The sequence below is a fragment of the Corallococcus carmarthensis genome (genome assembly GCF_003611695.1).
GTDB classification, from domain to species: domain Bacteria; phylum Myxococcota; class Myxococcia; order Myxococcales; family Myxococcaceae; genus Corallococcus; species Corallococcus carmarthensis.
The window spans coordinates 1-55496 of record NZ_RAWE01000002.1 but is presented as its reverse complement, the minus strand read 5'-3'; the positions used below and the strand labels follow the sequence as shown (position 1 = coordinate 55496).

The following is a 55496-nucleotide window of genomic DNA, read 5'->3' as shown; positions in this document are numbered from 1 at the left end:
TCATTCCACCCTTCCTCACGCGGCTGTTGTTCGACCACGTGTCGTCCCCGCAGGACCTGGGGCTCTTGCACGTGCTGGTGCTGAGCATCCTCGCCGCGTCGGTGGCGGCGGCGCTCGCGGAGGCGCTGCTGGGCTACTACTCCGCGTACCTGACCGTGAAGCTGGAGAGCTCCTCCGCGCTCTACCTCTTCAACCACCTGCAGCACCTGCCGGATCGCTTCTTCTCCCGGCGCCAGGTGGGGGAGCTCACCAGCCGCTTCGACGACGCGAAGGCGGGCATGGCGCTGGTGCTGGGGCTCATCCGGCTCGTCTTCTCGCAGCTCACCTTCCTGCTCGTCATCCCGTTCACCCTGGCCTCGCTCCACTGGGAGCTGGCGCTGGCGGCCGTGGCCACGCTGCCCTTCGTGGTGGCGGTGCCGCTCATCATGGGCCGCGCCATGGGCCACGCGTGGCAGGAGGTGATGGGCGTGCACGGCGCCCTCCAGGCGCTCCAGGTGGAGACGCTGCGGCAGAGCCGTACGACGAAGGTGCTGGCGCTGGAGCCGTTCGTCTACCAGCGCGCGGCGGGGCTCATGCGGTCCGTGCTGCGGGCGCACCTGAGGGCCCATGGGGTGGAGGGGGTGTTGCGGCTGTTCGAGCGCACCGTGGAGGCCGCGCAGACAGCGCTGTTCACCTGGCTGGGCTGGCGGCTCATCCTCCAGGGCAAGCTGACGCTGGGCGGCTTCATGGCCTTCGTGGCGTATGCCGCGTATCTGCGCGGGCCGGTCATCGAGGCCATCGGCTTCGTCACGGGCCTGCAGCAGCGCGGCATCCACCTGCGCCGCTTCTTCGAGTACCTGCACGAGACGCCGGAGCAGGACCCGGGTCGCTCGCTGACAGCCCCGGGCCCGCTGACGCAGCGGCTCTCCGGTGGGGTGGAGCTGGAGGACGTGTCCTTCGGCTACCTGCCCGGACAGGACGTGCTGCGCGAAGTGAGCGCGCGCCTCCCACCGGGAGCGGTGGTGACCATCGTCGGCTCCAGCGGCTCCGGCAAGACGACGCTCGCGCGGCTGCTGACGCGGCTGGAGGAGCCGGGCCGTGGGCGCGTGCTGTACGACGGGCAGGACGCGCGGACGCTGGAGCTGTCCGACCTGCGCCGGCAGCTCGCGGTGGTGTGGCAGGACGTGGAGCTGTACCACGGCACCGTGCGCGACAACCTCACCCTGGGGCTCTCCGGCGTGAGCGACGAGGACCTGCGGCAGGCGGTGCGGCTGTGCGCCCTGGAGCCCGTCCTCGCCGCGCTGCCCCAGGGCTTCGACACGCCGGTGGCCGAGGCGGGCGCGAGCCTCTCCGGCGGACAGCGGCAGCGGCTGGCGCTGGCCCGGGCGGTGCTGCGCGATGCGCCGGTGCTGCTGTTGGACGAAGCCACCTCGCAGCTCGACGTGGAGACGGAGTCCGCCATCGTGCGGGGCCTGCTCTCGCGGGCCCGGGAGCGAGGCCAGACGGTGTTGTTCATCACGCACCGGCTGGCCAACGCGCCCCTGGCCGACGAGGTGTGGATGCTCGCGGGAGGACGGCTGGTGGGCCGGGGGCCGCACGCGGAGCTGCTCGCGCGCTGTGCTCCGTACCAGCGGCTGTTCCGCGCGGGCATGGGCGAGGCGGACGCCGCCTAGTGGCGGATGGAAAGGTCTTTGGTCATGGCGAACGAGCTCCCACACCCCACCGCATCGCCGCGGCCCTCGCGGCTGCCCATGCTGGAGGACCCCGACCACGCCGGCCTCTTCGTCATCCGGCGCATTGGCACCCTCACGTTCCTGCTCATCGCGGCGCTCGCCGCGGGGATGGGGCTCGCGGGTTCGCTCGTGCACCTGACCGTGTCCGTGCCGGACGCCGTCCCGCCCCGCACGGAGTCCGTGTCCCTGGGCACCTACGTCTTCCGGCAGCTCCAGCGCTGGAGTCCTTCGCGGACAGGAGGCGCGGCGCCGTGAAGAAGGTGGGCATCATCGACAGCGGCGTGGAGGTGGCCTTCCTGCGCGAGCACGCGCTGTCCCTGGCGGGGGCGGCGTCCTTCACGCTCGACCTGGACGCGCAGGTGCTGGAGGCGCGCGCCTATGAGCGGGAGGACCTGGAGGCGTGGCGGGCCGGCGCGGGCACGCTGGACCTGGAGGACACGCACGGGCACGGCACGGCCGTCCTGAGCATCCTCCACGACCAGGTCCGCCCCTGGCCGGACGTGGAGGTCTACGTCGCCCGCGTCCTGGACCAGAACATTCGCGGACACTCGCTGTGCCTGGTGGAGGCCATGGGCTGGATGCTCGACGAGGTGGGCGTGGACCTCCTCAACCTGAGCCTGGGCACGACCCACCGCGCGCTGGAGGCGTCCATGCGCGACCTCACGGACCGCGCGGCGGCACGGGGCGCCATCATCGCCTCCTCCGCGGGCGGGATGCCCACCCTGCCCGCGCAGTTGGAATCGGTGGTGTCCGTGGGGGACCCCGCCCTCATGGAGCGCGTGGGCGCGGATGTGAAGGTGGACCACGTCGTGAAGGAGCGGGAGGTGAAGCTCTACATGGGCGGCCACTGGATGCAGGTGCCCATGACGACCAGCTTCGCCTGCGCGGTGGCGGTGGCCGGGGTGCTGCGCGACGGCCCTCCGCCGGGCTGGCGGCGCGGAAACCGCTGACCGCCTCACGGCGTGGGCGGCGTCACTTCCAGGGCGACGTCGCCCAGGTCCAGCACCTCGCCTTCCTTCACCTTCAGCGGCCGGCGCAGCTGTCCCTGGGAAGGGCCTCCCATGGCAAGGAGGACACGCTCGCCCGCGCGAACGCCACTCAACACGAAGCGGCCCTCCTTGTCGGCATGATCCCGAGCGAGTGGCTCGCCCTCGATGAAGATGTAAGCGTCGGGGACGGGTGCCTTCGTGGCCGCGCTGACCAACCGGCCTTGCACGGTGGCAGGCGCCGTCAGGGGGATCTCCACTTCGAGCACCGCGCCCGTGCCGGGAGAGGCCAGGGCCTCGCCGACGGAACCGTCCACCGTGCGCGCCGTCAGCTTCACGGGCTCGGGGGGAACGTCGCGCAATTCGAAGCGATCCCCGGAGAACTCCAGGGTGCCGTCCCCCTTCATGGGGAGGAAGCCCTTCTGGAGCTGAAGTGACAGGGTGAAGCCCTGCACGGGCTCGCCCTTGCGCACCACCCGGCCGCGGAGGAACGCCGCGGGCCGCAGCCGCACCACCACCTGCTGGTCGGCGGTCACGGGCATGGCTTCGCTCGAGCGCCCGCCGTTTCGCGCGTCCAGCAACACCCGGCGCGTGGGGGGACCTCCCACGCGGGTAGCGGAGATGGCGAAGCGTCCCTCTTCATCCGTGGGCGTCATCGACAGGGGAATGTTCTGTCCGTCCGCCGGCATGAGGGTGATGGTGGCATGCGGCGAGGGCGAACCATCCGGCTCGAGGACGACACCCCGGTACTCGCTCACGTCGCGCGGCTCTTCCCACGTGAACTCGACCGGCACCGACCGTCCCATCTCCACGAGCACACGCTTCGTCGGCCCCTGGACGAAGCGGCCGCGCGCCGAGAGCAGGAGGATGTAGTTCCCCGCGGGTAGCACCATCCGGAAGGCGCCTTCGGCGTCCACCACCGCCTGCCCCGTGCCTGGCGTCACGCGCTCACGTCGCGGCTCCGCTGGCGGTTCCATCAGGGCCGTCACCTCCAGTTGCCCATCCGGCAGGGAGCCCCGGGCCGCGCGCACCACGCCGTTCACGGTGCCCGTACCGTCGAGCGTGAAGTCCGCGCGGGCCGTCTGGTTCGCCTCCACGGTGACGAACTGGATGACGCCCACCGTGGATCCCTCGTGGCGCGCGGAGAGGGACAGGCGGCCCGTGGCGATCCCCTCCAGCCGGTAGCGGCCGTCCGCGTCGGTGCGGGCCTCGATGGGAGGCCCGTCCATTCCGTTGCTCCAGCGGTTGACGCCCGACACCCGGGCCCCGGCCACGGCTGCACCGTTCCGGTCGCGCACCTGACCTTCCACCGCGCCAGTTCCCGAGAGCTTGAACTCGAGGGGGAAGCGCTCGCCCTGCCTCACCGTCAGGCCACGGCGGATGGCGGGCGAGTAAGCCGGCGCCGTGACGTTCGCGTCGTAGCTGCCGGGAGCGAGCCCTCGCACGAGGAAGTGCCCCTCCGCGTCCGACATGGCGACACCCGGGTCACTGTCGGAGCCCGAGAGGGTGACGTCGACGCGGGCGCCCTCCACCGGCTGACCCGAGGACGCCTCCACGACGCGCCCCTCCAGCACCGCGCCGGGTCCCAGTTGGATGCGCACGTCGCGCACGGTGCTCCCCGCGACGCAGAGGACCGGCAGGTCGAGCGCGCCGGACTCCTCGCCGCGCCGCGCGGACAGGGGATGGGCTCCGGGCTCCACCTCCACGGAGAAGCCGCCCTGCGCGCCCGTCGTCACCGCCTGCGAGGCGCTGTCGCCCACCCGCACCTCGGCGTCCGCGGCGGGCTGGCCCTTCGAGTCCACGACGAAGCCCTCGATGACGCTCGCCAGCCGGAGCGCCAGCGTCAGCGGGCCTTCCGTGGGAATGCGCAGGCGGCTGAGCACCACGCGCGCGTAGCCGGGGGCGCGGGCCTCCAGCAGGTAGGCGCCTGGGGTGAGCCCGTCGACGCGGAAGTTCCCCCGCTCGTCGCTCGTGGCGAAGACGCGCTCGTCGTCGGGAGCATCCGCGCGCTGCCAGGCCTCCAGTTCGCGGGAGTGCGCCGTGAGGACGACCTCCACGAGGGGCAGCGGTTCATTCGTTCCATGCACCACCGTGCGGCCCGTGAGCGATTGCGCGGGCTCCAGGGAGATCTGGAGCGCCGTGCGCGACTCACCGAGAGGGCGGACCACGTCGCGCAGGAGCGGGGCCCGGTCCGGGGCGCGGACCGCCACCAGGTAGCGGCCGGGCCTGGAGGCGAGCCGGACGTGTCCTTGTGGATCCGTGAGGCCGGAGCCTGTCAGCGTCCACGTGGACGTCCGCGCACCCGGTGCGTAGAGCCGCACGGTGGTTCCGGGCGAAGGCTTCCCACCGGAGAGGACCTCCACATCCAGCGTGCCGTCCGCCTCGCTCGGGGACTGCGCCGTCGGGAGCGCGCTGCCCTCCTGCTCGGGGCGCCCGGCAGTGGGCGCGAGGCGAGTGGAGCCCTTCCGCGCGAGCGTGGCTTCCGAGCTGCCCCCGGGCGCGGCCGGTCCACGGGAGCGCAGCACCCAGAACAGCACGAGGCCGCACGCGACCAGGACCGCCACTCCACCGATGAGCCACCTGCGCATGCCCGCCGTCCTCGCCCCGCCTCCATGGGGTACCGGACACCAGTATCACCCGAAGCCACGTGCACGTCCCGCCCTGGACTCCAAGCACCAGGGACTCACGCTTCAGGTCGAAGCGCGGAAACGGGCTCCCCCAGCAGCGCGTCAGGACCGTCCGGGGTCCTGTCCTGGATGCTTCCGCGTCCCAGGTGACAGGTGCCGCACAGGGCTCCCTGGGTCGTTGGGCCCGCCCACGGCCGCGTGAGACACTTTGCCCATGGCTGACTTGCTGCCCGAGGACGCGGCACCTCCCAGCGGCTTCGACCGCCGCAAGTTCCTGACGTGGCTGGTGGCCTCGCCCACGTTGATGGTCGCGGCGCGGTGCGGGCTCGACCTTCCTTCCGCCCAGGCCGCGGAGCCCACGACGGATCCAGCGGCGCTGGAGGAGACACCGCTCAACCTCTACGTCGCCGTCCGGACCGATGGGCGCGTCGTCGCCACCCTGCCCCGCACGGAGATGGGCCAGGGCATCACCACCGCCGTGACCATGCTCGTCGCCGAGGAGCTCGACACCGGCCTGGATGCCGTGGACGTGTGCACCGCCGACGCGGATCCCCGCTGGCTCATCCAGCTCACCGGCCTGTCCTCGACGATGCGCTACCTGGCCGGTCCGCTCCGCGCCGCCGCCGCGGAGGCCCGGGCACGGCTCGTCACCGCCGCCGCGCACCGCTGGCGGGTGCTGGCCCTCACGCTCACCACGACGCAGGGCGAGGTCCGCGCTCCCGACGGCCGCAGGCTGGGCTACGGCGAACTGGCGGAAGACGCCGCGCACGTGCTGCTGCCAGAGGTGTCCCCGCTGCCGAAATCTCCAGGTGAATACACCGTGGTCGGTCAGCCCACGGGACGCGTCGACGCACGCGACATCGTCACCGGCGCGGTGCGCTTCACCCTGGACCTCGACATTCCGGGCGCGATGCCGACGGTGGTGGCGCGGCCTCCCACGCTGCGCGGCACGGTCCTGTCCTTCAATGCCTCCACGGCCCGGGCCATGCCTGGCGTGGTGGGCGTGGTGCAGCTTTCGTCAGGCGTGGCGGTGGCGGCCCGGACGTTCGCGCAGGCCTTCGCCGCTCGCGACGCGTTGCAGGTCACCTGGGCACCAGGTCCGGCCAGCCACCTCTCCGACGCCGACATCCGGACCCGGCTGCGAGACGCCATCGGGCCCCGGCCGCTGCCCCCGCTGCTCACGACGCGGGTCGTGGAGGGGCGCTTCGACTTCCCCTACCTCGCGCACGCGCCCATGGAGACACAGAGCTGCGTGGCCCGCGTGACAGGCGACGTCGCGGAAGTCTGGTCCGGCGTCCAGGATCCGAAGTTCGCGCGGAATCAGGTCGCCGCGGCGCTCGGCTGGGCGCTCACCCCGCAGCGGGTCACCGTGCATCCCATCCGCGCCGGGGGCGGGTTCGGCCGGCGCTTCTTCACCGAGGCCGCGGTGGAAGCCGCGCTCATCTCGCGGTCGCTCGGGCAGCCGGTGAAGCTGATGTGGAGCCGCAACGACGAGATGCGCCACGGCCACTACCGGCCCGCGAGCCACCATCGCATCCTCGCCTCGCTGGGACCTGGCGGCTCCATCCTCGGCTGGCAACACCGCGCCGCCATTCCCACCGTGGAGTTTCCCCACGGCTTCGGAGACCTCCTCACCTCGCTCGCCGGGCAGGTCCTGCCGGAGGTCACCAGCGCGCTGTTCTTCACGCTGACCCAGCACGTCCCCTACCAGTTCGGCTGGGTGGCGCAGGAGCTGGCCGAAGTGCCGCTCCCCATTCCCACGGCCTCCTTCCGCTCCGTCTTCACCAGCCAGGTGGGCGTGGCCAATGAAATCTTCGTCGACCAGCTGGCCCGCGAGCTCCAACGAGACCCCGTGGAGCTGCGGCGCTCACGCCTCACGTCCCGACGGCTCAAGGCCGTCCTGGACCGGGTGGTGCTTGAAGGCGCCTGGGGCCGCACGCTGCCGCCCGGTGTCGCCCAGGGAGTCGCCGTGCTGGAGGAGTGGGACAGCGCCATCGCCCACCTCGTCGAGGTGGACGTCACCAGCGGGACGCCGCGCGTGCTGCGCGTGATCATCGCCGCGGACGTGGGCTTGCCCATCAATCCCAAGGGCGTCGAAGCCCAGCTCCAGGGCGCCGCGATGGACGCGATGTCCACCACGCTGAGCGCGGGGCTCCACATCGACGCGGGCGCGGTGCGCGAGGGCAGCTTCGCGGACTACCGGTGGCTGCGGATGAAGCACGCGCCCGCCTCCATCCAGGTGCACCTCGTGCGCTCCGACAACCGCGTGGGTGGCGTGGGCGAGCTGGGCTATCCCAGCGCGGCGGCGGCCCTGGCCAATGCCATCGCACGTGCGACAGGCACCATGCCCACCCGCTTCCCCATCCTCGACGAGGGAGCCTGACCATGCCGGCCCATCAATTCATCCTCAACGGTCAGCCGGTGTCGGTGGAGTCGCCCTCGGACCTGCCCCTGCTGTGGGTGCTCCGCGACGTGCTGGGCGTCACGGGCCCCAAGTACGGCTGCGGCGTGGGCGTCTGCGGAGCGTGCACCAGCCACCTGGACGGCGAGGCCTTCCGTCCCTGCCTCCACCCCGTGGGCGAAGTCGCGGGCCACGAGGTGAAGACCATCGAGGGACTGGCGGACGCGGCGGGACTGCATCCCGTGCAGCAGGCGTGGATCGCGGAGGACGTGGCCCAGTGCGGCTTCTGCCAACCGGGGCAGATCATGGCCGCGGTCGCGCTGCTGCGGAGGAATCCCCAGCCATCCGACGCGGACATCGACGCGGCCATGAGCGACAACGTCTGCCGCTGCGGCACCTACGTCCGCATCCGGTCCGCCATCCACCGCGCGGCGCTGCTGCTGCGAAGCGCAGCCGGCCCCCAGCGGAGGTGAACCCGGACCCGCCACCGGAGTCGGCGCGGGCCGGAACCACGTGGGCTCCGCGCGTCCCCTGCGGGCCTTCATCGAACTGGCGCGGGAGCTCCTCCCCCGCCGCTGAAATGGGTGAGGCTGCTCGACTCCCGCGCGGGCAGGCGGGCATGCTTCACGCCGCTGACTTCCCCTTCTCGTAGACTGTTATGGCGGGAGACGGGCCGGTCCCACACCGAAAGGACAGGAACATGGCGCAGCACGGAAAGCGCGTGGGTCTCTTCATGGCGTTCGCAATGACGGCGGCCCTCCTGGGCGCTCCCGCCCACGCGGAGGGCGCGGCGAAGAAGCCCAAGACCTCCGCTTCCGCGAAGGCGGACGCCGGGGTCGAAGGCAAGGACGCGGGCACGGCCGCCACGCCGGAGAAGGACGCCACCGCGCCCCAGGGCGCCGGCCGCTGCACGGGCAAGCCGAACTTCTGTGGCGTCTTCTCCCAGATGTACTGCAGCAGCCAGCCTGGATGTGCCTACATGTTCGGGTCCAATATGTGCGGCGGCGTGGCCATGGCGTGTGAGAAGGCCACCAACGAAGCGTTCTGCAAGAAGATCAAGGGCTGCTCCTGGAAGTAGCCCTCACGCCCCCTGGGGTCCGCCATGCCGAAGCGCGAATTCGACGAGGGCATCGACACCGCGACCCTTCCCCGCGTCTCCATCCTGTTCATCCCCTTCGACGCCGCGAAGAAGTTCTACAAGGCCAACACCACCAAGGGCGTGAAGGGGCTGAGCGCCACCTTCGATGACACAGGCAAGCGGGTGGACGGCGCGAACCTCGCGAACCCGCTCGTCCCCAGCCTGGCCTCCAGCGCCTTCCTGCAGGGGCCGGACATCGCCTCGAAGCTCGCGGACATCGTGCAGCAGGAGTGCGACCTCATCCGCAACATGCACAACCCCGACTCCGACTATGACGACAACTACCAGTCCTGGTTGAAGAGCAACGGCCCCCAGGCGGCGGACACGTCCCAGTGGAGCGACCGGCGCAAGAACCGCATCGAGCGGAACCTGCGCGGCTACAAGCACTACCCCGTCTTCGTGTTCCTGTCGGAGAACCCCACGGGCTCGCCCTTCCCGGACCGCATCGACCCCTCCGGCCTGGGCATGTCCTACGTGCGCAGGCACCTCATCGACGACGCGACGGTCAAGGGCATCAAGCACGTCAACGAGATTGCCCTCTACCTGCGGGAGGACATCCACGAGCAGGTGGAGAACCCGAAGAACGACGGCTTCTACCTGGAGGCCACCACCCTCACCCGGAAGACGGCGTCCATCCAGACGAAGCTGAAGTCCAAGGACGAGTACATCCTCAAGGTGACGCTCGGGAACCGGTATGGCCATTCGGTGACGGTGGCCGGCGTGCACCTGCGCGCGTCGCTGACCGGCTCCAACCCGCATGAGCGCCAGGTGGAGCGCAATGCCTTGCAGACCTTCTGCGTGTCCGAGGGCATCCAGGTGATGGTGGGGGACTTCAACATGGACCTCCAGGAGACGACCCAGGGCAGCCGGGGCGTCTTCTTCGACGGCCGGCCGGAGACCCAGCCCACGTACATGCTGGCCCACAAGTGCACGGAGGCCATTCCGCTCTTCCACCAGCAGTATTCGAACTCCGCCGGCAACGCCCACTACATGGGCTACTACCAGGCGGACACCGAGCACCTGGAGCTGTCCGGCCCCGGAATGTACGGCCTGATGGGCGCCAGCGGCTCCAGGCACCTCAAGTCCGAGGGCAAGTACTACTCGGACCATCCGTCCATCTACCTGCAGGTGAAGTCCACGCGCCTGTCCGACGACGCGCGCAACAAGATCATCGCGCGGAAGATCCTCCGCGTCGTGCGGCCCATGAAGTGAGCAGGGGCGTCAGGGCGCCCGCGGACGCCTGAGCACCGCGGCCACGAGCCCCAGCCAGCCGAGCACGGACAGGGCCAGGCCCAGGCGGAAGCTCAGCGGGCGGTAGTCGAAGCGGACCGTGTGGAGACCCTTCGGAACCCGCACGGCGCGCAGCGCCAGGTCCGCCCGGTGGAGGGGCACGTCCTGTCCGTCCACGGTCGCGGTCCAGCCCGGATAGTGGCTGTCGGACACGACGAGGTAGCTGTCGTCGCAGGCCTCCACCTTCAACTCCAGGTGCTGGGCGCCCTGGCGCACCCATTCCACGGCGCCCATGCACGCGGGCCGCTCCAGCGGCTCGCCCGAGGCGAGGAAGGCGGTGTGACGGAAGGGCTGGGAGCCATCCTCCACCGCCGCGAGCGCCTGCGCATCCGTCACCACGCGGGCGCGCTGCACCAGGAACGCGCGCGGCATCGCGGTGCGCGAGCGCGACAGCGTGGTGCCGTCCTCCGCCGTGTTGAGCAGCTCCAGGTCGTCGAAGGGCGGCGGTCCGTGGCGCAGGTAGTGGGTGACGCCCGTGAGGTCGAAGACGGTGCGCTCACCCGCGTCGTGGAAGACGTCCGTGTACCGGGGCTCGGGGGCGCCGAAGCCCTCCAGCGCGGGCAGGCGCTCCTCCACGAAGCGGTTGGGCATGAGCTGTTCGCGGCTGCGCTCGATGGTGTTGCCCTTGCCCACGCGCGTGGGGTCCTCGGGGCCCTGGATGTCCACGCTGATGCGGCCCGCGTAGGGCTCTGGCAGGAAGACGCGCAGGGAGAAGGGCCGCAGCAGCGCCTCCAGGGGCGTGTACCGCGGCCGGTCCAGCACCGCGTGCGACGCCGCCACCTCCAGCACCGCGAGCACCGCGATGCCCTGACGCACCCGGCGGGGCCGCGCGAAGGCGCCGCGAGGCCAGAGCACCACGAGCACGGCCAATCCCAGACACAGGGGCACCCAGGGAGCGCCCGCGTCGGCGGAGGCCCGCATGGGCAGACGGCGGACCACGGGCCCGATGGCGGCCATGGCGCCCACCATGCCCACCAGGGCCACGGCCGCGCGCAGGCGCGAGGGACGCAGGCGGCGCGCGAACCTTCCCAGCGCATCCACCCCGAAGGCGGACAGCACGGACACGCAGAACGCGGCCCCCACGAAGTACTTCACCGGGTAGCGGAAGAGGGAGAACGGGGGCACGTGCAGCAGCACCCAGGCCGCGGGCGCGAAGTGCCGGCCCAGGCTCAGCGCCACGAGCAACAGCGCGCCCACCGCGAAGGCCCGGGCGCGCCGCGGCCCGCGGACGGCGCCCAGCACCGCGAGCGCGCAGGGCAACGTCCCCAGGAAGAGGCTGAGGATGAACCACTGGTCCTCGCCCCAGTAGCTTCCCCGGGGCCAGTCCGCGAGCGGCCACAGCGCGGACAACACCTGGGGCCACGACACGGACCAGACGAGCCGCCAGGACCAGGCGTCCTGCAACCGGAGGGAGTTGCGCGCGAACTCGGCGGTGGGCAGCAGCGCCACCGCGGCGAGCACCGCCGACAGCGCCAGCCCCCCCGTCACGCGCGCCACCGAGCGCGCCCGGGCCCCCGCCGCCTGCCGTGGCGCGAGGCCCGCCACCAGCACCGCGACCAGCCCCTGCCACAGCGTGGTCTCCGGCGAGCCCGCGAAGAGCGACAGCGCGCTGTACACGGCGAGCCGCGCCAGGGGCCCGCGCCCCGGGCGGTGGGTGGCGTCATGCGCGGCGCCCAGGATGAAGCCGCTCCAGGCGGCGGCGTCGACGAGGTTCTGCTGGAGGCCCAGCCGGGTCATCATCGTCGACAGCCCGAACGTGGCGCCCGCGACGGCGGCCGCGGGCCAGGACACGCGCAGCCTCCGGCACAGCAGGAACACGCCCACCGCCGCGAGCACGACGTGCCCCAGCTGCATCACCGTCATGGACACGATGGGCCCCGTGAGCAGCACGGCGGCCCAGCGCGGCGGGTAGTACACCTGCGAGTAGAGGGTCGCCGCGAACGGCTGCCCCAGGCGCAGGTACGGGTTCCACAGGGGCACCTCGCCAGCGTGCAGCGACTCCAGCAGGAAGGCCGAGTCCGGGAAGAAGATGCGGAACAGGTCCCGGCCCGCGAGCAGGTGCCCGGTGAAGACCGGCCAGTAGACGAACGCGACGAGCGCCAGCAGCCCCACCACCGTGGGGAGCCCTGCCCGTCCTCGCGTTCGCGGCGTCGTCATGCCGGCGGCATCGTAGGCCGGAGGGCCGCCCGTCAGTAGACGTATGGCGAGCGGCGCGCCCACTCCGTCTTGCCGTATTGCTTGTGGAGCCAGGCGAAGGCCTTCTTCGCCTCCGGGGTGTTCTGGCCGCAGCCCCGCTTGCTGGACCGGACCGCGCGGAACAGCGCGATGGGCGAGCGCGGATCCGCCGGGTGCGCCTTCGCCCAGTCCAGCGCCACGCGGGAGAAGAAGGCCACGGAGGAGCCCGCCTCGTTGAGGGCCTTCCACTCGCTGGCGGCGTCCGCCCGCTCCTCCGGGCTCGCGAACGGCAGCGGCCCCGGCGTTCCCGGCGGCGCCTCAAGGTTCTTCGTCCCCGGCACGCACCACCCGTTCCGGAACCAGCTCAGGTCCTCGGTCAGGTCCAGCTGCGGTGAGACGTTCGCCAGCCGGTCCCGGTTGGGCTCCAGCCTCGCGGAGACAACGGGCAGCCCCATGAGCAGCAGCCGCGCGTCGAAGAGGCGCTCCTCCACCGTGGGCCGTCCCACGACAGCCAGGAGCTCCGCGCGCGCCTTGGGCTCCGCCTCCGCGAGCGTGGCCGCCTGGGCCTTGAGGGTCTCGTCGTCCCCCACCACGGCGGCGCGGGCGAACACGGCCCACGACAACTGCCGGCGCAGCGCGGGACTCAGTCCGGGGAGCGCGACCCACTCACGCATCCGGCGCGTGGGGACATGGGATTCCAGAAAGGACGCCCATATGGGGCTGAGCCCCATCGCCACGGTTTCGGGCGTCTGGGCATTCCAGTCCTGATGGGAGGACGCACCGTCCTCGTCGACCACGAGCTGGGCCGCGTTGCGCAGCGCCTCGTCCCAGCTGTTCGCCAGGTGCAGCCGTTCCTCGCGCAGGAAGTTGTCCGCGGACGGCAGGTCGCGCACCAGCGCCACCGGGATGGCGTCCAGCCGCGCCCGGGCCTCCGTCAGCGCGCCACGCTCCCGCAGCAACTGCACGGAGTGCCACGCGAGCGTCAGGCCCGCGGGGGACTCCACCGGCACCTTCTCCGCGTCCGCGAGCAGCTCGGGCACCTCCGGCGCGTCCGCGCGGGCCGACAGCAGCGCGAGCACGAGCCAGGGCAGGTGCGCGCTCTTCTTCCAGCGGGCCACCGCGGTCCCGAAGGCCTTCGCAGGCCATGGCGCCTCCGGGATGCCGGCCTCGTCGGGGGGACGGGTGGACATGAGCTGGAGCCACGCGGAGAGCTCCGCCGCCCGAGGCTTCAACCCCGGGCAGGTGACGGCGTTGCCGTCCGCGTCGAGCGTGAACGAGATGCCAGCCAGATCCGACTCCAGCCCGGAGCCCGTCCCCTTCTCCAGCACCCGCGAGAACAGCTCGCACCGCCAGGTCTCCGGCGACAGGCGCCAGCGCACGATGGACAGCAGGCGCCGCGTGGGACCGTGCACCTCGCGCAGCTTCGGATCCGCGAGCACCTTCTGGATGGCCTCTTCCGCCCGTGTGAAGCGCGCCAGCACGGTGGCGTCCACCCTCTCCGGGTACCCTTCACCCTCGGGCATCCCGAACATCGCCTCGCGCACGCGGGTGCGCGCCACGAGGTACGCGGCGAGTGTCCGGTAGGGGGAGTCCGCGGTGTTGGCCAGGGCCTGGAAGCCCTCCGCCGCCGCGTCGTACTTCCCGCAGTACAGGTGCATGGCCGCCGCCTGGTAGTCGCGCTCGGCCTGACGGCGGGCCTTCTCTCGCGGCGTCAGCGACTCCTCGATGCCCGGCGCCGGCATGGACAGGGCACAGCCCCCGCCCAGGACGGTGTCCTGGTTGCCCACCCACTCCGTCAGCAACGCCGGGCGCCGCTTCCACTCCTTCGCGAGCGCGCGGGCCGTGACGGCGGCGTGCAGGAAGGCATCACCGTGGATGTAGGAAGCGCTGGATTGATCCGCGAGCCGGATGGAGTCCAGCTGCCGCAGGTCCCCGGCGGGCACGACCTCCTGCCGGACGGCGGTCCATTGATTGCTGGCCCACCACGGGTCAGGTCCATAGCGGCCCTCCGCGTCCCCCCATCCCGCCACCAGGTGCTTCTGTTCATCCGCCGTGGTGGGGATGCCCATCATCGAGCGCCAGGCGAAGGCGAGGTAGGGCAGGTCGAGCGTGCGGCGGAGGACGCCCAGGCGCCCGGCGGAGTAGCTATCGAAGGGCCGGTCGGGATTGTCGACGATGTGGAAGCGGGGATCGGGTCCGAAATCGGGCCCGCAGGCGTCGGCGATGACGGGAGGCAGCAGGACCGCGAGGCCCACGAGCCCCAGGACTGTTCTTGCGTTCTTCATGACTGGGTCTCCGCCACGGCGCGAGCGAACGCGTCGGGCGTCCACGGCCGGGGGTTGAAGAGGTAGAGGGTCGAAACGCCGGGAGGCACGGGCTGCCACTCGTCCATCGCCAGGCCCATGCTGCCCGCGCACGGGCGGGGCAGGCCGCGCGCGAACCGCGCACGCCAGACCGGCCCGTCCGGGCCCATGCGGAAGAGCTGCGGCACCACTTCCTCCACGGGCGCCCGGGCAATCCAGCTTCCGGGCACGCACCATGACGCGAGCCCCGTGATGGACAGCGGCATCCCCGGAGGCAGGCGCGCGCGCAGCCGCTGGAGCAGGTCGACGTAGGCGTCGTATTCCGATGCGCGGGCATCGAAGTCCAGCTGCAGCGCGGTCACGTCAGCGCGGCGGCGCGCAAGCGAGTCCAGCAGCCCGGCCAGGGCCTCCAGGCGTTCGGGAGTGAAGCGCGCGAGCGAACCGCCCGGGAGCATCTGCAACCGCACGGTGGCAATCAACGCGGTGCCCGGGGGAACGCGGAGCGGCTGCCGGCGGTGCAGCACGTGGACGTCCCCGTCGGCAAGGTCGAGCGTCGCGAGCAGGAAGGCGACGTCCACCGCGCGGCCCTCCAGGAAGCGCAGGTCCTCCGGCCGCTCCCAGGCCCAGAGGACCATGCGGGGCGGCGGCGACACCGGCGTCACCTGCGGGGCCACGGACAGCGGCAGGCACAGCACCGTGAGGACGGCGGTGGCCAGGAAGCCGCGCCGTGGGCCGGGTGCCGCGGGCGGGAGGGAAGGTTCGGGGAGCATCGCGGCCATGGAGCCACGGCCGGGCACCCTGCCCGGCCGGCGTGGCGACATTTAGCAATGCTTGCGCCAGCCGCCCATGACCGCCCTGGTGCTCCCCGGCGTTCAGGGCCGCATGAAGGCGCGAACCTCCGCGACCACCTGCTCCGCCGTGTCCTCGAAGAAGAAGTGGTTGGCGTTGGGAAGCCCGACCGTCCGGTGCTTCGGGAAGGCCTTCTCGAAGCGCTCGGTGTCGCTCCTGGGGAAGCCCTGGTCCAGGTGCGCCCAGAAGAGGAGGGCTTCCTTGTCGGCCAGACGCGGCAGGGCCGCTTCGACCTCCTGGAAGTACGCCGTCGCGGCGGTGATCTGCCCCGGGTAGAAGGCCGCGATGCCCCGGCGCTCCAGGGGGACGAAGGGCCGGAGATAGGTCTCCAGCACGCCGGAGGGCAGCTGGCGGACCACGCCGTTCTGGAGGCCGAAGGACGCGAAGCCGTTGAAGTTCAGCTGGAGGAACTCGCCCACGGGCCCACCCGCGATGACGGAGAAGATGCCGCGCGGCTCGCGCGTGCTCGTGGGCCAGGCCCAGGTGCTGCCCAGCACCACGCGCTTCACGAGCTCCGGCCGGCGCCCCGCGAAGCCCAGTCCAATCGGGCCACCCCAGTCCTGCATGACCAGCGTCACGTCCCGCAGCTGGAGCTGCTCGACGAACTCCTCCACGACGAGGCTCTCCTCCCGGGGCGTGAAGCCAAAGCCCGCCGGTGCCTCGGACAGACCGAAGCCCGGATAGTCGAGCGCGATGCAGCGGTACGAACCGCGCAGCCCGCGGATCAGCTCGCGCCACTGGTAGGACCAGGCGGGATTGCCGTGCAGGAAGAGGAGCGTCTCCCCCTGCCCTTCCTCCACGTAGTGGACGCGCGCGCCGCTCGGCAGCGTGACGAACCTGGAGCCTGCGCCGGCCAGTTCGCGCACCGGGGAGGCGCGTTCGCTCGACACCGCCCGGACGACGCCCACGGTCTCCAGCACGCCCAGCGCCAGGAGCGCGACGGTGCCCACGCGTGAGCGCCGGGAACTGTCCACGAAGCGAGGGACGAGCCAGGACACCACGACAGCGACACCGAGCAGCGCGGGCGCCGCCGCGACCGCCAGGCCTTCAGGTCCCCACACGGCCATCCCGCCCATCACACACAGCGCGAGCCCGACGAGCACCGCCGCCAGCGTGAGCCGGGGACGCGAAGACCGCGCCACGAGCAAGGGATACAGGAAGGCCGCCGTGACGGAGACGAGCAGGCACGCGGGCGCGACGACCGCGAAGCGAAGCGCCAGGAAGAACCCGATGCCCCGGACGTGCGGCGCGGTGAGCACGGCGAGGGTCGCGAGGCACACGACGAGGACCGCCGCGGCCCCTCCGGCCCGAAGCAGGTGGAACATCCGCATGCGTGTCTGTGTCGATGTCTGGGTCATGGAAGCGTCCTTTCTCCAGGGCGATGGGTAGTCCCGCGACGCTGGACGTTCCATGTGCGAAGCTCCGTGTTTCTCGTCCAATCGTCCGGAGGGAGCGCTCAAGATGGACGTCCTGGCGGATTCGCTTCGCAGCCTGAGATTGAAGACAGAGGTGTACGGCCGGCTGGAGCTGGGCGCGCCGTGGGGCATCAAGCTCGACCTGGGGCACCCGGGCTTCTTCCACGCGGTGTCTCGTGGCGGCTGCTGGCTGGAGGTGGAAGGCCAGCGCATCGCGCTCGCGGCGGGCGACTGGGTCTTCATCCTGGGCAGCGCGCCCCACTCCCTGCGCGACTCACCCCGGACGCGCACGCGCCCCCTGCCGGAGCTCTACGAGGAGACCGGAGCCCAATGCGGCGGCGTCCTGCGCCACGGTGGGGACGGGCTCCAGACGACGCTCGTCTCCTTCAGCTTCGGATTCGCGGGGGCGTGGCTCGACCGGCTCCTCGCGGGCCTGCCCCGGGTGCTGCACGTCCGGAGCGACGGAACCGGCTCCACGCGCCAGGTGGAGTCCGTCATCCAGCTCGTCGCCGCGGAGATGGAAGCCGGGCGCCCCGGACACGAGCTCGTCGCCACCCGGCTCGCCGACGTCCTGTTCATCCACGCGCTGCGCATGCACGTCGAAGCCTTCCCCGCCGGAAAGGGCGGCTGGCTCCGGGCGCTGGAGGATCCGCAGCTGGGCCGCGTCCTTCAGCAATTGCACGAACGCCCCCAGCACCCGTGGACGGTGGAGGCCATGGCGAAGCTCGCTGGCATGTCGCGGTCGACCTTCGCGGCGCGCTTCCAGCACGTCATCGGCGAGAGCCCCCTCACGTACCTGACGCAGTGGCGCATGCACACCGCCACGCGGCTGATGACGGAGAGCGATGCGTCCCTGACCGCCATCGCGGAGGCCGTGGGCTACGAAACGGACAGCGCCTTCGGGAAGGCCTTCAAGCGGCACGTGGGCAGCACGCCCGCCGCGTACCGCCGCCAGCTCCACCCGGCCCTGCCCCCTACTTCCCGGCCTTGACCCCCAGCATGCGCAGCGCCAGCTCCGCGTGCAGGTCCGCCAGCGCGTCCACGTCGAGCGCGGGCGTGGGTTCGAACCAGTAGGGCAGCCGCAGCCCCATGGCGGAGATGGCCGCCGCGACCACGCCCGCGTGCGGCACGGAGAACACGCCCTGTGAGCGGCCCCGCTCGATGACCGCGAGCAGCAGCGCCGACGACTGCTCCCGCAGCGCCAGCGAAGGCGCGGCCAGCTCCGGCGGCAGCGCGTGGATTTCGTCGTTCACCACCACTGCCAGCTGCGGATGGTTCGCGTGCAGCTGCGTGTGCGCCCGGACCAGGGCCCGGAGCTGCTCCACCGGCTTCGCGCCCGCGCCGAGCAGCGCCGTGCGAAGCCCCTCGTGGTGCGCCTCATGCCCCAGGCGCACCAGCTCCGCGAGCACGTGCTCCTTGGAGGCGAAGTGCGCGTAGAGCGCGCTGGGCCGCAGCTCCAGCTCCTTGGCCAGGTCCCGGATGGACGCGTCGTGGAAGCCCCGGCTCGCGAAGAGCTGGAGCGCTGTCTCCAGGATGCGGCGGCGCGTGCCGTCGGCCGACGCCGAGGCCGGAAGGACCGCCTTGCGCGAGCGAAGACGGGACGGGGAGGAGGACGCCATGGGGGCCACCTTGAAAAACGAACGGTCGTTCAGCTACGGTTCCACCTGCATTGGAAGCGTAGTCCAAACCCCCTCTGAACGGTCGTTCACCCGACGATGCCCACGTTCTCCCTTCCCGACGGCGTCACCCTGCACTTCCAGCAGTCCGGCGACGGGGCGCCCGTGCTGCTGCTCCACGGGCTGGGGTCTTCGGGCAGCGACTGGGACCTGGTGGCGCCCCGGCTGTCGGCGCACCACCGCGTGTTCATTCCGGACGCGCGGGGCCACGGCCAGAGCGGCAAGCCGGCGGGCGCCTACGGCGTGGCCCTCTTCGCCCGCGACATCGCGGCGCTGTGCGACGGGCTGGGGCTGTCCCAGGTGCACGTCGTCGGGCTGTCCATGGGCGGGATGATGGGCTTCCAGCTGGCGGTGGACCGGCCGGACCTGGTGCGCAGCCTGACCGTGGTCAACAGCGGGCCGGACATGGTGGCTCGCACGCTGCGCCGGAAGCTGGAGTTCGCGGCGCGCTTCTTTGTGCTGCGGCTGCTGGGGCCCCGCGCGCTGGCGAAGCGCATCGCCCCAAAGCTGTTCCCCAAGCCGGAGCAGGAGGACCTGCGACAGCGGGCCATTGAATCCCTGGGCGCCAACGCACCGGACGTCTACCTGCGCGCGACGCGGGGGTTGGCCGGATGGAGCGTCCAGGACCGGCTGAAGGACATCACCTGTCCCGTGCTCGTGCTGCACTCCGAACGGGACTACACGCCGCTGTCCACGAAGCAGGCCTACGCGGGCCAGCTCAAGGACGCGTGGCTCCATGTGCTGACGGATTCCGGGCATGCCGCGCCCGTGGATCAACCCGGACAGGTCGCCGACGTGGTGGAGAGGTTCCTCCGGGAGGTCGAGTCACCCGGGCGCATGACGCGTCCTGGCTGAAGCAGGAGGCAGACACATGTCGGTGACTCGGAAGGTCCAGGCCATGTCTCGCATGGCGGTGGGGCTGTGCGCGCTGTTCGCGGTGCTGGGGGCCACGCAGGCCCGGGCGGGCGAGTGGGTCCACGGCGTCTATTCGAACGTCTGGGGCACCCGGAGCTTCCAGCTCTGGGTCCCCACCGGCTACCAGCCCGGTGAGCCGCTCCCGCTCGTCGTCGGGCTGCATGGCTGTCTTCAGAACCCGGACCAGTTCGCGGGCCTGTCGCGGCTGAACGCGAAGGCGGACGCGGAGCGGTTCCTGGTGCTCTATCCCAACCAGGCGATGTTCGCGAACGGCACCCAGTGCTGGAACTTCATGTTCTCCTCCAACCAGGAGCGAGGCATTGGCGAGCCGTCCATCGTCGTGGGCATGGTGGACTGGGTGAAGGGCCACTACGCGGTGGACTCGCGCCGCGTCTACCTGGGCGGCGTCTCCGCGGGCGCGGTGATGACCAGCATCCTGATGGCCTGCTACTCGGATGTGTTCACCGCGGGGATGGTGGGCGCGGGCGCCATGTACAAGGCGGCCACCACGGCGTCCGGCAGCCTCTACGCCATGACCTTCGGCAGCATCTATTCACCGGATGACCGCGGCTATGACGCGTGGGCGTGCTCAGGCAAGCCGCGCCGGAACGTGCCGGTGCTCGTGGTCCACGGCACGTCCGACGACGTCGTCAATCCCGTCAACGGCCAGCAGACCGCGCGCCAGTTCGTCCAGACGAACGACTACGGCGACGACGGCTCGAACAACAACAGCGTGTCCAACACCCCGGCCCGGGTGACGACCGCGGTGTCGCCGGGAGGCCGCAAGTACACCGTGAGGGACTACGTCTCCAACGGCGTGCTCCTGGTCCAGCACATCGAAATCCAGGGCATGGGTCACGCGTGGCCCGGTGGTGACGGCGCCTTCCCGTTCGCGGACCCCGCGGGTCCCGACGGAACCACCATCATGTGGGACTTCTTCAAGCAGCACTCCCGCTAAGGCGCGCGGCCCGTCCGGCGACTCCAGGACTACCCGGCAAGACGTGGACAGCACGTCCACCGCCATGTTGAGCTTGAGGCAAAGGCATACATCGCCCGCACGCCCCGAGACGCCTGGCCCATGTCCTTCTTCGAAGTGCTCTCACCGATTCCCCAGAAGATGGACATGGGGGGCGACCTCCCGCTGCGCTTCAGCACCCGCCCGCTGGTCGGGCAGGTGGTGTGGCCGCTGCTCGGGTTCGTGCTGCTGGTCGTGCTCCCCGTGGCCTACGCACTGGACCAGGGCCTGTCCCTGGCCCTGCTGCGCGAGCAATGGATGTTGCCGCTGGTGGGCGTCCTGGGCCTGTTCGTGACCGGGACGCTCATCGTGCGGTGCCTGAGCACCCGGCTGGAGGTGGTGGTGACGGCCTCGGAGGTGTCGCTGCGCGGCGCCGGGGCCCTGCGAGCCTTCACCTGGAACGAGCCCCTGGCCCACTACGCCGGCCTCGACTGCGAGCGGCGCCACCACCCGGACTGGATTGGCGCGCAGGACGAGTACGGCATCGCGCTGTCGCACCGGAAGGACCCCGAGCGCAACGTCGTCGTGCACTGGGGCCGTGATGCCCGGCGCTTCGAGGACCGGCTCGCGCGCTACGCCCAGCTGCTCCGGCTCCCCGTCCGCCGGGAGCAGCGCGCGCCCAGCGCGCAGCCGCGCGTCGCCCGGAGGTAACCCGCCGCGCCTTCGAAGGGATGAAGCCGGGCTGGCCGGGGGTGCTCGCACGGCTGGGAGCCGCACTCGGCGTCTGACTGCCCGGCCCCTGATACGACCCCCCGTGGACGGAGGGGGGGAACGCGGATACAAGGCCGCCGAATGGAGGCCGTTCCCGTGAAGAAGCCCACCCTCGTCACCGAAATCTCGAAGGAGTTCACCTTCGAGGCCGCGCACCGCCTGCCCAACGTTCCCGAGGGGCACAAGTGCTCGCGGGTGCACGGCCACAGCTACCGCATCGAAATCACCCTCCGCGGCCCCGTGCACCCCCACTTCGGGTGGATTGTCGACTTCGCGGAGCTGAACGCCGCGTGGCAGCCGTTCCACGCCCAGCTGGACCACCGGCTGCTCAACGACGTCCCCGGCCTGGAGAACCCCACGAGCGAGCTGCTGGCCGCGTGGCTCTTCGAGCGCGTCAACGTGCCGGGCACCACCGTCGCGCGCATCCGCGTCGCGGAGACCTGCACGTCTTCGTGCACCGTCTACGCCGCGGAGGGCTGAAGCCGCTTCAGCGCTCCACCTGTCCCAGGTTGGCGTGGATGACCGCGCCATTCAGGACGGGGGTGGTGGCGCAGGTGTAGAGCACGCCGGCGATCTCCTCCGGCGTGATGAGCCGCCCGAACGTGGTCATCCCCGCCACGCTCGCCCGGACGGCGGGGTCCGCGCCCATGTGCTCGCGGAGCATCTCCGTGTCCGTGAAGCCCGGGCAGACGCAGGCGGTGTGGACCCGGGTCCCCGCCAGGTCCTGGCAGGTGGCCCGCATCATCCCGATGAGCGCGTGCTTGGTCGTCACGTAGGACGCCACGCCCTTCACGGCCTTCTCCCCCAGCGTGGACGACACGTAGAGCAGGGACGAGCCGTCCGTGAGCAGCGGCCGCGCCAGGCGGTTGAGCACCAGCGGGGCCACGACGTTGACCTCCAGCACGCGGCGCAGGTGGTCCGCGTCCATGGTCAGCGCGTCGTCGCGCTCGTACAGGGCGGCGTTGTGCACGACGCACAGGCGTCCCTGGCTGGCGCCGTCACGGAGCGCTTCTTCGACGGCGGGCTCCCAGCCCGGCTCGGCCAGGTCCACCCGTACGTTGACGACGTCCGGCACGGTGCACGGGCTGCGCGACACGTTGATGACGCGCCAGCCCTCCTTGCGGAAGCGCTCCGCCGCCGCCCGCCCGATGCCACGGCTGGCACCGGTGATGAGGACCTGATCAGGCATCGCGCTTCCACTCCCAGGAGGCCCACTGGCCCGGGCCTGACGCGCACTTCACCACCAGCTGCGTGACGTGGTCGCGGGCCATGCCGCTGCCGTCGCCCACCAGCTCCTCGCCGAAGACGCGCGCCAGCTCCTCCAGCGACACGTTGGCCACCGGCAGCACCGTCACGTCGCGCGCGAGGAAGCGCAGCTCCTCACCGTTGAAGTGCGCCACGTGGTTGCCCTGCGCGTCCCGCTCCAGCCGCAGGTGCTTGGAGCGGCTGGGGAGGAAGAAGGTCTCGTTCCACGCCTTGCAGCGGGCGATGATGGCCTGCTTGAGCGGACCGTAGTCCGAGAGCAGGCCATCGTCGGACACCTCCCCCGTCAGCGCGACGTAGACGGAGAAGTTGTGCCCATGCAGGTTCTCGCGGTGCGTGGCGGAGAAGATGGTGAAGTGCCCCGCGGAGAACTTCATCTCTTCCTTGTGCAATTCGAGGGTCGTCGTGCGCGGCGCCATGGGATGGCCCCAGGCTTAGCACCCGGGGCCAAGGCCGGACTAGAAGAGGAAATCCGTGGTGAGGAAATCCGACTCTCTGCGGGTCAGGATGGATTGGACGAGCGTGGTGTTGTCCGGCGTCGTCTTCGTCGCCACCAGCGTGCGGATGGAGAACACCCGCAGCGCGTCCGCCACGGACAGCGTCCCTTCCGCGGAGTCCTTGCGCCCGTTGAACGGGAACGTGTCCGGCCCGCGCTGGCACTGGCAGTTGAGGTTGATGCGGCCCACCTGGTTGGAGAACGCGTCGATGAACCGGCCGACGCGCGCCGAGTCCTTCCCGAACAGGCTCAGCTGCTGACCGAACTGCGACTCCACCACCAGCCGCACGGCCTCCGCGTCGTCGTCGAAGACCATCACCGGCACCACCGGGCCGAACTGCTCCTCGGTGGCCAGCCGCATGTCCTTCGTCACCGGGTACACCACCGTGGGTGAATAGAACGACCGCGCCCCCTGCCCGCCTGTCTGGTTCACCACGCGGGCGCCCTTGGCCACGGCGTCGTCCACCAGGCCTTGCAGGTACGTCCCCTTGCCCGGCTCCGGCAGCGGCGTGACGGCGACGCCCGGGTCCCAGGGCATGCCGGGCTTGAGCTTGTCCACGGCGGCGGTGAACTTCGCGAGGAACGCGTCCACGATGTTCCGGTGCACCACCAGCAGCTTGAGCGCCGTGCACCGCTGGCCGTTGAAGGACAGCGTGCCGGTGATGCACTCCTTCACCGCGTTATCCAGGTCCGCGTCCTCCAGGATGATGGCAGGGTTCTTCGCGTCCAGGCCCAGCACGGACTTGAGGCGGTGCGGCCGGGGGTGCATCCGCTTCAGCTCGCTGGCGCCCTTGTTGGTGCCGATGAAGGCGAACAGGTCCACCTGCCCGCTCTCCATCAGCGCGCCCACCGTCTCCCGGCCGCGGCCGTAGATGATGTTGATGACGCCGGGCGGGAAGCAGTCGCGGAACGCCTCCAGTAGCGGACGCACCAGCAGCACGCCGAACTTCGCCGGCTTGAACACCACGGTGTTGCCCATCAGCAGCGCGGGGAAGAGCGTGCTGAAGGTTTCGTTCAGCGGGTAGTTGTAGGGCCCCATGCACAGGGCCACGCCCATGGGCGCGCGGCGGATCTGCGCCATGATGCCCTGGTCCTGGACGAAGCGGGACGAGGTGCGGTCCAGCTCCTTCAGCGCGCGGATGGTCTCCACGATGAGGTCCACCGTGCGGTCGAACTCCTTCTCCGAGTCCGGCTGCGTCTTGCCAATCTCCCACATGAGCAGGTTCACTACGGCGGTGCGCTGGGCCCGCATGGCGATGAGGAAGCGCTCCACGTGCTCGATGCGCTCGGCGACCTTGAGGGAGGGCCAGACGCCCCGGCCGGAGTCATAGGCCTTCACCGCCGCCGCGAGCGCGTCCAGGGACTCGCGCGAGGTGAGCAGCGGCGTCGCGCCAATCACCTTCTGCTTCAACCCTTCGGGGGTCCGGACGAACACGGGGCTGGCCACAGGGTTGAGCTCGCCTGCCCAGGTGCGCAGCTCGCCTCCCACGAGGTACTCGCGCTGCTCCAGATACGCGGGCAGGCGCACTCCGGGAGGAATCTGCTCTTCGGTGGGAAAGAGGGTGTCCAGTGCGGTCATGGACGGCCTTTCTAATCAGACACCCGGCCCCCAGCACGATTTCCCGTCATGATGAAACCATGATGAGGAGACGAGCCCCCCATGCGGTTCGATGCGGGGCGCATCTGGATGATGGCTCCACCCTGATGCGCGTGAGGTGGTCCATGCTGAAGTCCCTCCTGAGAAGCACCCTGCCGCTGCTCCTGATGATGTCCTCCGAGCCCGTCCTGGCCCAGCTGGACGCGGGCACCATCGGCAAGGGTGTCATCATCGGCACGGTGATTGACGCCAGCACCAACAAGCCCGTGCAGGATGTGGTTGTCACCGCGACCTCGCCGAGCCTGCAGGGTGAACAGACGGTCGTCACGGACGCCCAGGGGAACTACCGCATCCCCCAGCTTCCCCCGGGCACATACACCCTGCGGTTCGAAATGGAGTCGTTCAAGCCGTTCACCCGCCCGGAAGTCCAGCTGCTCCTCAACCGCACCATCCGCGTGAACGTGGCGATGCTCCCCGAGAACTTCTCGTCGACAGACAGCATCGTTGGCGCTCCTCCCACCATCGACGTGGGCTCGTCGAATCATGGCGTGAACGTGGACCAGGAGTTCATCCGGCGCATCGCGGTGGCACGCCCGGTGGGCAAGGGCGGTGCGGCGCGCAACTTCGAGTCACTCGCGGAGGGCCCGCCGTCGAACACCTCTGACTCCTCCGGTGTCGGCATCGGCACGTCCACGCCAGGAGGAGGCTACGTCGTCGATGGGCTGAGCGCGGATGCCCCTGCCTACGGCGTCAACGGTTCGGACCGCCAGCGCGCGCCGTCCTGGGCCCTGCCGTACATGCACGTCGTCGTCCCGGACGGCACGCCACAGACGGTGTACCGCGCGCCCACGCCCTCGGCGGTTCCCGCGCCGGAGCGCACCGTGGCCCCCAAGGGCCAGCGCTTCTTCGACATGTACTTCAAGGGCTACGGCGTGAACCCCACCGTGGACACCGAGGAGGAGCGCTTCTCCACCTTCTCCGTGGACACCGACACGGCGTCGTACTCGCTGACGCGCGCCTACCTGGAGCGCGGCGCGCTTCCGGATGAGCAGGCCGTGCGCGTGGAGGAGTTCGTCAACACCTTCGACTACGGTTACGCCAACGCCCCGGACGCGCCCTTCAGCGTGAACGTGGAGGGCTTCCCCTCCCCCGCCCGCAAGGGCTACCAGGTGGTGCACATCGGCGTGAAGGCGCGAGACGTGAGCCGCGCCCAGCGCAAGCCGGGGCACCTGGTCTTCGTCATCGACGTGTCCGGCTCCATGAACATGGAGAACCGGCTGGGCCTGGTGAAGCGGTCGCTGCGCCTGCTGGTGGACGCGCTGGATGAGCGGGATTGGGTGTCCATCGTCGTCTACGGCAGCGAGGCCCGTCAGGTGCTCCCCCCCACCAACGCCACGCAGAAGGCCGACATCCTGGGCGCCATCGACAGCCTCCACTCGGAGGGGTCCACCAACGCGCAGGCCGGCATGGAGCTGGGCTACGCGCTGGCCGCGAGCCACCTGCTGAAGGGCGGCATCAACCGCATCATCCTCTGCTCGGATGGCGTGGCGAACAACGGCATCACCGAGGCGGACGGCATCTGGGCGCGCGTGAAGGAGCAGGCGGCGGCGGGCATCACCCTGTCCACCGTGGGCTTCGGCATGGGCAACTACAACGACGTGCTGATGGAGCGGCTGGCCCAGGTGGGTGAAGGCAACTACTCCTACGTGGACAAGCTGGAGGAGGCCCGCCGCATCTTCGTGCAGAACCTCACCGGCACGCTCCAGGTGGTGGCCAAGGACGTGAAGCTCCAGGTGGAGTTCGACCGCAAGACGGTGTCCCGCTACCGCCTCATCGGCTACGAGAACCGGCTGCTCACCAAGCAGCAGTTCAACGATGACCGCGTGGACGCGGGAGAAGTGGGCGCGGGCCACGCCGTCACCGCCCTCTACGAGGTGAAGCTGCTCGACCCGTCGCAGACGAACTTCGGCACGCTGCGCATCCGCTACAAGGCCCCGGAGGGCGGCAGCTCCCGTCTCATCGAGAAGGCCATGCCCGTGACGCTCCTGCGTCCGGCCTATGAAAAGGCCGCGTCCCCCACCCGCCTGTCCTACGTCGCCGCCGCCTTCGCGGAGAAGCTGCGCGGTTCCTACTGGGCGCGCCCGCTCACCTACGACGCGCTCGTGTCGCTGTGGGAGGAGCTGGGCACGCCGCTGAAGACCCGTCAGGACGTGGTGGAGCTGGGTGAGCTCATCCGGCTGGCGAAGAAGCTGGACCGCCGCGAGGACCGCTTCGAGTCCATCTCGCCGGTGCGCACCATGGACGCCGACCGCGTCCCCACCATCAAGTAAGGCCCATCCGGATGCCGCGCAGGCTGCTGCCCACCCTCGTCGCCCTCGTGCTCGGCCTCGCCGGGCTCGGGGTCGGCCTGGGCTATCTCCACCGCATCTTCGCCGCCGAACGCGAGGATGCGCGGGCCTCGCTCCGCTCCCGGCGCGAGGCCCTGGAGCAGTACGCCCGAGCGTCGCTGGGACAGGCCTTGCGCGAAGGCCTGGACGGCGCGCGCTCCACGCTGGCGGCGGCGAAGGAGGATCCGCTGTTGGCCGCGCCGGGGCTGTACCTGCGGGAACAGGGGGAGCAGGTCCTGCCCCGGCTGGCCCTCTTCGACACGGCCGGGGACGCGCCCGCGAAGGAGCGCTACGCGAGGCTCCGCGCGGGCACGGAGGTCGCGGACGAGGACGAGGGCCCGTGGAACGAGCGGCTGGAGCGCATGGCCCTGGTGGAGCAGTCCCTGGCGGCGAAGGACCGGAAGGCCACGCTGCTGTCGCTGATGGCGCTGCTCCAGCACCGCTCCCGCTTCGTGCTCGCGTCCACGCGCGACCTGCCGTCGCTGCTGGTGGTGCTGGAGGACGTGGCGGCGCGGGGCGACGTGGTGCCGGACCTGATGCAGGCCCTGGTGCGCAATGGGCTCGTGGATGGGCAGGGCGGCGGACGGCTGGAGGGATTGCAGCGGCTGCTGCTTCTCAAGCGCTCGCGCTTCACACAGGAGGACTTCGAATTCCTGCGCGCGAAGGTGGCGGCGCTCTCCACGCGCGTGGGTGTGCCGGTGGCGGACTTCGAAACGCGAGCGCGCGAGCTGGCCACGTCACCGCTGCCGCTTCCCGAGGAGGTCCTGGAGCCGGTGCTGGCGCGGTCCGGCTGGTACCTGGAGCCGCTTCAGGGAAGCGACGTGCGCGGGCTGGCGCTGGACCTGCCCGGGCTCCTGACGGGGCTCACCCGCGAGATGCGCGAGCGCGGCCTGCTGGAGGCGGACGGGCGCGTGGCCCTGCCGGGGGACGCGCCGGTGCTGCCACTCGCGTCGCTGCCGGTGGCGGTGGAGTCGTCCGCGTGGGCGCGGGGAGAAGAAGCGCTGGAGAGCCGCTACCAGCTCAAGACGCTGATGCTGGCCCTGTGCGCGGCGCTGGCGATCATCATCGCGGCGCTGGCCTTCGTGGCGCAGCAGCGCAAGTACCGCTTCCTGGAGCTGAAGAGCGACTTCGTGGCCACGGTGTCGCACGAACTGCGCACGCCGCTGGCATCCATCCGCCTGCTCGCGGAGACGCTGGAGTGGCGGGTCGCGGAGGGCGCGGACGCGAAGGACTACCCCGCGCGCATCATCCGCGAGGCGGACGGGCTGGGCTTCCTCGTGGAGAACCTGCTGTCCTTCAACCGCATCGACAAGGGGCGCTGGGTGCCGAAGCTCGCGCCCGTGCGGCTGGACGAGCTGGTCTCCAACCTGCGCCGGGACCTGGAGTCCGGCGCGCCGGTGCCGGTGGAGCTGACCGCGGACGTGGACGCGCGCGAGCTGAACGCGGACGCGCAGTTGCTGCGCCTCCTCTTGGCGAACCTGGCGCGCAACGCGTGCGCGTACAACACGCGCAGCCCCGTGCGCCTGCGCATCCAGACGCTGTCCGGAGGGCGCGTGCACTTCACGGACAACGGCACCGGCATCCCACAGGCCGAGTGGGAGCGCGTCTTCGGCGAGTTCTACCGGCTGTCTGGCCGTGACGGCCGCGAGGTGCCCGGCAGCGGGCTGGGGCTCGCGCTGTGCCGGAAGATTGCCCGGCTGCACGGAGGCACGCTGCGGGTGGCGGCCTCCAGCCCCGAAGGCACCACCTTCGAACTGACCCTTCCCGAGTACCGGCCTGACGCCCGGAGCACCGCATGACCACCGCCGCCCCCACCGTCCTCGTCGTGGAGGACGACCCGAACCTGCGGCTCGCGCTGCGCGACAACCTGGAGCACCAGGGCGGCTACGCAGTGGAGGAGGCCGCCACGGTGAAGGAGGCACGCGAGCAGCTGTCCCGCCGCGACTTCCAGCTCATCCTCCTGGACGTGATGCTGCCGGATGGCGACGGCTACACGCTCTGCCGCGCGCTGCGCGAGGAGGGCCTGGGCGTGCCGGTGCTGATGCTCACCGCGCGCACACTGGAGGAGGACGTGGTGCGCGGCTTCGAGTCCGGCGCGCAGGACTACCTGGGCAAGCCCTACCGGCTGCGCGAATTGCTCGCGCGCGTGGGCGCCCACCTGAAGCGCGGTGGCGGTGTCTCCCCGGCGAAGTTGCTGCGCTTCGCGGGCTACAGCATGGACCTGGACCGGCGGCGGGTGGAGTCGCCCGAGGGCGCGGAGGTGGAGCTGACGCGCAAGGAGTTCGACCTGCTGGCCTTCTTCCTGAAGGAGCGCGAGCGGGCGCTCAAGCGGGACGAAATCCTGGACGCCGTCTGGGGCACGGACGTGGTGGTGGATCCACACACCGTGGACAACTTCGTCTCCAGCCTGAAGCGCAAGCTCAAGTGGACCAGCGCCTCCCGCTTCTCCATCCAGACCGTGCGCGGCGTGGGCTACCGTATGGAGGTCGAGCGATGAAACTCCTGATCCACGTCCTGCCGTGCCTCGTCTTGTTGCTGGCCTCTGCCCCCACGAGCGCCCAGTCCGACAGCGCCATCTTCGGCACCGTCGTTGACGTCGTCACCCGGAAGCCCATCGCGGACATGGTCGTCACCGCGGTCTCGCCCTCCCGCAGGAAGGATGTGGTCGTGGTCACGGACCTCCAGGGCAACTTCCGCATCCAGAACCTGCCGCCGGGACGCTACACGCTGCGCTTCGAGCGGGAGTACTACCACCTGTACGTGCGCGGGGACCTCCAGCTCCAGGAGGGACACTCCCTGCGGGTGCGCGCCGAAGTGGTTCCAGACCCGAACGAGCCCATCATCGGGTGCGGGCCTCTGCCTCCCGATTTCGATGCGGGTCCGCCAATGGACGCAGCCCCGGCTCCTGACGTTGAGCGTGCTCCTTCCGGGCCCAGGTAGGTGACCGCTTGTCAGCCCCGGGGCCCCGGGAAAGACTGGCCGCATGGCCTCCGCCCGCCGCGTCCTCGTCCCGCTGCCCGACCATGACTTCGACGTCACCGAGGTGGCCGTCCCCTGGCGCCTGCTCACCGACGCGGGCCACGAGGTGGTGTTCGCCACGGAGAAGGGCCACATGCCCGCCGCGGATCCGCTGCTGCTCACCGGCGTGCTCTTCGGGAAGCTGGGCGCGGACCCAGAGCCCCGGCGCTTCTACGGCGACCTCACGCTCACGGAGGCCTTCCAGAAGCCGCTGACCTGGGACGCGGTGACGCCGTCGGACTTCGACGCGCTCCTCCTGCCCGGGGGCCACGCGCCGGGCATGCGGCAGTACCTGGGCAGCCATGCGCTCCAGGCGAAGGTGGCGGCGTTCTGGGCGCTCCAGCGGCCCGTCGCGGCCATCTGCCACGGCGTGCTGGTGCTGGCGCGCACCCAGGACCCCGCCACCGGGAAGAGCGTGCTCCACGGCACGCGCACCACATGCCTGCCGAAGTACATGGAGCGCTCCGCGTACCTGCTGACCGCGTGGAAGCTGGGGCGCTACTACCGCACCTACCCCGCCTACGTGGAGGAGGAGGTCATCGCCGCGCTCGCGGACGCAAGCCACTTCGAGCGCGGGCCCCGCGTCCTGTCCAAGCGCGGCACCGCGACGGACCACGCGCCCGCCTTCGTGGTGGAAGACGGGCGCTACGTGTCCGCGCGGTGGCCGGGGGATGCGTACCTCTTCACGGAGCGCTTCTTGAAGCGCCTGTGAGGCGGCTCAGGACTCGTCGCCGCTGCTGTCGGACATGTAGCCGCCGACATCCTTGAACTGCGTCGGCGTCTCCGGCGGCTTGCGCAGCTTCTTGTCGTCGTAGTTGACCGTGCGGCGCATGTACTCCGGGTTGACCGCCATGGGGAACGTGGGCGTCTTCCCCTTGAAGGCATCGTCCAGGCTGATCTTCCCGTCCTGCACCATGCGCAGCGTCGCGCGGCCCGCCTTGCCGGAGCCGCCCACGCGCATGGGCTCGGACACGTTCATGATGGCCGTGAGCTTGGCGGCGGCGTTCTTCGACTTGTTGTCGGTGAGGTGCTGCGGAGCCTTGCCGTCCAGGCTGTTGAGCAGGTCGGTGGCGATCTCCTTGTCGCTCTTGCCACTGGCCTTCAGCGCATCCACCAGGTGCGAGTACCGGTCTCCCACCTTCTGGTTGCCGTAGTCCTTCTTCGCCTGGCTGGTGATCTTGAAGGCCGGGTCGGACGTGGGGAACTTGCTCGCGTTCACCGGGCCGAAGGGCGTCTCCACCCGCGTCTTGCCGGCCGTCTTCGGGTCCAGCTTCTGGAAGCCCTGCGCGGTGCTCACGAAGCCGCTGCGGCCGTCCGACGAGCCCACCGCGTCCGCGGACGACTGACGGCGCTCCTCGCGAAGCTTCGCCCGCTTCAGGCGGGCCTCCGTCGTGTTGTCCTTGATGTCTGTCTTCGCCAGCTTGTTCGGCTCCGACGACGACGCCGCGTCCGACGCATCCAGCGGGCGCTTCTTGCTCGTGCTCGCGGTGCTCGTGGAAGGCGTGGAGACGGCGTTCGGGGCCTTGGGGGTGCTGGACGGCGGCGACTTCGGGAGCGACGGCGCCTTGAAGCTGGAGCCACCAATCGACTTGGGCATGAGGGGCCTCCTGGGGGAACAGGGGAACGAACCGGACCCAGCCTAACCAGCGCCGGACCCGCGCGCCTGGAGTCCTTCCATCCCCGTTCAATCCCCGCCGTTTCGGATTCCCCGGATTGACGGAAGACCCTGACAATGGCATGGAGCCTGGGCGACTTTGTTTTTCAGACAAAGAAAGTTTTCCCAGGAGATGTGGATGCGTGCCCTGAAGTTCCTTCTCATTCCGGCGCTTGCGGCCACCCTCCAGGCCTGCGGGCCCGAGCCCCGGAGCCCGGAAGCGCCCGCGTCCCCTGCCGACGAGCCGGGCACGAGCCGTCAGGAGGCGCGGCTGTCCCTCAAGAACGCGGACCCGACCATCCTCCGGGTGGACAGCACGTACATCTCCGCGGAGTCGGACGGCGCCCGGCTCTACGTGCGCACGGCATCGTCGGTGGACGCGCTGGCGGGGGCCGCGCGGCAGCAGGTGTGGGGCAACCCCAACGGCCTGGGCGAGGTCTGGGCGCCCGAAATCGTCCGGGACGGCAGCACCTACGTCATCTACTTCGCGGCCGGCACGGGCAATGGCCACCGCATGTATGCCATCACGTCGCAGTCGCCCAACACGGGCTACTCCGCGGCGGTGCGGATGGCGCTGCCCGGCGACAAGTGGGCCATCGACGGCACGGCGTTCACCTACCGGGGACAGCGCTGGTTCGTCTGGTCCGGCTGGGAGGGCGACGCCAACGGCGAACAGACGCTCTTCATCGCGCGCATGTCCAACCCCACCACCATCACCGGCGGGCGCTTCGTCATCTCCCAGCCTCGCGAGTGGTGGGAGAAGGTCGACGTCAATCCGCCCACGCGCGTCAACGAGGGCCCCGAGGCCATCATCGACCCGAGCGGACAGCTGCACGTCGTGTACTCGGCCAACGGGAGCTGGGACACGAACTACTGTCTGGCGGACCTGCGCCTGCGCCTGGACGGCGACCCGACCTATGTCTGGGATTGGTTCAAGTCCAATGGCTGCCTCTTCGGCTCGCGCCGCGACATCATGATGAGCGGCTGGGACCCCACCCTCTCCGCGAAGGGCGTGGGCCACCACACGTTCGTGCTGCTCAACGGCGACATCAACACCAGTCCGCCCGCGGGGCCCCGGTTCCCGCTCGCCTACCACGGCGTGCCCAACGGGGACTTCCCCAATCCCTTCTGGTCCGGCCGCTACTGGTACTCCGGCTCGTTCCAGTGGTGGGGAAACATCACGTACACGCGCGGCAGCCTCAGCAACACGGGCTGGAGCCTGAAGTTCTACGAGTAGCACCCACCGGAGGACGTCATGAACCACAAGGGAATGATCCGCGGTCTGTCGTTGCTGGGAGTCGTGGGCGTGCTGGGCGGCTGTTCAGGGCCGGAGACGGGAGGCACGCCTCCAGAGGCCACCGGACAGGTGGAGAGCGCCGCCGTCGTGTCGACCATCACGGAGGGCGACTACGTCATCCGCTCGGTGCGGACGAACAAGTGTATCGACGTGGCCTCGTCCAGCACGGCGGACGGCGCGAAGGTGCAGCAGTGGGACTGCAACGGCACCAACGCGCAGAAGTTCCACATCTCGCCCACGTCGGACGGGTTCTTCAAGATCATCAACGTCAACAGCGGCAAGGCCCTGGACATCGCGGGGGTCAGCACCGCGGAGAACGCCGTCCTCCACCAGTGGAGCTACGTTGGCGGCGCCAACCAGCAGTTCCAGTTCGTGAACCGGGGCGGCACGCAGTTCAGCTTCCACCCGCGCCACACGGGCATGGCCATGGACCTGTCCTATGGCTCCCCGGACAACGGCACCCTCATCGTCCAGTACCCGTTCTACGCGGACCGCGACAACCAGCGCTGGACGTTCGACCTGGTCTCCGGCGGCGGTGGAGGCGGCGGCTCGGGCTTCGCGGGCATCCTCACCCGCGACACGTTCAACGCCATGTTCCCCAGCCGCAACGGCTTCTACACCTACGACGCGCTCATCGCCGCCGCGGCCACCTTCCCGAGCGTGGCGACCACCGGTGACACCGACACGCGCAAGCGCGAGGTGGCCGCGTTCCTGGCCAACGTGTCGCACGAGACGGGCGGGCTCGTGTACATCGAGGAGATCAACAAGGCGGATTACTGCGACACGTCGTGGGGTCCGCCGGGTTGCAGCTGCGCGCCGGGCAAGCGGTACTTCGGACGCGGTCCCATGCAGCTGTCTTGGAACGGCAACTACTGCGCGGCGGGCAACGCGCTGGGCCTGCCGCTCCAGGCGAACCCGGACCTGCTGGCCCAGGACGCGAACGCCGCGTGGCGCACGGGCTTCTGGTTCTGGACCACGCAGAATGGCGCGGGCTCCATGACGGCGCACAACGCCATCGTCAACGGCGCGGGCTTCGGTGAGACCATCCGCACCATCAACGGGTCGCTGGAGTGCTACGGCCGCAACCCTGGCCAGGTGCAGAGCCGCATCGACAAGTACCAGCAGTTCTGCGCCCTGCTCGGCGTGAGCCCCGGCAACAACCTGGGCTGCTGACGGCGCGCCGCGATCAGGGAAGCTGACCCAGCAGTTCGTAAAGGGCCTCGCGCGTCAGCCCCACCGCGTCGCGAGCCACCGTCTCCAGCATCCCCTTCGCCCGGCCCAACTGGGCCGGGTCCGCCTCCTCCAGCGCGGCCACCGCGGCCTCCTGGATTTCGCGCGACGCGGCCGGGCCCAGCTGGCCCTTCAGCAGGAAGAGGGCCTCCGACGCCGGAGCACCAGAGCGCACCAGCGCCACGGCCGAGCGGGCCGCGACGTGGGGGCTCTCATCCCGGAGGTGCTCACGCAGGGCCGCGATGGCGGCGGGCGACAAGGGACCGCTCAACCCCAGCAGGGACGCCGCTTCCTGGCGGATGGGCGCCTCCGGCGCGGTCAGCGTGCGCAGGAGCGCGGGCTCCAGGTCCGGCAGCACGGGCGTGGGCCGCGCTTCCCCATGCAGTTCGTCCAGCAGGCCCCGCAGCGACACCAGCGCCAGGTAGAGGCGTGCGCCCTCCGTCTTGCGGACCTGCTCCAGCAGCCGGGGCGCGGTGAGGTCCGGGGCCAGGGGAGCCAGCGCGGCCAGGGACTCCAGCGCGGAGAAGGCCACGGGCTCCTCGTCCTCCAGCAGCCCCAGCAGCCGGGGCAGCTCGGACGCCGCGGCGGTGCCCAGCCGTCCCACGACGCGCGCCATGGCGCTGCGGACCGAAGCCTGGGGGTGCTGGAACATCCCGTCCAGCGCGGCGAGCTGGGAGGGCTCCACCCGGCACACCCCTGCGAGCACGCCCGCCGCGTTCTCCAGCGCGGGGGACTCCGCGTCCATCCGCGCCAGCACCGTCAACACGCTCTGGACGGCGAGGCCGGTGAGGCCCGCCTGCGGAGGCCACCAGCCGCGCTGCAACAGGAACAGCAGGGGCTCCGCGACCGCCGTTCCGGGCCGCCCCAGCTCCTCCAGCAGCGCCCGCGCGGTCCGCTCCCGCGCATCCGGCGCTCCAGACACCAGCAGCTCTTCCAACGCCGACAAAGACTCCTCACGCGCTCCCGCATCGCGTGAGGAGAGCCGGCCCACCCACTCCTCCACCGTGCGAACACGGCCCCTGTTGCGCTCCGAAGACATGGCTCCAGGCTAGCGCACCCCCTCGGAGGGGCCAGGGGCTCGTGCTACGGGGAGACCTCGGTGACGTGGCCTTGCGCGTCCACGTTGAAGTGAAGCGTCCCCCGGTTCTTGCCCACCACATACAGGGCGTATCGGCCCCCGGGCTGGAGTGCCCGGGGCCCGTCCAGGACGGTGAAGCCCTGCGGCACCTCGCCGTACGTCAGCGAGGCCACGCTGGCGAGGTCGCCGAACGGCTCGGCCCGCAGCTGCCAGTACATCTCCCCTGCCCGGTCCAGCACCTGGACGGTGTTGTAGCGGGGGCGGTCCGCGTGCTCCGGATCCTCCACCTGGAAGCGGGGAGCGGGCAGCTGCCGCGCGCCCTCCACCAGGGACACCTGGAGGACCGGACGGCACGCGGTGAGGAGCAGGAGCAGGATCCAGGCCCACCCCAGACTGGCGACGCGCGGCGACCTCATGGATTACGGAGCCCCTTCCCCGGCCCGCACCTGGGCGACGGCCGCGTTGATCTGCGCCGTGTAGTCCTTGCCGTTGAAGTGGAAGCCGGCGGAGGGGTTGGCGAAGTAGCCGGCGAGCTGGGCCTGCTGGAGGAACTCCGCCTGCTGCTCCGGGTTGAGCTCGCTCCAGGCCTTGCCCGCGTCCAGGCCCTTCTCGAAGTCGTAGCCGTCCCCGATGTGCTGGGCCACGAGCGCCTCGCTCATGTAGTCCGTGCCGCCGTTCTGGTGCTGCCAGACGTGCGCCGACTCGTGCACCAGCAGGTCCGGCGTCAGGGGCAGGTTGTCCGGCGGGATGTAGATGGTGTTGCCGTGGGTGAACGCGCGCCCGGTGGTGCTGAACAGGCCGGAGTTGCCCTCCTTGATGCGCATCTGCGAGTAGTCGATGGAGTCCCCGTAGACGCTCTTCAGCGTGGCGATCTCACTGTCCGACAGCTTGCGCGCGGGCGGCTCCACGCCAATCAGCGTCTGGATGGCGCTGAGGGCCCGGCCCCCCATCATCAGGAGGGCGTCCACGGGCGTCTGCACGACGGCCTTCAGCAGGCCCACCCCCATCTGCTTGAAGCCTTCACCGAACTTGCCCTGGAACAACTTGCCGATGCCGCCGAAGAAGGTGCCTATCCCCTCTCCAATGTTGCGGACCGCGCCCACGACGGTGCTGACGGCGCCGGTGAGCAGGCTCCGCACGCCGTCACCCACGCGGGTGGCCGCCGTCTTCACGCCGCTCCAGACGGACTTCGCCGCGTTGCCCACCCAGTTCGCCGCGGTGGTGACCGCGCCACCCACCGCCTTGGCCGCCGTGGTGACCGCGCCACCCACCGCCTTGGCCGCGCTGGTGACCGCGCCGCCCACAGCCTTCGCCGCGCTGGTGACCGCGCCGCCCACCGCCTTCGCCGCCGAGCCGACCGCGTTGCCCACGGCCTTGGCCGCGTCGCCAAGGGCCTTGAAGGGGTTCCAGAACTCGACCTCCTTCGCCTTGCCGTCCACGACGATGGTGCCCTTGTCGTTCTCCGCGCGGATGTCCGCCACCTGCTTCGGGGACAGCTTCTCCCCGGACAGGATGCGGCGGAACAGCTCGCCCTCGTCGCCCTGGGTGTCCTCGGTGTTGAGCTTGGTGTCCAGGTGGTGGCCCGCCTCCTCCACGTAGGTGGAGGCCGCCAGCGACGGGTCCAGCGACTCATTGATGAGCACCGTGCCGGATTCCGCGTCGTAGGCGCCGTTGGCCCCGTTCAGCGTCTCCGCGGACACCGTGCGCACCGGCGGCAGCCAGCCGAAGTCGCCCTTCAGGGCCTGCTGCCGGAACTGCTCGGCCTTGCCGGCGTCGTAGCCCTCGCCGTAGACCGTCCGCATCGTCTCGTGGAACTTCTGCTTGTCCGACGCCATCGCGCCGAACTCGCGCTTGAACGTGGACGTCACGTCCGGCTGCTTGGACACGAACGCGCTCTGCTCGGAGAAGCCCGCCCGGCGCGCCGCCACTTCCGGTGCGCGCGGCTGCGTCCCCTGCGCCGCGTTCCCTCTTGCCGTTCCCGCCGGCTGACCACCCGCCGCGAGCCCCTTGCGAGGCTCCTGCGGCGGAACCCTGGGTTGAATCCGCATCGTCATCACATCCCCCTCGGTGAAGCATGAACAGTCAGGACACAGCGTAAACCCTGTCCGACCTGGGGTGACATACGACGACCGGCCGATAGCCGGGGGGCGCTAGACCTGGGCCATCTGGATGAGGTTGCCGCAGGTGTCCTGGAACATGGCGACGGTGACGGGGCCCATCACCGTGGGCTTCGTGTGGAACACCACGCCGTGTTTCAGCAGGCGCTCATATTCCGCCTGACAGTCGTCCACGCCGAACGACGCCGCCGGGATGCCCGCGTCGAACAGGGCCTTCTGGTAGACGCGGGCGGGCGCGAAGCCCAGGGGCTCCAGCAGCAGTTGGGTGCCCTCCTGCGCATCGGGCGAGACGACCGTCAGCCACCGGTGCTCGCCTCCCATCGGGACGTCGACCTTGAGCACGAAGCCCAGGACCTCCGTGTAGAACTTCAGGGCCTTGGACTGGTCCTCCACCATCACGCTCGTCACAGTGATCCGCATTCCGTGTCTCCCGGCATCCCGTTGGAGGCGGGATGCTGGTCCATCCCCCCCTTCCCGTCCATGGCGGAAGCAGGCCGCGCAATGCCTTGGCGAATTGCGCTAATATGGGGGAATGAAATTCATTGAGGGCCTCCTGCTGGGAGCTGGGGTCGGTGTGCCTGTCTTGGGATTGCTCGCCGGGTTCATCGCGTACTCCCAGGTCAAACACGAGGAGCAGCAGGTCCGCGCCAGATGGGACCTGGTGCCGGCCCTCGTCGTGGGCAAGGACCTGCGTCCAGGCGAGACCCTGGACTTCAAGAACCTCTCTTCCCGCTCCATGCCCCGGCGGCTCGTCACGAGCTCCGTCCTGAGGCCGGAGTCCGCGAACTACGTGGTCTCGCAGCCCGTCCTGATGCCCCTCCAGGCAGGGGATCCCCTGCGCATGACGGCAGTGGAGCCCCCTGGGGATGCCGTCGCGACGCAGGTGGCCGCCGAGTGCACCCGGCAATCCAACACACGCCCCAATGCCTCCCAGGTCGACGCTTCCATGGAAGCGATTCGCGCGCGGCTGGCCGGAGCCCAGACCCCATGAGTCCCTTCTTGAGAGGATTGGGCGTGGGCATCACCATCAGTGTCCTGGGAGCCGGGACCTTCGCCGCGGTCACCACGCGCAAGTATCTGGCGCGCGTCCACCAGGGCTGGGCGACCCGGCCCGCGCTCCTGCTCACGCACGACGTCGCGCCTGGACACGTGCTCACGGAGGAGGACCTCACGGAGGTTCTCCTCCCCGAGCAATTCCTCACCTCCGCATGGGTCCCGGGTCCGGAGCGGGCCACGGTGCTGGGCAAGGCCGTCACCCTCCCCGTGGAGAAGGACGCGCCCCTGCTCTGGACCAGCTTCGCCCTCTACCATCCCGAGCAGGTCAGCGCCTGCATCGCGGCCGTGCACCCCGGGTTCCAGCAGGCCTTGGACCGCACGCGTGCGGAGCTCCTGGCGTCGCTGTCGCAGGAGGCCCCTCCTTCCAGGGCCGTGCCCCCACCACCGCCCTTCCAGTTCGACGCGGACCGGCAGGCCCTGGTGCTGGTGACCACCGCCGAGGTGAAGAAGGGAGACCGGATCGAGGCTTCGGCACTCGAGGCCCGGAAGCTGCCGCGCGCCCTGGTGACCGCGAGCCTGGTGCCCGCGGAGGCCCTGAAGTCCGTCGCGGGCGCCGTCGCCGTGGTCCCTCTCGCCGCGGGGGAGCCCGTTCGCTGGCAGTTCCTGGCGGACCCGAAGCAGCCACGCTCCGTCGCGCTGTGCGCGCGGCAACTCGAAGAGGCCGGGGAGAAGAACGCCCCCGCGTTGGAGCAGCAGGTCCAGGCCTTCTTCAACGAAACGCGGGAGGGACGCTGACATGGGGACGATGCGGCCGCGGATGCTGGTTCCGGTGCTGTTGTTCGCGCTGACAGGAGGCGCGGCTCCGCCTTCCGAGGAGGCGAAGGGTTTCGTGCTGGTCTCGGTCCGGGACATTCCCGCCGGGGAGCAGGTCCAGGAGCAGGACCTCACCGAGGTCCCGCTCCCGCCGGAGTGGCGCTCCGAAGGGCTGATCAATCCGTCAGGACGCGCCTACATCGTCGGGCAGCGGCTCCAGCTGCCCGTCCTCAAGGGGGACATCTTCGCCTGGGCGCTGTTCGAGAACCGGCGCGACATGTCGTTCAGCGAGTCCTGCGTCAAGGCGCTGGGGTGGCCCCGCGACGCCGCGGAGCAGGTGGCCCGCGCCAGGCAGGTCCTGGTGGAACGCCAACCCTGAGCCGCGCTCAGCGGTGCCGCACGCCGTGCCGGAAGCAGTCCACCGTGTGGTCATCCACGATGCCCGTGGCCTGCATCCACGCGTAGACGATGACCGGCCCCACGAACTTGAAGCCGCGCTGCTTGAAGGCCTTGGCGTACGCCTCCGACAGCTCCGTCTTCGCCGGCACGTCGCCCCGGCCCTTCCACGCGTTGCGGAGGGGCTTGCCGCCCGCCATGCCCCAGACGAACGTGGAGAAGTCCTCGCCCGCCTCCTGCATCTTCAGATAGGCGCGCGCGTTGCCGATGGTCGCTTCAATCTTCGCGCGCGCCCGGACGATGCCCTCGTCCGCCATCAGGCGCGTGACGTCCTTCTCCGTGAAGCGCGCCACCACCTTCGGGTCGAAGCCCTTGAACGCCTTCCGGAAGGCCTCGCGCTTGCGCAGGATGACGATCCACGCGAGCCCCGCCTGGAAGCCCTCCAGCATCAACATCTCCCAGAGCGCGCGGCTGTCGCGCACCGGCACGCCCCACTCCTCGTCGTGGTAGGTCTGGTACAGCGGATCCGTTCCCACCCACACGCAACGCTGTTGCATCCGCGCTCTCCGGCTCGTGGCCCGAGGCAGGGCTATCACGGAGACTGAACGGGCGGCCAGTCCCGTCGCGGGTCTTTCAGCGCGGCCGGGTCAGCAGCGCGAACAGCCCGTCGCTCCACCACCGGCCGCGCAGCCCGGGCACGAACCGCTGCCAGTACACGCTGCTGCGCGGGATGCGTCCGGGCAGCGGATAGTCGAAGTCGATGGACTGGAAGCCCGCCTCCACGGCCATGCGCCGCGCGTCCAGTTCGGTGATGGGGGTGATGTGTCCGGAGTCCCGGTAGTCCTGCTCGCAGAACGCGGGGAAGTAGCCCCGGACCAGGAAGGACAGGCGCGCCGTCAGGCTGTCGTTGTTGGGCGTGGTGAAGAAGAGGTGGCCGCCGGGCTTGAGGACACGGAAGGCCTCCTTCACGAAGTGGCGCGGGTTGGCCAGGTGCTCCAGCACCTCGATGGCGAACACCCAGTCCACCGACCTATCGCCCCACGGCAGCGCGTCCCGGGACACGTCCCGCAGCTGGAACTCCACGCCCGGCAGGCGGCTGGCGCCCGCGTCGTGGATGTCCGTGCTGAGGATGCGCTCGACGGCCGGGTTCCGCTGCAGCCGGCTTATCCACCCGCCACTGCCCGACCCCACGTCGAGCACCACGCCGAAGGCCCGCTGCCCCGCCACGCTCCAGGCCGCGTCCCGCAGCGGCTCCGGGGACAGCCCTTCCTGACGCTGCGCGTAGGCGGCGGCGTCATGGCCCAGCGGTCCCGCGTCGCCTTTCGCTCCTGGCTCCATGCGCGGGAGTCTACCCTCCGGGCATTGCGTTGCGCAGGTGAAGGGCCGTCTGCGATTCGCGCGAACCGCTATCATCCGCGCGCCAGATGCGACCGGGAGGCACGGCATGGGACAGGAAGTGGATGTCATCGTCGTGGGCGGAGGGCTCGCCGGACTCGTCGCCGCGACCGAGCTCGCGGATGCGGGCAAGCGCGTCGCCGTGGTGGACCAGGAGGGACCGCAGAACCTGGGCGGCCAGGCGTTCTGGTCGTTCGGCGGCCTGTTCCTCGTGGACTCGCCCGAGCAGCGGCGCATGGGCATCAAGGACTCGCACGCGCTCGCGCTGGAGGACTGGATGGGCACCGCGGGCTTCGACCGCGAGGAGGACCACTGGCCGCGCCAGTGGGCGGAGGCCTTCGTCGCCTTCGCGGCGGGCGAGATGCGCCCCTGGCTGGTCCAACAGGGCATGAGCTGGTTCCCGGTGGTGGGCTGGGCGGAGCGCGGCGGCTACGGCGCCGTGGGCCACGGCAACTCCGTCCCCCGCTTCCACGTCACCTGGGGCACCGGCCCCGGCGTGCTGGAGCCCTTCGTGCGCCGGGCCAAGGCCGCTGAAGCCCAGGGGAAGATCGTCTTCCACTTCCGCCACCGCGTGGACGAGCTGCTCACCCAGAACGGCGCGGTGGTGGGCGTGCGCGGCATGAAACTGGAGGCCACGGACGTCCCGCGCGGCGCCAGCAGCTCGCGCGTGACGGCGGGCGACTTCGAACTGCGCGCGAGCGCGGTCATCGTCACGTCCGGCGGCATCGGCGGCAACCACGAGCTGGTCCGCAAGGCGTGGCCCCAGCGCATGGGCCCCGCGCCGAAGTTCATGATCCAGGGCGTCCCCGACCACGTGGACGGCCGGATGATCGCCATCACCGAGGCCGCGGGCGGGCGCCTCATCAACCGCGACCGCATGTGGCACTACACGGAGGGGTTGAGGAACTGGAACCCCATCTGGCCCCGCCACGGCATCCGCATCCTGCCGGGCCCCAGCTCGCTGTGGCTGGACGCCACCGGCAAGCGCCTGCCGCCGCCGCTGTACCCCGGCTTCGACACGCTGGGCACGCTGGAGCACATCGCGAAGACGGGCCACGAGCACACCTGGTTCATCCTCAACCAGTGGATCATCAAGAAGGAGTTCGCGCTCTCCGGTTCGGAGCAGAACCCGGACCTCACCGGCAAGGACTGGCTGGGCGTGCTCAACCGCGCCGTGGGCAAGAAGGCCATGGGCCCGGTGGAGGCCTTCAAGGAGAAGGGCGAGGACTTCGTCGTCTCCGACAACCTGCGCGACCTGGTCGCCGGGATGAACGCGAAGACGGAGACCCCGCTCCTGGACTTCGCCACGGTGGAGCGCGAGGTGAAGGCCCGCGACCTGCAGATGGACAACCCCTTCAGCAAGGACCTGCAGCTGGCCGCCATCCGCCAGGCGCGCAACTACCGGGGCGACAAGCTGGTGCGCACCGCGAAGCCGCACCGCATCCTGGACCCCAAGGCGGGGCCGCTCATCGGCGTGAAGCTGAACATCCTCACGCGCAAGACGCTGGGCGGCTTCGAGACCGACCTCCAGGGCCGCGTCTTCAACGCCCAGGGGAAGACCATCCCAGGGCTCTATGCGGCAGGCGAGGTGGCCGGCTTCGGAGGCGGTGGCGTCCACGGCTACCGCGCCCTGGAAGGGACGTTCCTGGGCGGCTGCATCTTCTCCGGCCGCGCCGCGGGCCGGGCCGCCGCGGGGAATGTGTAGTCACGGGAAGTGACGGGCAGGGGCACCAAAGGGCCCCTGCCCCTCCGGGTGACTTCAGGCGACGGCGGGCTGGAAGGGCCACGGCGTGGGGCGCAGCCCGGCCGCCCAGTTGTCGTGCCGGCCGTCCCAGTACCCGAAGGTGAGCAGCGACGGATCCACGTCATCCAGCGTGTTGACGTAGATGGAGACGAACTTCCCGCCCAGCTCCGGGACGTCGCCATCGCCGAAGCACACCACGCCGCAGCGCGAGCAGAAGCTGCGGGTGTTGGGGCTGCCGTCGCGCCCGTACTTCTTGATGGCGTCCTGGCCCTTCAAGAGCCGGAAGGCGTCAGGCTTCATCCCCGCGCCGCCCCCGTAGCCGTACTTCATGCAGATGGTGCAGTTGCAGCGGCTCACGTTCGCCAGGTCCACCCTGGCTTCGTAGCGCACGGCGCCACAGAGGCAGCCCCCCGCGTAGGTCTGCACGCCGTTCTTGGCAGGGTTCTTCTGAAGGTCGGTCTGGGTCATGGCGGAAGCTCCGGTGCCGCGTTGAGAGAACGCACCCCTTATCCCCCCGGCCGGTGACAGCCTTATGTCAGGTTTGTCGCCAGTCCCTGTTGAACCCGGGGAGGCCTGGGCCACAGTGCACGGTCCGCCTTTCCCGGAGGCCCCATGCACGCCTGGAAGTCCCTGTCCCGTCTCCTTGCCCCCACGCTGCTTCTTCCGCTGCTGGGGGCCGCTCCGCCGGCCGCCACGCCCGCTCCCAAGCCGGCTCCGGACGTCAGGGCCGTGGCGGGTGGACCGGCGTCCCGGCCGTTCAAGCAGTACACGGTGGAGCAGTTCATGGGGTCCACGGAGGTGATGGCCCCGGTCTTCACCTCGGATGGCAAGCAGCTGCTCTTCTCGTCGAACGCGTCCGGCATCTTCAACGTCCACAGCGTGCCGGTGGGTGGGGGCAAGGCCACGGCGCTGACGCGCTCGAAGACGGACAGCATCCGGGTGGTCGGGGCATTCCCGCGCGACAGCCGCTTCCTCTTCGAGCGCGACCAGGGCGGCAACGAGCAGACGCACGTCTACGTGCGCACGCCGGATGGCAAGGAGAAGGACCTCACCCCCATGAAGGAGGGCGTCGCCGGCTTCCTGGGCTTCAGCCACGACGACAGCGCTTTCTACATCACCACCAACGAGCGCGACCCGGGCGCCATGGATGTGTACCGCCATGACGCGAAGACGTACGCGCGCACGCTCCTGTTCCAGAACGACAAGGGGTTGGGCGTCGCCGCCGTCGCCCCGGACGAGAGCTGGGTGGCGCTGGAAGAGGCGGTCAGCACGTCCGACGGCAACGTGTGGCGCTACGACGTCGCGACGAAGACGCTGAAGAACCTCACGCCCCACACGGGCGCGGCCCGCTACCAGGTGGGGGACATCCACCCCGTCACCGGGGAGCTGTACGTCATCACCGACGACGGTTCGGAGTTCACCCGCGTGGTGCGCCCGGCGAAGGAGGCCGGCAAGTGGGAGGACGTGGAGAAGGCGGACTGGGACATCTTCAGCACCACCTTCTCGCGCTCGGGGGCGTTCCGCGTCTCCATCCTCAACGTGGACGCCGGCTTCGAGGTGCACCTGCACGACGTGAAGGCCGGCACCCGGGTTCCGCTGACGCAGTTCCCCGCCGGGATGATCTCCGACGCCATCTTCTCCCGTGACGAGAGGCAGCTGGCGGTCCTGATGGAGACGGACCGCGCCTCCGCGAACCTCTACGTCCAGGACCTGGCCACGAAGAAGACCACGCGCGTGACGGACACGATGACCCGCGAGCTGGCCCCGGAGGACCTGGTGGACGCGCAGGTGGTGCGCTTCAAGTCCTTCGACGGGATGGAGATCCCCAACCTGCTCTACAAGCCGCGCCAGGCCACGGCCGAGCACAAGGCCCCCGCGCTCGTCTTCGTGCACGGCGGCCCGGGTGGGCAGACGAGCCGGGGCTACAACAACTTCGTCCAGTACCTGGTCAACCAGGGCTACGTGGTGCTGGGCATCAACAACCGGGGCAGCGCCGGCTACGGCAAGGCGTTCCTGAAGGCGGACGACCAGAAGCACGGCAAGGAGCCGCTGCGCGACTGCGTGGAGGCGCGCAAGTACCTGGCCAGCCTGCCGTACGTGGACGGCTCGCACGTGGGCATCATCGGCGCCAGCTACGGCGGCTACATGGTGCTGGCGGCGCTCGCCTTCCACCCGGACGCCTTCGACGTGGGCGTGGACGTCTTCGGTCCCTCCAACTGGCTGCGCACGCTGAAGGGCATGCCGCCCCAGTGGGGCGCCTTCCGCCAGGCCATGTTCCAGGAGATGGGGGACCCGGAGAAGCAGGAGGCGATGCTCAAGGAGATCTCCCCCCTCTTCCACGCGGACAAGATCCAGAAGCCGCTGCTCGTCGTGCAGGGCGCCAACGACCCCCGCGTCCTCCAGTCGGAGTCGGACGACATCGTCGCGGCGGTGAAGAAGAACGGCGTCCCGGTGGAGTACCTGCTGCTCCCCGACGAGGGCCACGGCTTCAAGAAGAAGAAGAACGAGGCGTTGGTGGACCGGCGCGCCCTGGAGTTCTTCAACCGCTACCTGAAGCCCGCGACCGCGCCAGCCCCCAAGCCCTGAGGGGCGCTTTACAGTACCTGCACATGCAGATAATCCTACCGGCGTGATGACTTCCATCCGCCGGCCGGCCGTCCTGTGGTCCCTGCTGCTGGGCCTGGGGGGCCTGCCCCTGGGGTGCGCCACCGCGCGTCCCCAGGCCGTTGTTCCTCCGGTGGCGGTACCGGCTCCGGTGTCCACGCCGCTGGAGGCCCGGGAGGCGGACGCGGTCTTCACCGGCCACCGCTTCCAGGACGGGACGGTGCTGCCGGAGGTCCGCATCCACTACGCGACGCTGGGCACGCCGCGCCGGGACGCCTCTGGCGCGGTGACGAACGCGGTGCTGATGCTGCACTGGACGGGCGCGAACGGCGCGGTGCTGCGGGGCCAGCCCTTCCAGGACGCGCTGTTCGCGCCGGGCCGCCCGCTGGACGCGACGAAGTACTTCCTCATCTTCCCGGACAGCGTGGGCCACGGCCGCTCCAGCAAGCCGAGCGACGGCGCGCGCACGAAGTTCCCGGCCTATGGCTACCGGGACATGGTGGAGTTCCAGCACCAGCTCGTCACCGGGACGCTGGGCATTACGCGCCTGCACGCCATCGTGGGCCTGTCCATGGGTGGCATGAACGCGTGGCAGTGGAGCGAGCTGTATCCGGACGCGGTGGAGGGCGTGATGCCCATCGTGTCGCTGCCCACGCGCATCGCGGGACGCAACCTGCTGTGGCGCCGCTTCGTGTCGGGGCAGGTTCGCGGCGACCCGGAATGGAAGGACGGCTTCTACACCGCGCCGCCCCGGGGCTGGCTGGAGGCGTTCCCGGTCTTCCGCATGATGCTGGACGGGGTGCCGCACCTGCAGGCCACGCTGCCGGATGCGGCGGCGGCGGATGCCTTCATCGCGACGGCGCGGGCGCAGGCGGCGGGCATGGACGCCAATGACATCCTGTACGCGCTGGAGTCCTCCCGGGACTACGACCCGGAAGGAGCGCTCGACGCCATCCAGGCCCGCGTGTTCGCGCTCAACTTCTCCGACGACGAGTTCAACCCCGTCTCCCTGCGCACGCTGGAGACGCTGATGCCCCGGGTGAAGCGCGGGCGCTTCGTGGTGCAGGAGGGCAGCGCGAGCTCCTTCGGCCACTTCACCCAGGCGCACCCCGAGCTGTGGGCGGATCAGGTCGGGGCGTTCCTGAAGTTCCTCGAGGAGCGCTGAGCCGTGGAGGTGCGCTCAGCGGCGGCGGCGGGCGGCGGCCTTGGGAGCGGGAGGGGCTTCGGCCTGCGCTTCGGCTTCGCCCAGTCCGGTGCGGGAAACGGCGGCCAGCAGGTCGCGCAGCGCGGAGGCCTGGGTGTCGCCCACGGCGCGCTCGAAGTCGGCCTGGGCGCGCAGCCAGAGGGGGCGGGCCTTGCGGTAGACGCCCTGCCCTTCCGGCGTGATGGCGATGGCGCGCTGGCGGCGGTCGGCGCGGCCCACCTCCAGCACCACGAAGCCGTCCTTCAAGAGGGGCCGGAGGTTGTGGGTGAGCGTGGAGGGGTCCATGACGAGCTGATCCGCCAGCGCGTTCACGGTCAGCGGGCCCTGGGATTGGACGCGGTGGAGGATGGAGTACTGCGTCGTCCGGATGCCGCTGGGCGCGAGCACCTGATCATAGAACTGCGTGACGTGGCGGCTGGCCTGACGCAGCGCCAGGCAGTTGCAGAGGGTGCGCTGGGGATCGTCTTGGGACATCGCGGCTGGGAAGTATACGTGGGCCCGGGCGTGCCCGCTTGAAGGAGACACCGTCATGAGGACACACCGTTTCCACCATGCCTGGGTGATGGCCGCGGCCATCTTCATGGTGCTCCTGTGCGCGGCGGGCGTGCGGGCGACCCCGAGCGTCTTCATCGTCCCGCTGGAGCGGGAGTTCGGCTGGAGCCGGGCCCTCGTCTCCTCGGCCGTGTCTGTGAACCTGGTGCTCTACGGATTGGTGGGGCCGTTCGCCGCGGCGCTGATGCAGAAGTTCGGCATCCGGCGCACGACGCTGGTCTCGCTCTGCATCATCGCGACGGGCGTGGCGCTGACGAACTTCATCCACGCGCCATGGCAGCTGCTGCTCTTCTGGGGCGTGCTGGTGGGGCTGGGCACGGGGACGACGGCGATGGTGCTGGGCGCCACGGTGGTGCAGCGCTGGTTCGTCGCGCGGCGCGGGCTGGTGATGGGCCTGCTGACCGCGAGCACGGCGACGGGACAGCTGGTGTTCCTGCCGCTGCTGGCGATGTTGGTGGAGCACCATGGCTGGCGCGTCGTGTCCTTCACGGTGGCGGGAGTGGTGGCGGCGGTGATTCCGCTGGTCGCGTGGCTCGTGCGCGACCGGCCTTCGGACGTGGGGCTGAAGCCCTACGGGGCCGCGCCGGATGCAGAAGAGGTGAAGGCCTCCAGCGTCAATCCACTCGCCAACGCGCTGGGGGCACTGGGGCGTGCCTCGCGCAAGCGGGACTTCTGGCTGCTCGCGGGGAGCTTCTTCATCTGCGGCGCGACGACGAACGGGCTGGTGGGCACGCACCTGATTCCGGCGTGCATGGACCACGGCATCCCGGAGGTGCGCGCGGCGGGGTTGCTCGCGGTGATGGGCATCTTCGACCTGGTGGGCACGACGGCGAGCGGCTGGATGTCGGACCGCTTCGACAACCGTTGGCTGTTGTTCTGGTACTACGGCCTGCGGGGACTGGCGCTGCTCTACCTGCCGAGCGCCTTCGAGATGTCCGTCTTCGGCCTGCCGCTGTTCGCGGTGTTCTACGGCCTGGATTGGATCGCCACGGTGCCACCGACGGTGCGGCTGACGACACAGACGGTGGGCGCCGAGGACGGGCCCATCGCCTTCGGCTGGGTGGTGGCCGCGCACCAGGTGGGCGCGGGCCTGGGAGCGTTGGGCGCGGGCGTCATCCGTACGTCATTGGAGACGTACACGCCCGCCTGGGTCGTCGCGGGCGTCATCTGCCTCGCGGCGGCGCTGGTGGTGCTGCGCATCGGGCGCGGCTCCGTCCAGGCACCGCCGGTGGTGGGCGTGCCCGCAGCGCACTGAAGGCCCTCAGTCCGCGCCGACCAGCACGACCTTGCCCACCGTGTTCCGCCCTTCCAACTGGCGGTGGGCCTCCTCGGCGCGGGACAACGGCAGCGTCAACCCCACCACGATGCGCAGGCGCTTCGCCACGACCTCCGCCAGCAGCGCCTCGCGCGCCCGGCGCTGCACTTCTGGAGGCGTGGGGGTGCGCAGCCAGTAGGCGCCCAAGGTGATCGACTTCGCGTAGAGGGAGTCCACCTCCACGGGCGGCGGATGGCCGCTGGCGTTGCCGTAGCTCACCAGGTGCCCGAAGGGTGCGAGCGCATCCATGCTGGCCTTCCAGGTGCTCGCGCCCACCGAGTCCAGCACGCGCTCCACCCCGCGCCCCTGCGTCAGCTCGCGCACGCTCGCCGCGACGTCCTCCTGGTCGTAGCGGATGACGGCGTCCGCGCCCACGTCCCGCGCGAGCTTCGCCTTCGCTTCCCCCGACACCGTGCCGATGACGCGCGCGCCCGCCGCCTTCGCGAGCTGCACCGCGAGCAGCCCCACGCCTCCGGCCGCCGCGTGGATGAGCACCGTCTGCCCCGCCTCCACGCGCCCCACGGTGTGCACCACGTGGTACGCCGTCAGCCCCTGCACCAGCAGCGCGGCGGCCTCCGCGAAGGACACCTCCGGCGGAAGCACCAGCAACTCATCCACCGGCGCGACCGCGGCCTCCGCGTAGGCCGCCTTCGTCAGGGCCACGACGCGGCGGCCCACCCAGGACGCGTCCACTCCTGGCCCTACCGCGCGCACCACGCCCGCGGCCTCGCTGCCCAGGATGCGCGGCAGGGGCACCTGGGCGTCGTACAGCCCGCGGCGGCGCTCGGTGTCCGCGAAGTTCACGCCCGCGGCATGGACTCGCAGGAGGACCTGGCCCGGCCCGGGCACGGGCTCCGGCGCGTCCTCCCAACGGAGGACCTCCGGCCCTCCCAGTTGGTGGTAGCAGATGGCTTTCATGCGCGGAGTCCTAACGTCCACCCTGCTTGCTTGTCAGGACTGGATTTCCGCCGCCGTCCCTGGGAGCGAAAGGAGCGGTCCCGATGCGCCAGGCGACGAAGCAGGCCCCGATGAACCTCAAGCACCTGAATCCTTCCGGTCACGGCATCGCTGCGTCCTCGCGTCCCAGCCCGGTGACCGCTCCTTCCACGTGCCGCTGGCGGGACTTCGCGTCCTATCGCCTCGCCTCGCCCGGCTCCTGAAGGCGCCCTGCCCCGTCCCTGACGCGGCATGGCCCTGGAGGCCGGGCTCCCGACAAGGGGACCCGGCCTTCTTCACGTCCGGGCTCCCGCGCACCTTCCGGGGACGTAGAGCGTTACGGAGACGCGTCGGCCTGTAGAGCCGGAGCCCTTAGAAGCCCGCTGGGTTCGACTCCCAGCGTCCCCACTCCCTCACCCACAGAGGCCGCGCACCGGGTGCCGCCTGGACTCCAAATCCGGGCGAGCAGGGTTCGACTCCCTGGCGGCCTGTCCCGCCCGAAAGGCCCCGTGTCATGGAAACGCTGGTGCTGAGCCAGTCCTATGAACCTGTCGCACGCATCCCGTGGCAACGCGCCGTCATGCTGCTCGTGCAGGGCAAGGTGGAGGTCGTCGAGGAGTACGAGGACCGCGTCATCCGCTCGGTGACGGTGGAGCTGCGCATGCCGTCCGTCATCCGCTTCGTGCGCGCCCTGTGGAAGGGCCCGCGCGGCGTGCGCTTCAGCCGCGAGAACGTCTACCAGCGCGACCAGTGCCGCTGCCAGTACTGCGGCCGCAAGGTGACCCGTCCGGAGGCGACGTACGACCACGTCCTGCCGCGCGCGCAGGGCGGCCGCACGAGCTGGGAGAACATCGTCATCGCCTGCGTGCCCTGCAACCAGAAGAAGGGCAACCGCACCCCGGCCCAGGCGCGCATGACGCTGCGCACCGTGCCCGCGAAGCCGAAGCGGCTGCCGGACGCGCTGGTCGTGTCGTTCCTCGTGGAGAAGGGACTGCCCCTGTCCTGGCGCAAGTTCCTGAGGGACGTGGCCTACTGGCACACGGAGCTGGAAGCGTAGGTCCCGGCCCACGGGATGGGCCGGGACTTCGCTTCCGCGCCGCAACGGTTAGAGTGCCGCACGTCGAGGGGGCGTTCCGGACCACACCATGGCGACGAGGAAGAACGAAGACCAGGAGCGGCTCATCGACCGCGACCTCACCGCGATGGCGCGCGAGGGCAAGCTGCCGGCCGCCCACGGCGTGGACACCGCCGTGACGGAGGTGCTGGGGCTGCTGGCGCGTGGAGGCAAGCACCCGCTGCTGGCGGGCGAGCCCGGCGTGGGCAAGAGCGCGCTCGTGCAGGAGGTGGCCCGCCGCATCGCCGAAGGGCGCGTGGACGGGGACCTGGCCCAGGCGCGGCTCGTGGAGGTGTCCGTCGCGAACATCCTGGCGCGCAGCACCCAGCGCCAGGCGGCGGAGTCCTTCGAGGAGCTGCTCATCCACCTGGGCCGCCACCCCTGCCCCATCGTCTACATCCGCGACCTGCCGGTGGCCCTGGGCGGCCCCCTGGCTCCGGTGGCCGTGCGCGCGCTGCGCACCGGCGGCCTGCGCTTCATCTTCGAGACCGAACCCAAGCGCGTGCAGGAACTGCTGCGCGCCGACGAGGCCCTGGCCGAGAGGCTCCACCTGCTGCCCCTCCAGGAGCCGCCGCTGGACAAGGCGCGGTGGATTGTCGGCCGCGTGGCGGAGGAACTGGAGCGCGAGCTGCGGCTGCCCATCGACCCGGCCGCGTGCGACCTGGCGCTGCGGCTGTCCGCGAAGTTCCTCCTGGCGCAGCACATGCCGCGCAAGGCGATTGAGCTGCTCAAGGAGACGGCGGCGGAGGCCGCGGGCGTGGCGCGCGACCACGTGGGGCCGGAGGACGTGCTCACCCGGTTCTGCGCCGCCACGCGCCTGCCCCGCTTCGTCGTGGACGACGCGATGCCGCTGGACCTGGAGGAGACGGAGCGCTTCTTCGGGGAGCGGCTGCTCGGCCAGACGGACGCGGTGGCCGCGGTGCTGCGCTCGGTGGCGCTGCTCAAGGCGGGGCTCAACGACCCGCGCCGCCCGCTGGGCGTGTTCCTCTTCGCCGGGCCCACGGGCGTGGGCAAGACGCAGCTGGCGAAGCTGCTGGCCGAGTACCTCTTCGGATCCGCGGACAGGCTGGTGCGCCTGAACATGGCGGACTACCCCAACGACGGCGACGAGAGCGTGCCCTTCGGCGCGTCGTGGGCGCCCGCGCTGGAGACGCGGCGCGGAGAGCTGTCCGCGCTGCTCGACGGCAAGGTGTTCACCGTGCTGCTGCTGGACGAGTTCGAGAAGGCCGCGCGCAGCGTGCATGACCGGTTCCTCCAGCTCTTCGACGAGGGCACCTTCGTCAACGGCGCGGGCGAAGCGGTGTCGTGCAACAACACGCTCATCGTGGCCACGTCCAACGTGGGCTCGGAGGTGTACCGCGAGGCGGGCCTGGGCTTCGCCGCGCACAAGCGCGCCGACGAGCAGGTGTCGGAGGTGGACCGCCGCATCGCGGAGGCCTTCCGCCCGGAGTTCCTCAACCGCTTCGACGCCATCTGCCACTTCCGTCCGCTGTCGCGCGTGGACATCCGCAAGATTGCCCAGCGCGAGGTGGGCCGGGTGCTGGAGCGCGAGGGCATCCGCGCCCGCGCCCTGGACGTGGAGGTCACGCCGGAGGTGGTGGACCGGCTGGTGGAGCGTGGCTATTCGCCGCAGTTCGGCGCGCGCTACCTGCAGCGTGAAATCGAGAAGACGCTCACGGCGGCGCTCGCGGTGGAGATTGCCCGCCGGCCCTTGCCGCCGGGCACGCCCGTGCGCGTGGAGGCCCGTCCCGGAGGCCGCGTGGTCGCGGTCGCGGAGCCCGTGCCGCCTCCTCGCGAGGTGACGGCGCAGCTGCTGCTGCCCACGCCGAAGGCCGCGGCGGTGAAGCGCCGGTTGGACCGCAAGTCGCTGCTGATTGAAATGGACCGGCTGGTGGGCCGCGCCCGCGCGCTCGCGGTGTCCACGGGACGGCCGGAGTTGGAGGAGCGCCGCGCCGCGCTGCTCGCGGAGACGCAGGCGCCCAACCTCTGGGACGACCCGCTGCGCGCGGCGGACGTCATCCGCGCCTTCCGCACGGTGGAGGCGCAGCTGGGTGAACTGGACCGCCTGGAGGCCGCGTGCCTCTTCGGGCGGCGGCTGGTGCGCGAGGCGAAGAACGAAGTGCAGCTCGGCTCCGCCGCGAAGCAGGTGGAGGAGGTCGCGCGCGAGGTCCAGATGGCGGAGGCGCTGCGGGCGGCGGGGGCGACGCCGTTGGACAACGAGGCGCTGGTGGACATCTGCGCCAGCGACACGTCGGAGCTGCAGAGCGTGTGGGTGCAGGAGCTGGCCACCATGTACCTGGGCTGGGCGCAGCGCCGGGGCTACGAGGCCACCGCCGTCGCGGAGGCGGACGCGCCCGCGCGCGTGGTGGTGCGCATCGCCGGGCCGGGCGCGTACGGCTTCCTCGCGGGCGAGACGGGGCTGCACCGCCGCCTGGAGGACGAGAAGCGCCAGCGCGCGTACGTGCGCGTGCACCGTGGCGGACCGCTGGAGGAGATAGAGCGGGAGCTGCTGGTGCTGGAGGGCCGGCCGGTGAAGAGCCGCGAGGGCGAGTACCTCCAGCGCGTGCGCAACGAAGTCACCGCGAAGGACGAAGCGACGGGCCGCGTGCTCACGCTCATTGGCGCCGGAGAGCTGGACGAGCTCAAGGGCATCGCCGCGCGCGTCGTCGCCGGTCAGGGAGCCAGCACCGACGAGGCCCGCCGCTACTTCCTGGGCCGGGGCGCGCGCGTGGAGGATCCGCGCACGGGCGCGGGGACGCCACGCGTGAAGGACGTGATGCGCGGAGAGCTGGACGTGTTCATCGCCGCGTGGATCTCCCGGTCGCCGCCGGAGTCGTCCACCCCGCTCGCCTGAGAGGTCAGGGCCGGACAGCCCACCGACGTGCGGCGGGCGTCACGGCGACAGCACGGTGCGGTTCAGGGTCATCCCTGCCACGAGCCTGAAGGCTTCAAGGCAGGTAGCCGCGTGCCACCCCCAGACGCATCGCCTCCGCGAGTACGTCCAGGCCCTGCGCGGTGTTGATACGTGAGTGGGACGTGGTGCCGCTGACCACCTGCACCGATCCGCCCAGCACGAAGGGCAGCGGCCGGCGTCCCAGCCGCAGCAGCCGCTCATCGTAGTAGGCGGCCGGAGCGCGCTCGCGCACCAGGCGCGCCAGGGCGACCATGTTCGCGGTGCGCGACGGCTGCATCGCGGGTCCCAGGCACGAGAAGTCGAAGCCCACCTCCGGCAGCACGGCGCCCCGGCCGTCGCGGTCGAAGACGAAGATGACCTGCGACGTCTCCTCCTGCGAACCGCGGACGCTCTTCTCCGTCGTCTTCGTCATCTTCAGGCCGCCCGTGATCAGGGCCGCGCCCAGCGCCACCTGGGTCGACTTCTCCGTGTGCTCACTTTGCGTGCGCAGGGACGAAGCGCCCCGGAGGATGACCGTCACGTCCTCCCAGGCCATCGTGAGCGGTGCGCCCGCGCGAGGCGTGAACGTCGCCTGCGCGGTACCGAACGTCACGGTGCGTGCCGTGACACGCTCCGCCGTCTCCGATTCGTCAATGGCGAGCGCCGCGAGCCCCGCGCCCTGGAGGGTCTTCACCAGGGCATCCGCCGCATCGGGAGCCAGGCGCGCGAGCAGCGCGGGAGGCTCTGGAGCCAGCCGCATGCGAGCCTCCGCCGGAGCCATGCCTGACGCGGCGGCGAGCACCTGCGCTGCTTCCGGAACTTCACCCGCGGGACGAACGAGCGCGACGATCTTCATGGCGTTTCCCACCCCTGGCGCTGAGCGCCGCCATCCTCGCGTGAAAGCAGGTGGCGCGCATCCGAACCCTGGCACTCCGGGAACATTCCCCCAAGGCCTCTGCCGCGCGAATGTCTTCCAGCCGCGCATGGGGCGGAATGGCGCTCAAGCCCCGGGTTGCGCATGCAGCGCCGCGAATCCCGGCTCAGTCGAGCAGGTGGGGGTTGCGCAGCAGCAGCACTCCGGCCTGCACGGTGGCGGTGTAGCCATTGAGCTTGCCAGTGCGCACCAGCTCGCTCACGTCGCGCACACCGGTCTCCGCGATGACGCGGTCCACCACGCCCTCGCCCTGGTTGTACGCCGCGAGCGCCAGCCGCCAGTCTCCGTAGCGCGCATACAGCGCCTGGAAGAGGGTCGCGGCGGCCTCCGTCTCACGCGCCACGTCCAGCCGCTCGTCGCGCCCCGCCTCCACCTTCAGCCCGTAGCGGCGCGCCGTCTCCGGGATGAACATCCACACCCCCGCGCCCCGCTGCCCCGGCGCCATCGAAGGCTCACGGGACGTCTCCGGCAGGTTGCTCACCGCCGACTCCACCATCGCCACCGCGAGCAATCCCTCCGGCAGGGAGCGCGAGCGCAGCGTGCCCGTCATCGCCTCGCGGTGCGCCTGGAGGTTCGCCAGCGCCTTGCGCATGAAGTCGCGGCCCTTCTGCGTGGTGACGAACTTGTTGAGCTGCTCCACCACCGCGGCATCCACCACCACGGGCAGGTCCCCCTCCTTCCGCCCCGCATCCGCCAGGGTACGCGCCTCCGTCAGCGACACCGCGCGCCCCCGCACCGCGCCTTGTGCCCACAACGCCAGCGGCGCGAGCACCAACGCCAGCGACAACGACAGACCCAGGGTGCGAACGGAGCTACGGGGACGGGGTTGGAACACCATGCGGATCCTCCTGACTGTGGGGTGGGACATGCCGGTGACACCGGCGGGAAGAGAGAAGGCACCCGGGACACGCAGCGACGCCTGCAACAGGCACCGCGCATACGCCTCCGCGGACACGTGCTTCACGGTGACGAGCGCCTCGTCACAGGCGAACTCCTGACGCTCCGCCAACCACCGCGAGAACGCCCGAGCGAACGGATTCCAGAAGAAGGCGCTGTCGAACCCCAGCCGCGCGTACGCGAGCACCGTGTCCCGTTGCCGGTGGTGTTGCAGCTCGTGCCGCACCGTGAGCCGGAGCGCCTCCGCGTCCTCCAGCACCGTGGCGGGCACCACCGCCCACGCGCCGCCACCCGGAAACCACACGGAGAACGCCCTGTCTCTTATGCACATCTCCGAGCCCACGAGACGCTCA

General features: G+C 70.7%; 50 protein-coding genes and 1 tRNA gene (1 of these 51 running past the window's edge). 30 read left to right on the top strand and 21 right to left on the bottom strand.

Annotated elements, in window-relative coordinates; genetic code table 11:
- The 3 genes in view from D7X32_RS00920 to D7X32_RS00910 are tightly spaced (at most 24 nt apart) and all read left to right on the top strand, a layout consistent with a single transcriptional unit that may run on beyond the window.
- On the top strand, positions 1-1652 hold the 3' portion of the coding sequence (locus tag D7X32_RS00920) for a peptidase domain-containing ABC transporter (RefSeq protein ID WP_158625567.1). It extends 133 nt beyond the left edge of the window; only the last 1652 of its 1785 coding nucleotides appear in the window; its start codon lies off the left edge, out of view; the stop codon is at positions 1650-1652.
- A gap of 24 nt (positions 1653-1676) precedes the next feature.
- Positions 1677-1967: a hypothetical protein gene (locus D7X32_RS00915; RefSeq protein WP_120600581.1), complete on the top strand. Its 291-nt coding sequence runs from the start codon at positions 1677-1679 to the stop codon at positions 1965-1967.
- Positions 1964-2662: a S8 family serine peptidase gene (locus tag D7X32_RS00910; protein ID WP_120600580.1), complete on the top strand. Its 699-nt coding sequence runs from the start codon at positions 1964-1966 to the stop codon at positions 2660-2662. Before D7X32_RS00915 ends, D7X32_RS00910 begins: the two co-directional genes overlap by 4 nt.
- Positions 2663-2667: 5 nt before the next feature.
- Here the strand turns inward: D7X32_RS00910 and D7X32_RS00905 are convergent, their stop codons facing one another.
- A complete protein-coding gene (locus tag D7X32_RS00905; protein ID WP_120600579.1) occupies positions 2668-5286 on the bottom strand; it encodes a carboxypeptidase-like regulatory domain-containing protein in 2619 nt (872 codons plus the stop codon).
- 253 nt (positions 5287-5539) lie between these two features.
- On the opposite strand from D7X32_RS00905, the gene D7X32_RS00900 reads away from it, so the two are divergent.
- The 4 genes from D7X32_RS00900 to D7X32_RS00885 all read left to right on the top strand — a co-directional run bounded on the left by D7X32_RS00900 (position 5540) and on the right by D7X32_RS00885 (position 10076).
- The gene (locus D7X32_RS00900) at positions 5540-7708 is read left to right on the top strand and encodes a xanthine dehydrogenase family protein molybdopterin-binding subunit (RefSeq protein ID WP_120600578.1); all 2169 of its coding nucleotides are present in this window, start codon (positions 5540-5542) and stop codon (positions 7706-7708) included.
- 2 nt (positions 7709-7710) lie between these two features.
- Positions 7711-8199 carry a (2Fe-2S)-binding protein gene (locus D7X32_RS00895; protein ID WP_120600577.1) on the top strand — a complete coding sequence of 163 codons (489 nt, stop codon included), beginning with the start codon at positions 7711-7713 and terminating at the stop codon, positions 8197-8199.
- Positions 8200-8426: 227 nt separating this feature from the next.
- Complete coding sequence (locus tag D7X32_RS00890; RefSeq protein WP_120600576.1) at positions 8427-8804, top strand: hypothetical protein; 378 nt, start codon at positions 8427-8429, stop codon at positions 8802-8804.
- A gap of 24 nt (positions 8805-8828) precedes the next feature.
- The gene (locus D7X32_RS00885; RefSeq protein WP_120600575.1) at positions 8829-10076 is read left to right on the top strand and encodes a hypothetical protein; all 1248 of its coding nucleotides are present in this window, start codon (positions 8829-8831) and stop codon (positions 10074-10076) included.
- A 9-nt stretch (positions 10077-10085) separates the two neighbouring features.
- Here D7X32_RS00885 and D7X32_RS00880 read toward each other — a convergent pair whose 3' ends face one another.
- The 4 genes from D7X32_RS00880 to D7X32_RS00865 form a co-directional block, all read right to left on the bottom strand.
- On the bottom strand, positions 10086-12311 hold the full coding sequence (locus D7X32_RS00880; protein ID WP_120600574.1) for a YfhO family protein: 2226 nt from the start codon (positions 12309-12311) through the stop codon (positions 10086-10088).
- Positions 12312-12343: 32 nt separating this feature from the next.
- Positions 12344-14614: a hypothetical protein gene (locus D7X32_RS00875; RefSeq protein ID WP_120600573.1), complete on the bottom strand. Its 2271-nt coding sequence runs from the start codon at positions 14612-14614 to the stop codon at positions 12344-12346.
- Entirely contained in the window at positions 14611-15411 is an 801-nt protein-coding gene (locus D7X32_RS00870; RefSeq protein ID WP_439328980.1) for a DUF3142 domain-containing protein, read from the bottom strand. The genes D7X32_RS00875 and D7X32_RS00870 overlap by 4 nt, the downstream gene beginning before the upstream one ends.
- A gap of 93 nt (positions 15412-15504) precedes the next feature.
- A complete protein-coding gene (locus D7X32_RS00865) occupies positions 15505-16839 on the bottom strand; it encodes an alpha/beta fold hydrolase (protein ID WP_158625566.1) in 1335 nt (444 codons plus the stop codon).
- A gap of 103 nt (positions 16840-16942) precedes the next feature.
- On the opposite strand from D7X32_RS00865, the gene D7X32_RS44810 reads away from it, so the two are divergent.
- Complete coding sequence (locus D7X32_RS44810; protein WP_158625565.1) at positions 16943-17887, top strand: AraC family transcriptional regulator; 945 nt, start codon at positions 16943-16945, stop codon at positions 17885-17887.
- Here D7X32_RS44810 and D7X32_RS00850 read toward each other — a convergent pair.
- Positions 17871-18515, bottom strand: coding sequence for a TetR/AcrR family transcriptional regulator (locus D7X32_RS00850; protein WP_120600570.1), 645 nt, complete (start codon positions 18513-18515; stop codon positions 17871-17873). The two genes, D7X32_RS44810 and D7X32_RS00850, sit on opposite strands and share 17 nt — an antisense overlap.
- A 96-nt stretch (positions 18516-18611) precedes the next feature.
- On the opposite strand from D7X32_RS00850, the gene D7X32_RS00845 reads away from it, so the two are divergent.
- From D7X32_RS00845 to queD, 4 genes are all read left to right on the top strand, one after another.
- Positions 18612-19427 carry an alpha/beta fold hydrolase gene (locus tag D7X32_RS00845; protein WP_120600569.1) on the top strand — a complete coding sequence of 272 codons (816 nt, stop codon included), beginning with the start codon at positions 18612-18614 and terminating at the stop codon, positions 19425-19427.
- A 16-nt stretch (positions 19428-19443) separates the two neighbouring features.
- On the top strand, positions 19444-20445 hold the full coding sequence (locus tag D7X32_RS00840) for an extracellular catalytic domain type 1 short-chain-length polyhydroxyalkanoate depolymerase (RefSeq protein WP_120600568.1): 1002 nt from the start codon (positions 19444-19446) through the stop codon (positions 20443-20445).
- Between the two features lie 120 nt (positions 20446-20565).
- On the top strand, positions 20566-21153 hold the full coding sequence (locus D7X32_RS00835) for a hypothetical protein (protein ID WP_120600567.1): 588 nt from the start codon (positions 20566-20568) through the stop codon (positions 21151-21153).
- A gap of 141 nt (positions 21154-21294) precedes the next feature.
- The gene (queD, locus tag D7X32_RS00825; protein WP_120600566.1) at positions 21295-21693 is read left to right on the top strand and encodes a 6-carboxytetrahydropterin synthase QueD; all 399 of its coding nucleotides are present in this window, start codon (positions 21295-21297) and stop codon (positions 21691-21693) included.
- Positions 21694-21700: 7 nt separating this feature from the next.
- Here queD and D7X32_RS00820 read toward each other — a convergent pair whose 3' ends face one another.
- The 3 genes from D7X32_RS00820 to D7X32_RS00810 are packed head-to-tail and all read right to left on the bottom strand — an operon-like array spanning position 21701 to position 24551.
- Entirely contained in the window at positions 21701-22402 is a 702-nt protein-coding gene (locus D7X32_RS00820; protein ID WP_120600565.1) for an SDR family NAD(P)-dependent oxidoreductase, read from the bottom strand.
- Positions 22395-22895, bottom strand: coding sequence for a 6-pyruvoyl trahydropterin synthase family protein (locus D7X32_RS00815; RefSeq protein WP_120600564.1), 501 nt, complete (start codon positions 22893-22895; stop codon positions 22395-22397). Before D7X32_RS00815 ends, D7X32_RS00820 begins: the two co-directional genes overlap by 8 nt.
- A gap of 39 nt (positions 22896-22934) precedes the next feature.
- The gene (locus D7X32_RS00810; protein WP_120600563.1) at positions 22935-24551 is read right to left on the bottom strand and encodes an NADP-dependent glyceraldehyde-3-phosphate dehydrogenase; all 1617 of its coding nucleotides are present in this window, start codon (positions 24549-24551) and stop codon (positions 22935-22937) included.
- A 143-nt stretch (positions 24552-24694) separates the two neighbouring features.
- On the opposite strand from D7X32_RS00810, the gene D7X32_RS00805 reads away from it, so the two are divergent.
- From D7X32_RS00805 to D7X32_RS00785, 5 genes are read left to right on the top strand one after another with little or no spacing between them, the layout of a single operon-like run.
- Positions 24695-26899, top strand: coding sequence for a YfbK domain-containing protein (locus D7X32_RS00805; RefSeq protein WP_171446050.1), 2205 nt, complete (start codon positions 24695-24697; stop codon positions 26897-26899).
- A gap of 11 nt (positions 26900-26910) precedes the next feature.
- Entirely contained in the window at positions 26911-28755 is a 1845-nt protein-coding gene (locus D7X32_RS00800) for a sensor histidine kinase (protein ID WP_120600562.1), read from the top strand.
- Positions 28752-29453 carry a response regulator transcription factor gene (locus D7X32_RS00795; RefSeq protein ID WP_120600561.1) on the top strand — a complete coding sequence of 234 codons (702 nt, stop codon included), beginning with the start codon at positions 28752-28754 and terminating at the stop codon, positions 29451-29453. Before D7X32_RS00800 ends, D7X32_RS00795 begins: the two co-directional genes overlap by 4 nt.
- Complete coding sequence (locus tag D7X32_RS00790) at positions 29450-29896, top strand: carboxypeptidase-like regulatory domain-containing protein (RefSeq protein ID WP_120600560.1); 447 nt, start codon at positions 29450-29452, stop codon at positions 29894-29896. The genes D7X32_RS00795 and D7X32_RS00790 overlap by 4 nt, the downstream gene beginning before the upstream one ends.
- A gap of 43 nt (positions 29897-29939) precedes the next feature.
- Positions 29940-30686, top strand: coding sequence for a type 1 glutamine amidotransferase domain-containing protein (locus D7X32_RS00785; RefSeq protein WP_120600559.1), 747 nt, complete (start codon positions 29940-29942; stop codon positions 30684-30686).
- A 6-nt stretch (positions 30687-30692) separates the two neighbouring features.
- On the opposite strand, the gene D7X32_RS00780 is transcribed toward D7X32_RS00785, so the two are convergent.
- On the bottom strand, positions 30693-31571 hold the full coding sequence (locus D7X32_RS00780; protein ID WP_120600558.1) for a hypothetical protein: 879 nt from the start codon (positions 31569-31571) through the stop codon (positions 30693-30695).
- A 196-nt stretch (positions 31572-31767) separates the two neighbouring features.
- Between D7X32_RS00780 and D7X32_RS00775 the strand changes: the two genes are divergently transcribed.
- Both D7X32_RS00775 and D7X32_RS00770 read left to right on the top strand, forming a co-directional pair.
- On the top strand, positions 31768-32865 hold the full coding sequence (locus D7X32_RS00775; protein ID WP_120600557.1) for a glycoside hydrolase family 43 protein: 1098 nt from the start codon (positions 31768-31770) through the stop codon (positions 32863-32865).
- An 18-nt stretch (positions 32866-32883) separates the two neighbouring features.
- A complete protein-coding gene (locus D7X32_RS00770; RefSeq protein WP_120600556.1) occupies positions 32884-34098 on the top strand; it encodes a glycoside hydrolase family 19 protein in 1215 nt (404 codons plus the stop codon).
- Positions 34099-34111: 13 nt separating this feature from the next.
- Here D7X32_RS00770 and D7X32_RS00765 read toward each other — a convergent pair whose 3' ends face one another.
- The 4 genes from D7X32_RS00765 to D7X32_RS00750 form a co-directional block, all read right to left on the bottom strand.
- A complete protein-coding gene (locus D7X32_RS00765; protein WP_120600555.1) occupies positions 34112-35194 on the bottom strand; it encodes a HEAT repeat domain-containing protein in 1083 nt (360 codons plus the stop codon).
- Between the two features lie 44 nt (positions 35195-35238).
- Positions 35239-35649, bottom strand: a complete 411-nt coding sequence (locus tag D7X32_RS00760; RefSeq protein WP_120600554.1) for a hypothetical protein — start codon at positions 35647-35649, stop codon at positions 35239-35241.
- A gap of 3 nt (positions 35650-35652) precedes the next feature.
- Positions 35653-37287, bottom strand: a complete 1635-nt coding sequence (locus D7X32_RS46115; RefSeq protein ID WP_208752263.1) for a hypothetical protein — start codon at positions 37285-37287, stop codon at positions 35653-35655.
- A 96-nt stretch (positions 37288-37383) separates the two neighbouring features.
- Entirely contained in the window at positions 37384-37770 is a 387-nt protein-coding gene (locus D7X32_RS00750; protein WP_120600553.1) for a VOC family protein, read from the bottom strand.
- A 112-nt stretch (positions 37771-37882) separates the two neighbouring features.
- Here D7X32_RS00750 and D7X32_RS45250 point away from each other — a divergent pair, with 112 nt between their 5' ends.
- From D7X32_RS45250 to D7X32_RS00740, 3 genes are read left to right on the top strand one after another with little or no spacing between them, the layout of a single operon-like run.
- Positions 37883-38341 (top strand): SAF domain-containing protein, encoded by a 459-nt coding sequence (locus tag D7X32_RS45250; RefSeq protein ID WP_158625564.1) that lies wholly within the window; start codon positions 37883-37885, stop codon positions 38339-38341.
- Positions 38338-39141 (top strand): SAF domain-containing protein, encoded by an 804-nt coding sequence (locus D7X32_RS00745; protein WP_158625563.1) that lies wholly within the window; start codon positions 38338-38340, stop codon positions 39139-39141. The genes D7X32_RS45250 and D7X32_RS00745 overlap by 4 nt, the downstream gene beginning before the upstream one ends.
- A gap of 1 nt (position 39142) precedes the next feature.
- Positions 39143-39538: an SAF domain-containing protein gene (locus tag D7X32_RS00740; protein ID WP_120600551.1), complete on the top strand. Its 396-nt coding sequence runs from the start codon at positions 39143-39145 to the stop codon at positions 39536-39538.
- A gap of 7 nt (positions 39539-39545) precedes the next feature.
- Here the strand turns inward: D7X32_RS00740 and D7X32_RS00735 are convergent, their stop codons facing one another.
- Together D7X32_RS00735 and D7X32_RS00730 are read right to left on the bottom strand one after the other, a co-directional pair.
- Positions 39546-40112: a DNA-3-methyladenine glycosylase I gene (locus D7X32_RS00735; RefSeq protein WP_120600550.1), complete on the bottom strand. Its 567-nt coding sequence runs from the start codon at positions 40110-40112 to the stop codon at positions 39546-39548.
- A 76-nt stretch (positions 40113-40188) separates the two neighbouring features.
- On the bottom strand, positions 40189-40893 hold the full coding sequence (locus D7X32_RS00730; RefSeq protein ID WP_158625562.1) for a class I SAM-dependent methyltransferase: 705 nt from the start codon (positions 40891-40893) through the stop codon (positions 40189-40191).
- 106 nt (positions 40894-40999) lie between these two features.
- Between D7X32_RS00730 and D7X32_RS00725 the strand changes: the two genes are divergently transcribed.
- The gene (locus tag D7X32_RS00725) at positions 41000-42655 is read left to right on the top strand and encodes an FAD-binding dehydrogenase (protein WP_120600549.1); all 1656 of its coding nucleotides are present in this window, start codon (positions 41000-41002) and stop codon (positions 42653-42655) included.
- Positions 42656-42709: 54 nt separating this feature from the next.
- Here the strand turns inward: D7X32_RS00725 and D7X32_RS00720 are convergent, their stop codons facing one another.
- A complete protein-coding gene (locus D7X32_RS00720; RefSeq protein WP_120600548.1) occupies positions 42710-43162 on the bottom strand; it encodes a GFA family protein in 453 nt (150 codons plus the stop codon).
- Positions 43163-43306: 144 nt separating this feature from the next.
- Here D7X32_RS00720 and D7X32_RS00715 point away from each other — a divergent pair, with 144 nt between their 5' ends.
- Together D7X32_RS00715 and D7X32_RS00710 are read left to right on the top strand one after the other, a co-directional pair.
- Complete coding sequence (locus tag D7X32_RS00715) at positions 43307-45280, top strand: S9 family peptidase (protein WP_120600547.1); 1974 nt, start codon at positions 43307-43309, stop codon at positions 45278-45280.
- Positions 45281-45326: 46 nt separating this feature from the next.
- Positions 45327-46463, top strand: coding sequence for an alpha/beta fold hydrolase (locus D7X32_RS00710; protein ID WP_244238797.1), 1137 nt, complete (start codon positions 45327-45329; stop codon positions 46461-46463).
- 15 nt (positions 46464-46478) lie between these two features.
- Here D7X32_RS00710 and D7X32_RS00705 read toward each other — a convergent pair whose 3' ends face one another.
- Entirely contained in the window at positions 46479-46976 is a 498-nt protein-coding gene (locus D7X32_RS00705) for a MarR family winged helix-turn-helix transcriptional regulator (RefSeq protein ID WP_120600545.1), read from the bottom strand.
- Between the two features lie 55 nt (positions 46977-47031).
- Here D7X32_RS00705 and D7X32_RS00700 point away from each other — a divergent pair, with 55 nt between their 5' ends.
- On the top strand, positions 47032-48309 hold the full coding sequence (locus D7X32_RS00700; RefSeq protein ID WP_120600544.1) for an MFS transporter: 1278 nt from the start codon (positions 47032-47034) through the stop codon (positions 48307-48309).
- A 6-nt stretch (positions 48310-48315) separates the two neighbouring features.
- Here D7X32_RS00700 and D7X32_RS00695 read toward each other — a convergent pair whose 3' ends face one another.
- Complete coding sequence (locus D7X32_RS00695; protein WP_120600543.1) at positions 48316-49287, bottom strand: quinone oxidoreductase family protein; 972 nt, start codon at positions 49285-49287, stop codon at positions 48316-48318.
- An 83-nt stretch (positions 49288-49370) separates the two neighbouring features.
- Here D7X32_RS00695 and D7X32_RS45245 point away from each other — a divergent pair, with 83 nt between their 5' ends.
- The 4 genes from D7X32_RS45245 (at position 49371) to D7X32_RS00680 (ending at position 53273) form a co-directional block, all read left to right on the top strand.
- Positions 49371-49529 carry a hypothetical protein gene (locus D7X32_RS45245; protein WP_158625561.1) on the top strand — a complete coding sequence of 53 codons (159 nt, stop codon included), beginning with the start codon at positions 49371-49373 and terminating at the stop codon, positions 49527-49529.
- A 99-nt stretch (positions 49530-49628) separates the two neighbouring features.
- Positions 49629-49713 (top strand) — tRNA-Tyr (locus tag D7X32_RS00690).
- Positions 49714-49819: 106 nt separating this feature from the next.
- The gene (locus tag D7X32_RS00685) at positions 49820-50362 is read left to right on the top strand and encodes an HNH endonuclease (RefSeq protein WP_120524460.1); all 543 of its coding nucleotides are present in this window, start codon (positions 49820-49822) and stop codon (positions 50360-50362) included.
- 88 nt (positions 50363-50450) lie between these two features.
- On the top strand, positions 50451-53273 hold the full coding sequence (locus D7X32_RS00680) for an AAA family ATPase (protein WP_120600542.1): 2823 nt from the start codon (positions 50451-50453) through the stop codon (positions 53271-53273).
- A 94-nt stretch (positions 53274-53367) separates the two neighbouring features.
- Here D7X32_RS00680 and D7X32_RS00675 read toward each other — a convergent pair whose 3' ends face one another.
- Together D7X32_RS00675 and D7X32_RS00670 are read right to left on the bottom strand one after the other, a co-directional pair.
- A complete protein-coding gene (locus D7X32_RS00675) occupies positions 53368-54168 on the bottom strand; it encodes a hypothetical protein (protein WP_120600541.1) in 801 nt (266 codons plus the stop codon).
- A gap of 184 nt (positions 54169-54352) precedes the next feature.
- Positions 54353-55496 (bottom strand): M56 and MltD domain-containing protein (locus D7X32_RS00670; RefSeq protein WP_120600540.1); only part of this gene is annotated, 1144 nt, incomplete at its 5' end.

Bases quoted from the DNA above. Each gene is read 5' to 3' on its own strand.
- D7X32_RS00915 (WP_120600581.1), top strand. From the start codon at position 1,677: ATGGCGAACGAGCTCCCACACCCCACCGCATCGCCGCGGCCCTCGCGG.
- D7X32_RS00905 (WP_120600579.1), bottom strand. From the start codon at position 5,286: ATGCGCAGGTGGCTCATCGGTGGAGTGGCGGTCCTGGTCGCGTGCGGC.
- D7X32_RS00900 (WP_120600578.1), top strand. From the start codon at position 5,540: ATGGCTGACTTGCTGCCCGAGGACGCGGCACCTCCCAGCGGCTTCGAC.
- D7X32_RS00895 (WP_120600577.1), top strand. From the start codon at position 7,711: ATGCCGGCCCATCAATTCATCCTCAACGGTCAGCCGGTGTCGGTGGAG.
- D7X32_RS00890 (WP_120600576.1), top strand. From the start codon at position 8,427: ATGGCGCAGCACGGAAAGCGCGTGGGTCTCTTCATGGCGTTCGCAATG.
- D7X32_RS00885 (WP_120600575.1), top strand. From the start codon at position 8,829: ATGCCGAAGCGCGAATTCGACGAGGGCATCGACACCGCGACCCTTCCC.
- D7X32_RS00880 (WP_120600574.1), bottom strand. From the start codon at position 12,311: ATGACGACGCCGCGAACGCGAGGACGGGCAGGGCTCCCCACGGTGGTG.
- D7X32_RS00875 (WP_120600573.1), bottom strand. From the start codon at position 14,614: ATGAAGAACGCAAGAACAGTCCTGGGGCTCGTGGGCCTCGCGGTCCTG.
- D7X32_RS00870 (WP_439328980.1), bottom strand. From the start codon at position 15,411: ATGGCCGCGATGCTCCCCGAACCTTCCCTCCCGCCCGCGGCACCCGGC.
- D7X32_RS00865 (WP_158625566.1), bottom strand. From the start codon at position 16,839: ATGACCCAGACATCGACACAGACACGCATGCGGATGTTCCACCTGCTT.
- D7X32_RS44810 (WP_158625565.1), top strand. From the start codon at position 16,943: ATGGACGTCCTGGCGGATTCGCTTCGCAGCCTGAGATTGAAGACAGAG.
- D7X32_RS00850 (WP_120600570.1), bottom strand. From the start codon at position 18,515: ATGGCGTCCTCCTCCCCGTCCCGTCTTCGCTCGCGCAAGGCGGTCCTT.
- D7X32_RS00845 (WP_120600569.1), top strand. From the start codon at position 18,612: ATGCCCACGTTCTCCCTTCCCGACGGCGTCACCCTGCACTTCCAGCAG.
- D7X32_RS00840 (WP_120600568.1), top strand. From the start codon at position 19,444: ATGTCGGTGACTCGGAAGGTCCAGGCCATGTCTCGCATGGCGGTGGGG.
- D7X32_RS00835 (WP_120600567.1), top strand. From the start codon at position 20,566: ATGTCCTTCTTCGAAGTGCTCTCACCGATTCCCCAGAAGATGGACATG.
- queD (WP_120600566.1), top strand. From the start codon at position 21,295: ATGGAGGCCGTTCCCGTGAAGAAGCCCACCCTCGTCACCGAAATCTCG.
- D7X32_RS00820 (WP_120600565.1), bottom strand. From the start codon at position 22,402: ATGCCTGATCAGGTCCTCATCACCGGTGCCAGCCGTGGCATCGGGCGG.
- D7X32_RS00815 (WP_120600564.1), bottom strand. From the start codon at position 22,895: ATGGCGCCGCGCACGACGACCCTCGAATTGCACAAGGAAGAGATGAAG.
- D7X32_RS00810 (WP_120600563.1), bottom strand. From the start codon at position 24,551: ATGACCGCACTGGACACCCTCTTTCCCACCGAAGAGCAGATTCCTCCC.
- D7X32_RS00805 (WP_171446050.1), top strand. From the start codon at position 24,695: ATGCTGAAGTCCCTCCTGAGAAGCACCCTGCCGCTGCTCCTGATGATG.
- D7X32_RS00800 (WP_120600562.1), top strand. From the start codon at position 26,911: ATGCCGCGCAGGCTGCTGCCCACCCTCGTCGCCCTCGTGCTCGGCCTC.
- D7X32_RS00795 (WP_120600561.1), top strand. From the start codon at position 28,752: ATGACCACCGCCGCCCCCACCGTCCTCGTCGTGGAGGACGACCCGAAC.
- D7X32_RS00790 (WP_120600560.1), top strand. From the start codon at position 29,450: ATGAAACTCCTGATCCACGTCCTGCCGTGCCTCGTCTTGTTGCTGGCC.
- D7X32_RS00785 (WP_120600559.1), top strand. From the start codon at position 29,940: ATGGCCTCCGCCCGCCGCGTCCTCGTCCCGCTGCCCGACCATGACTTC.
- D7X32_RS00780 (WP_120600558.1), bottom strand. From the start codon at position 31,571: ATGCCCAAGTCGATTGGTGGCTCCAGCTTCAAGGCGCCGTCGCTCCCG.
- D7X32_RS00775 (WP_120600557.1), top strand. From the start codon at position 31,768: ATGCGTGCCCTGAAGTTCCTTCTCATTCCGGCGCTTGCGGCCACCCTC.
- D7X32_RS00770 (WP_120600556.1), top strand. From the start codon at position 32,884: ATGAACCACAAGGGAATGATCCGCGGTCTGTCGTTGCTGGGAGTCGTG.
- D7X32_RS00765 (WP_120600555.1), bottom strand. From the start codon at position 35,194: ATGTCTTCGGAGCGCAACAGGGGCCGTGTTCGCACGGTGGAGGAGTGG.
- D7X32_RS00760 (WP_120600554.1), bottom strand. From the start codon at position 35,649: ATGAGGTCGCCGCGCGTCGCCAGTCTGGGGTGGGCCTGGATCCTGCTC.
- D7X32_RS46115 (WP_208752263.1), bottom strand. From the start codon at position 37,287: ATGACGATGCGGATTCAACCCAGGGTTCCGCCGCAGGAGCCTCGCAAG.
- D7X32_RS00750 (WP_120600553.1), bottom strand. From the start codon at position 37,770: ATGCGGATCACTGTGACGAGCGTGATGGTGGAGGACCAGTCCAAGGCC.
- D7X32_RS45250 (WP_158625564.1), top strand. From the start codon at position 37,883: ATGAAATTCATTGAGGGCCTCCTGCTGGGAGCTGGGGTCGGTGTGCCT.
- D7X32_RS00745 (WP_158625563.1), top strand. From the start codon at position 38,338: ATGAGTCCCTTCTTGAGAGGATTGGGCGTGGGCATCACCATCAGTGTC.
- D7X32_RS00740 (WP_120600551.1), top strand. From the start codon at position 39,143: ATGGGGACGATGCGGCCGCGGATGCTGGTTCCGGTGCTGTTGTTCGCG.
- D7X32_RS00735 (WP_120600550.1), bottom strand. From the start codon at position 40,112: ATGCAACAGCGTTGCGTGTGGGTGGGAACGGATCCGCTGTACCAGACC.
- D7X32_RS00730 (WP_158625562.1), bottom strand. From the start codon at position 40,893: ATGGAGCCAGGAGCGAAAGGCGACGCGGGACCGCTGGGCCATGACGCC.
- D7X32_RS00725 (WP_120600549.1), top strand. From the start codon at position 41,000: ATGGGACAGGAAGTGGATGTCATCGTCGTGGGCGGAGGGCTCGCCGGA.
- D7X32_RS00720 (WP_120600548.1), bottom strand. From the start codon at position 43,162: ATGACCCAGACCGACCTTCAGAAGAACCCTGCCAAGAACGGCGTGCAG.
- D7X32_RS00715 (WP_120600547.1), top strand. From the start codon at position 43,307: ATGCACGCCTGGAAGTCCCTGTCCCGTCTCCTTGCCCCCACGCTGCTT.
- D7X32_RS00710 (WP_244238797.1), top strand. From the start codon at position 45,327: ATGACTTCCATCCGCCGGCCGGCCGTCCTGTGGTCCCTGCTGCTGGGC.
- D7X32_RS00705 (WP_120600545.1), bottom strand. From the start codon at position 46,976: ATGTCCCAAGACGATCCCCAGCGCACCCTCTGCAACTGCCTGGCGCTG.
- D7X32_RS00700 (WP_120600544.1), top strand. From the start codon at position 47,032: ATGAGGACACACCGTTTCCACCATGCCTGGGTGATGGCCGCGGCCATC.
- D7X32_RS00695 (WP_120600543.1), bottom strand. From the start codon at position 49,287: ATGAAAGCCATCTGCTACCACCAACTGGGAGGGCCGGAGGTCCTCCGT.
- D7X32_RS45245 (WP_158625561.1), top strand. From the start codon at position 49,371: ATGCGCCAGGCGACGAAGCAGGCCCCGATGAACCTCAAGCACCTGAAT.
- D7X32_RS00685 (WP_120524460.1), top strand. From the start codon at position 49,820: ATGGAAACGCTGGTGCTGAGCCAGTCCTATGAACCTGTCGCACGCATC.
- D7X32_RS00680 (WP_120600542.1), top strand. From the start codon at position 50,451: ATGGCGACGAGGAAGAACGAAGACCAGGAGCGGCTCATCGACCGCGAC.
- D7X32_RS00675 (WP_120600541.1), bottom strand. From the start codon at position 54,168: ATGAAGATCGTCGCGCTCGTTCGTCCCGCGGGTGAAGTTCCGGAAGCA.